Raw genomic sequence first — 56,573 nt, 5'->3', positions numbered from 1 at the left:
CGTTCACGCCTTCGACGGCGTTGAAACTGGTGCTCCAAGTATGGCCGCCATCGGTCGAGTATTCGACGGTGGCGCCCGTTTCAATGCCGCTAAGATTCAACGTACCGACGTTGGTGATGTGATCGGTCGAGCTGGTGCCGGAATCGGCGGTCAGTGCGACACCTGGCGCGGCGGCCGAGGTATCGAGCGTGAAGCTGAACGCCGTCGGATCCGACGTATTACCCGCGACATCGGTTTGCCGAATTTGTACGTCGTTCACGCCTTCGACGGCATTGAAACTGGTGTTCCAGGTGTGGCCGCCATCGATCGAGTATTCGACAACTGCGCCAGTCTCCACACCAGACACGTTGAGTGTACCGACGTTGGTGATGTGATCGGTGGCGTTGCTGCCGGAATCGGTGGTCAACGCAACACCTGGCGCAGCGGCCGAGGTATCGAGCGTGAAGCTGAACGCCGTCGGGTCCGACGTATTGCCCGCGACATCGGTCTGCCTGACCTGTACGTCATTCACGCCTTCGACGGCATTGAAACTGATGTTCCAGGTGTGGCCGCCATCGGTCGAGTATTCGACCGTGGCGCCCGTTTCAACACCCGTAAGATTCAACGTACCGACGTTGGTGATGTGATCGGTCGAGCTATTGCCGGAATCGGCGGTCAGTGCGACGCCGGGCGCGGCGGCCGACGTATCGAGCGTGAAGCTGAACGAAGTCGGATCCGACGTGTTGCCTGCGATATCGGTCTGCCGAACCTGTACATCGTTCACGCCTTCGACGGCATTGAAGCTGGTGTTCCAGGTATGACCGCCATCGGTCGAATATTCGACCGTGGCGCCTGTTTCGACACCGGTGAGATTCAACGTACCGACGTTGGTGATGTGATCGGTGGCGCTGCTACCGGAATCGCTCGTGAGCGCGACACCGGGCGCAGCGGCCGAGGTATCGAGCGCGAAGCTGAGCGATGTGGCGGCTGACGTGTTGCCTGCGACATCGGTCTGCCGGACCTGCACGTCGTTCACGCCTTCGACGGCGTTGAAGCTGGTGTTCCACGTGTGGCCGCCATCGGTCGAGTATTCGACGGTGGCGCCCGTTTCAATGCCGCTAAGATTCAGCGTGCCGACATTGGTGGTGTGATCGGTAGCGCTGCTACCGGAATCGCTCGTGAGCGCGACACCGGGTGCAGCGGCCGAGGTATCCAGCGTAAAGCTGAACGAAGTCGGGTCTGACGTGTTGCCTGCGACATCGGTCTGCCGAATTTGTACATCGTTCACGCCTTCAACGGCATTGAAACTGGTGTTCCAGGTATGACCGCCATCGATCGAGTATTCGACAACTGCGCCAGTTTCCACACCAGACACATTGAGCGTACCGACGTTGGTGATGTGATCGGCGGCGTTGCTGCCGGAATCGCTCGCGAGTGCGACACCGGGCGCAGCAGCTGAGGTATCTAGCGTGAAGCTGAACGAAGTCGGGTCTGACGTGTTGCCTGCGACATCGGTCTGCCGGACCTGCACGTCGTTCACGCCTTCGACAGCGCTGAAGCTGGTGTTCCAAGTGTGGCCACCATCGATCGAGTATTCGACAACTGCGCCGGTTTCCACGCCAGAAACATTGAGTGTACCGACGTTGGTGATGTGATCGGCGGCGTTGCCGCCGGAATCGCTCGCGAGTGCGACACCGGGCGCAGCAGCTGAGGTATCTAGCGTGAAGCTGAACGAGGTCGGGTCCGACGTGTTGCCCGCAATATCGGTTTGCCGAACCTGTACATCGTTGACGCCTTCGACGGCGTTGAAGCTGGTGTTCCAGGTATGGCCGCCATCGGTCGAGTATTCGACCGTGGCGCCCGTTTCAACACCCGTAAGATTCAACGTACCGACGTTGGTGATGTGATCGGTCGAGCTGGTGCCGGAATCGGCGGTCAGTGCGACGCCGGTCGCGGCGGCCGAGGTATCGAGCGTGAAGCTGAACGCCGTCGGGTCCGACGTATTGCCCGCGACATCGGTCTGCCTGACCTGCACGTCGTTCACGCCTTCGACGGCGTTGAAACTGGTGCTCCAGGTGTGGCCGCCATCGATCGAGTATTCGACAACTGCGCCAGTCTCCACACCAGACACGTTGAGTGTACCGACGTTCGTGATGTGATCTGTGGCGTCGCTGCCGGAATCGGTCGTTAATGCAACGCCGGGCGCGGCGGCCGAGGTGTCGAGCGTGAAGCTGAACGCCGTCGGATCCGACGTATTGCCTGCGACATCGGTCTGCCGAACCTGGACATCGTTGACGCCTTCGACGGCATTGAAACTGGTGTTCCAGGTATGGCCACCATCCGTCGAATATTCGACCATGGCGCCTGTTTCGACACCGGTGAGATTCAACGTACCGACATTGGTGATGTGATCGGAGACATTGCTGCCGGAATCGGTCGTCAATGCGACGCCGGGCGCGGCGGCTGAGGTATCAAGTGTGAAGCTGAACGCCGTCGGATCCGACGTATTGCCAGCGATATCGGTCTGCCGAACCTGTACATCGTTGACGCCTTCGACGGCATTGAAGCTGGTGTTCCAGGTATGTCCGCCATCGATCGAGTACTCGACGGTGGCGCCCGTTTCGACACCGGTGAGATTCAACGTGCCGACGTTGGTGATGTGGTCGGTCGAGCTGCTACCAGAGTCAGTGGTCAGTGCGACACCGGGCGCAGCGGCTGACGTATCGAGCGTGAAGCTGAACGAAGTCGGGTCTGACGTGTTGCCTGCGACATCGGTTTGTCGAACCTGTACGTCATTCGCGCCTTCGACCGCGTTGAAGCTGGTGTTCCAGGTATGGCCACCATCCGTCGAATATTCGACGGTGGCGCCTGTTTCAACGCCCGTAAGATTCAACGTACCGACGTTGGTGATGTGATCGGTCGAGCTAGTGCCGGAATCGGCGGTCAATGCGACGCCGGGCGCGGCGGCTGAGGTATCAAGTGTGAAGCTGAACGCCGTCGGATCCGATGTGTTGCCAGCGATATCGGTCTGCCGAACCTGTACATCGTTGACGCCTTCGACGGCATTGAAGCTGGTGTTCCAGGTATGACCGCCATCGATCGAGTATTCGACGGTGGCGCCCGTTTCAACACCGGTGAGATTCAACGTGCCGACGTTGGTGATGTGGTCGGTCGAGTTGCCGCCGGAATCGGTGGTCAATGAAACGCCGGGCGCGGCGGCCGAGGTGTCGAGCGTGAAGCTGAACGCCGTCGGGTCCGACGTATTGCCTGCGACATCGGTCTGCCGGACCTGTACGTCATTCACGCCTTCGACGGCGTTGAAGCTGGTGTTCCAGGTGTGGCCACCATCGGTCGAGTATTCGACAGTCGCGCCGGTTTCGACACCGGTGAGATTCAACGCGCCGACATTGGTGATGTGATCCGTGGCGCTGCTACCGGAGTCGGTGGTCAGTGCGACACCGGGCGCGGCGGCCGAGGTATCGAGCGTGAAGTTGAACGAGGTCGGATTCGACGTATTGCCTGCGATATCGGTCTGCCGAACCTGTACGTCGTTCACGCCTTCGACGGCGTTGAAGCTGGTGTTCCAGGTGTGGCCACCATCCGTCGAGTATTCGATCGTGGCGCCGGTTTCGACACCGGTGAGATTCAACGTGCCGACGTTGGTGACGTGGTCGGTGGCGCTGCTGCCGGAATCGGTGGTCAACGCAACACCCGGTGCAGCGGCCGAGGTATCGAGCGTGAAGCTGAGCGACGTGGCCGACGACGTATTGCCCGCGACGTCGATCTGCCGCACCTGCACATTGTTCACGCCTTCGACGGCGCTGAAGCTCGTGTTCCAATGGGCACCGTTATCGACGCTGTATTGCACTGTGGCGCCCGTCTCGATGCCTGAGAGGTTCAGCGTGCCGACATTGGTGATGTGGTCCGTGGTGCTACTACCGGAATCATTCGCGAGCACGACACCGGGCGCAGCGGCCGAGGTATCGAGCGTGAAGCTGAGCGATGTGGCAGCTGACGTGTTGCCCGCGACATCGATTTGCCTGACCTGTACGTCGTTCACGCCTTCAACGGCGTTGAAACTGGTGCTCCAGGTGTGGCCGCCGTCGGTCGAGTATTCGACGGTGGCGCCCGTTTCGACACCGGTCAGATTCAACGTGCCGACATTGGTGATGTGATCGGTGGCGCTGCTACCAGAATCGGTGGTCAGCGCGACACCGGGCGCGGCGGCCGACGTATCGAGCGTGAAGCTGAGCGACGTGGCCGACGACGTATTGCCCGCGACATCGATCTGCCGAACCTGCACGTCGTTCAGCCCTTCGACGGCGTTGAAACTGGTGTTCCAGGTATGGCCACCATCGGTCGAGTATTCGACAGTCGCGCCGGTTTCGACACCGGTGAGATTCAACGTGCCGACATTGGTGATGTGATCCGTGGTGCTGCTGCCGGAATCGCTCGTGAGCGCGACACCGGGCGCAGCAGTCGACGTATCCAGCGTGAAACTGAACGAGGTCGGGGCCGACGTATTGCCCGCGACATCGATCTGCCGAACCTGCACATTGTTCAGCCCTTCGACGGCGCTGAAGCTGGTACTCCAATGCGCCCCGTTGTCGACGCTGTACTGAACGGTTGCGCCGGTTTCGATGCCGGAGAGGTTCAGCGTGCCGACGTTGGTGATGTGATCGGTCGAGCTGCTACCGGAATCGCTTGTGAGCGCAACACCGGGCGCGGCGGCTGAGGTATCGAGCGTGAAGCTGAACGACGTTGCCGACGACGTATTGCCCGCGACATCGATCTGTCGAACTTGCACATTGTTCAGTCCTTCGACGGCACTGAAGCTCGTGTTCCAATGCGCACCGTTGTCGACGCTGTACTGAACGGTTGCGCCGGTTTCGATGCCGGAGAGGTTCAGCGTGCCGACGTTGGTGATGTGGTCCGTGGCGCTGCTGCCGGAATCACTCGTGAGCGCAACACCGAGCGCAGCAGTCGACGTATCCAGCGTGAAACCGAACGAGGTCGGGGCCGACGTGTTGCCCGCGACATCGATCTGCCGGACCTGTACATTGTTCAGCCCCTCGACGGCGCTGAAGCTCGTGTTCCAATGCGCACCGTTATCGATACTGTACTGAACGGTGGCGCCGGTTTCGATGCCAGTGACGTTTAGCGTGCCGACGTTGGTGATGTGATCGGTCGAGCTGCTACCCGAGTCGCTCGTGAGCGCGACACCGGGCGCGGTAGCCGACGTATCGAGCGTAAAGCTGAACGAGGTCGGGGTGGACGTGTTGCCCGCGACATCGATCTGTCGAACCTGCACATTGTTCAGCCCTTCGACGGCGCTGAAGCTCGTGTTCCAATGCGCCCCGTTATCGACGCTGTACTGCACGGTGGCGCCGGTCTCGATGCCTGAGAGATTCAACGTACCGACATTGGTGATGTGGTCGGTGGCGCTGCTGCCGGAATCACTCGTGAGCGCGACACCGGGCGCGGCGGCTGACGTATCGAGCGTAAAGCTAAACGACGTTGCAGACGACGTATTGCCCGCGACATCGATCTGCCGAACCTGGACATTGTTCACGCCTTCGACGGCACTGAAGCTCGTACTCCAATGCGCCCCGTTATCGACGCTGTATTGCACTGTGGCGCCGGTCTCGATGCCTGAGAGATTCAACGTACCGACGTTGGTGATGTGGTCGGTGGCGCTGCTGCCGGAGTCGGTGGTCAGAGCGACACCGGGCGCGGCGGCCGAGGTATCGAGCGTGAAACTGAACGACGTTGCCGCCGACGTATTGCCCGCGACATCGATCTGCCGAACCTGCACGTTATTCAGCCCTTCGACGGCGCTGAAGCTCGTGTTCCAATGCGCCCCGTTATCGACGCTGTACTGCACGGTGGCGCCCGTCTCGATGCCTGAGAGATTCAACGTACCGACGTTGGTAATGTGGTCCGTGGCACTGGTGCCGGAATCGGTGGTCAGGGCGACACCTGGCGCGGCGGCCGAGGTATCGAGCGTGAAACTGAGCGATGTGGCTGACGATGTGTTTCCGGCCACGTCGATCTGCCGAACCTGCACATTGTTCACGCCTTCGAGGGCACCGAAACTCGTACTCCAATGCGCACCGTTGTCGATGCTGTATTGCACGGTGGCGCCGGTCTCGATGCCAGTGACGTTCAGCGTACCGACGTTGGTGATGTGGTCGGTGGCATTGCTGCCGGAGTCGCTTGTGAGCGCGACACTGGGCGCGGCGGCTGACGTATCGAGCGTGAAACTGAACGACGTGGCCGACGAGGTATTGCCAGCCACGTCGATCTGGCGGACTTGAACGTTGTTTATACCTTCGACGGCGCTGAAGCTTGTGTTCCAATGCGCACCGTTATCGACACTGTATTGCACGGTGGCGCCGGTTTCGACACCAGTGAGATTCAACGTACCGACATTGGTGATGTGATCCGTGGCGCTGCTGCCGGAATCGCTCGTGAGCGCGACACCGGGCGCAGTGGCTGACGTATCGAGCGTGAAGCTGAACGACGTGGCCGACGACGTATTGCCCGCGACATCGATCTGCCGAACCTGCACGTTGTTCAACCCTTCGACGGCGCTGAAGCTGGTACTCCAATGCGCCCCGTTATCGACGCTGTATTGCACGGTTGCGCCGGTCTCGATGCTAGTGACGTTCAGTGTGCCGACATTGGTGATGTGGTCAGTCCCGCTACTGCCCGAGTCGGTGGTCAGCGCAACGCCGGGTGCAGCAGCCGAGGTATCGAGCGTGAAGCTAAACGACGTGGCCGACGACGTATTGCCCGCGACATCGATCTGCCGAACCTGCACGTTGTTCAACCCTTCGACGGCGCTGAAGCTCGTACTCCAATGCGCCCCGTTATCGACGCTGTACTGTACGGTGGCGCCGGTCTCGATGCCTGAAAGATTCAACGTACCGACATTGGTGACGTGGTCCGTGGCGCTGCTGCCGGAATCACTCGTAAGCGCGACACCCGGCGCAGCAGCCGACGTATCCAGCGTGAAACTGAAGGAGGTTGGGGCCGACGTGTTGCCCGCGACATCGATCTGCCGAACCTGCACGTTGTTCAGCCCTTCGACGGCGCTGAAGCTCGTACTCCAATGTGCGCCATTATCGACGCTGTACTGCACGGTGGCACCCGTCTCGATGCCTGAGAGATTCAACGTACCGACGTTGGTGACGTGATCAGTGGCGCTGCTACCGGAATCGCTCGTCAGCGCAACACCCGGCGCACCAGCCGACGTATCAAGCGTGAAACTGAACGACGTGGCCGCCGACGCATTGCCCGCGACATCGACCTGCCGAACCTGCACGTTGTTCAGCCCTTCGACGGCGCTGAAGCTCGTCTTCCAATGCGCCCCGTTATCGACGCTGTACTGTACGGTGGCGCCCGTCTGGACCCCGGTGACATTCAGCGTCCCGACATTCGTGACGTGATCGGTCGCGCTACTGCCCGAATCAACCGCCAGCGCCACCCCGGGCGCCGTCCCGGCAGCCGTATCCAGCGTGAACGAGCACGAAGACACGGCCGACGCATTGCCGGTCACGTCGATCTGCCGCACCAGCACGGTATTCGTTCCTTCGACGGCGCAGAAGCTCGTGTTCCAGTGCGCGCCGTTGTCGGTGCTGTACTGAACGGTCGCGCCGCGCGCCACCGCGCCGACCGACAGCGTACCGTCCGACGTGATGTTGTCGGCGGCCGACATTCCCGTGTCGTGCACCAGCGCGACGACAGGGGCGGGCGGCGCAATGTCGACATAGGCGGTCGCCCAGCTCAGCGTACCGTTGCCCAGCCGGATCGCATAGGTGAAGCTGTCCTGCGCGTAGCCGAGCGTATTGAAGCTGTTCGACAACCACGATGCGTCGAGATGGCTCGCGTCATACCCGACCTTGCCGTCCGACGTGATCCAGATGTGCGCGCCGTGCGCGCTGAAATCCGCGCTCACCGATTCCGCCCGGCCCGTATCCTGCGTCAGCAACGCCGTCTGTTCGAGCGCGACGGTCGTTTCGGTGCCGGAGTCGAGCGAATAGAGCGTCTTGGCCGCGCCGCCGAGATCGTTCGCCATCACGTTCAGGTAGACGGTGGTGAGCGTATTGTCGGTGAGCCCCGTCTGTGCCGACGTAAATACGTCGTTCGTTGCCTGCGGCGTATTGCTGATGGAAACCGCGGTCCCGTTTGAAGTCGTCGCCATGTCGTGCTCCCCGTCCTGTCATGTTTTGATGTGAGCATGCGCCGCTCGATGCGGCGCATGCCCGATGAACTGCAAACCGGTTCTCGTGTCAGCGCTCGCGCAACGCCATTTCCTTGGTCTTGATGACGGGCTTGAGCAGGTAATGCAATACGGTACGGCGCCCGGTGCGGATGTCGACGGTCGCGATCATGCCCGGCACGATCGCGACCGGCTGGCTCCGGCCGCTCGGCTTGCTTTGCCGGGTCCGCACCAGCACGCGGTAATAGCTGTCCGGTTTCTCGCCGGGACGGTCCGGCACGATCGTGTCGGCGCTGATGTCCTCGACGACGGCGGGAAAGCCGCCATAGATCGAGAAGTCGTACGCGGACAGCTTGACCGTCGCGTCCTGCCCCGGATGCAGGAACGCGATGTCCGCCGGCCGCACACGTGCTTCGATCAACAGCGTGTCGTCGAGCGGCACGATTTCCAGGAGGTCCATCCCCGGCTGGATCACGCCGCCCACGGTGTTGATCTTGATCTGCTTGATCATCCCTTTCAGCGGCGCGCGCACGAGCGTGCGCGTGACGCGATCCTCAAGCGCGACGTTGGCCGCACTCAGCGCCGACTGATCGGCGCGCGCGAGATTCAGTTCCTTCATCGCGTCGGCACGAAAATGCGCGGTCGTTTCGTCGATTTTCTGGCGTGCCTCGCGATAGGCGGCTTCCAGCCGCGGCATCGCGAGCCGCGTCGCATCGAGGTCGCCCTTCATGTCGGTCGCCTGCCGCTCGAGCCGCAGCACCTCGACGTCCGATACCGCGCCTTTTTCCACGAGCGGGCTCGTCAACGCCAGTTCCTTCGCGACGAGCGCATAGCTGTGTTGCAACTGCACCTCGCGCGAGCGCTTTTCCGCGAGCTCCTGCCGGTGCTGTTCGGCCTGTTGCCTGAGCACGTCGAGATTGGCCTGCAATTCGTGCTGACGCGACTCGAACAGCGAGCGTTCCTCGTCCAGCAGGCCCGGGTTCGCGCGTGCCAAGGCGGCCGGCACGACGAACGCGGCGCCGTTCGCTTCGGCGCTCAGCCGCGCGATGCGGGCGAGGAGTGCGGCATCCTTCGCCTGTCCTTCCTTGTACGACGACGTGAACCGCGTATCGTCGATGCGCATCAGCGGCTGGCCTTTCTGGACGACCTGGCCGACACGCACCATGATCTCGGAGACGATCCCGCCCTCCAGGTTCTGCACCACCTGCACGCGGCTGGACGGGATCACCTTGCCTTCCCCGACGGTGACTTCGTCGACTTCGGCGAACGCGGCCCACAGGAGGGCGATGACGATGAACGCGAGTGTCGCCCACAGGATCCAGTGAGTGAAGTAGCGCGGCCCCTCCATCGCGGCTGCGCAGCGTTCGCGCATGAACGCGGTATCGTCGGCGCGCGGCTTCAGCGCGGCGCCGATGCGCCCGCACAGCGCCTTGAGCGCGGCGATGCGGTGCGTCGTCGGCGCGCCGCCGCCGTCGGGTTCAGCCAGCAGCGACATGGAGCTTCCTCCCTGCAAGAGCCGCGAGGACCTGGTCCTTCGGGCCGTCAGCGACGACGCGGCCCTGATCCATCACGATCAGGCGGTCGACGAGCGTGAGCAGCGACGGACGGTGCGTGACCAGCAGCAGCGTGCGGCCGGCGAGCTGGACCGACAGACGTGCCTTGAACAGCTCTTCGGAGCGGTTGTCCATCGCGCTGCTGGGCTCGTCGAGCAACAGCACCGGTGGCGACAGCAGCATCGCGCGGGCGATGGCGATGGCCTGGCGCTGCCCGCCGGACAACGCTTCGCCGCGCTCGCCCACCGCGAGGTCGAAGCCGTTCGGCACACGGTTGACGAAGTCCGCGACGCCGGACACCTGCGCGGCGCGCAACACGGCGTCGTCGTCCGCGCCCGGTGCGCCCAGCACGATGTTGTCGCGCACGGTGCCGTTGAACAGCATCACGTCCTGCGGCACGTGACCGATCCCGCGCCGCAGCGCGGCAGGATCGTACTGACGCAGTTCGACGCCGTCGATCAGCACGTTGCCGGATGAAGGCGGGTAGAGGCCGAGGACGAGTTTCTCGATCGTGGTCTTGCCCGAGCCGACGCGCCCGATGATGCCGACGCGCTCGCCCGCGGCGATGCGGAACGACACGCCTTCGAGCGAGACGCCGCTCTGGCCGGGGTAGGCGAAGCCGACGTTGCGGAATTCGATCTCGCCGCTGAGTGCCGGCCGATGGACGAAGCGCTGCTCGGCCGGACGTTCGCCGGGCAGGTTCATCACGCCGTCGATCGACGCCAGCGCGCTGCGCGACTGGTGGTAGCGGGTCAGCAGCGACGCCACCTGGCCCATCGGCGCGAGCGCGCGGCCGGTAAAGATCGTGCAGGCGATCAGTCCGCCCGTCGTGAGACGGTCGTCGCCGATCATGTACACGCCGCACAGGACCACCGCGAGATAGGCCACCTGCTGCGCGAACATCGCGAAATTGACCGCGCAACCCGACAGCAGGCGCGACTTGAGTCCGAGCCGTGCGATCTCGCCGAGCATCTGCTCCCACCGCGCCTGCATCGGTCCCTCCGCGCCGTTGACCTTGATCGTCTCGAGGCCGACCAGCGTTTCGATCAGCAGGGCCTGGCGTTGGCTCGCGTGGCGCTGGCTGGCTTGCACGGCCCGCGCGAGCGGCCCCTGCACGGCCACGCCCGCGCCGATCACGAGCGGCAATGCCAGCAGCGGCAGCCAGCCGAGCCCGCCGCCGACCCAGAACATCGCCACGACGAACACGATCGAAAACGGCAGGTCGATCAGCGCCGCCGCGGTCGCCGACGTGAGGAATTCCCGCACGGCTTCGAATTCCTGGATCTGCGAAGCGAACCCGCCGACGGACGGCGGCCGCGCCGCCATCCGGATGCCGAGTACTTTCTCGTAGAGGTTTGCCGACAGAATCACGTCGATCTTCTTGCCGGCCACGTCGATGAAATAGCCGCGCAACGTGCGCATCACGACGTCGAACACGATCACGAGCGCGATGCCGGCCGCCAGCGCCCACAGCGTCTCGAGCGCCCGGTTCGGCACGACGCGGTCGTAGACGTTCATCGTGAACAGCGGCATCGCCAGCGCGAAAAGATTGACCAGCGTCGACGCGAGCATCACTTCCGCATAGATCGGCCACGATTGCGCGACCACGCCCCAGAACCAGTGGCGCGGGCGCGGCACGACGCTTTCCGTGTCGCGTGCATCGAATCGGTGGGCCGGACGCGCGAACAGCACGTGGCCGGCATGGCGTTGCGCGAGTTCGGCCGCGTCGACGGCTTCCTCGCCGATGCCGGTTTCAGGAAGGATCACCTGCAGGGTGCCGCACGCGTTGCGGCGAACCAGCACGCAGGCTTGGCCGTCGTTGAGCAGCAGCACTGCGGGCAGGACCGCATCCGGGATGTCGGGCAACGCGCGCCGCGCCAGTTTGGCCGACAGGCCGGCGCGCGCCGCGGCGCGCACGAACAGGGCCGGGGTGAGGCGCCGGCCGGCGAGCGGCAGGCCGGCCACGAGCGTGTCGACGCCCACCGGCCGGTCGAACAGCCGCGTCAGCACGAGCAGGCAGCCCAGCAACGGATCGTCTTCGATACCCGATCCGTGCGGCAGATTCCAGCCGTGCGTGGCGCACGGCTCCCCGGCCGCGGCAGCGGCTTGTGTAGCAGCGGCCTGCATTACAGCACGCCGCCGGCCTGGTGACGGTCCGACCGGTGCGGCAGCCCGCCGCGCGCGCAAATTGCCGCCGTCAAGCGCTCCGTCTTGTTCATACCTCACCCCGATTATTTATGTGCTGTTCGTCGCTTGTGCGACTGCTTGTGACTGCTTGTGTTTGCGTCGGAGCAACAGCAAGGAGCGGGCCAGATGCGGCGTCTGGCGCGCCGGGTGGGGCGGAGGCAGGCATGCGCCGGCCGACGGCGGTATCCGAATGCCGGTTTGGTTTCAGGTCTGATACGTTGCGGCTGCGCGAGGCTCGTGCGATTCCGTGCCGACATGCCAGCAATGGCGCACTGCAGAAGGCGCACACGCTACTGCAGATTCGGAATCTCGGTCGGCACGGGGCCGGATCCGGTATCGAAAATGTTTCAGTCGTGAAACGCGTCGGTTATAGGGGCGTATCGCCGGTGTACGCACCGGACCTGTGGCCCGTCCGTCGGTTTAACGCCCCGTCGGGCGCCGGTGATGCCGGATGCCAGGCTTCGATCGGAATTGTGACGAATCGAAAGGCCGCATCGATGCTTCGAGGTCCATCTCCATCGCAGCCGCGGTCAATCCACGATCTTGAACACCCGGTTCTTCTCGATCACGCCGGCTTTCGGCAGTTTGCCGTCGTCTTCGGCCGCGGGACGCAGATGCCGTTCGTCGAGCGTTGGTCCCGTATAGCGGCTGCGCGGCCGGATCACCTTGCCCACGCGCAGCTGCTCGATGCAGTGGGCCAGCAGGCCGACGCTGCGCGCGATCGAGAACAGCCCGAAAGCCGCGTCGCGCGGCAACCGAAGCTGCACCGACAGCATCGCGAGCGCGACATCGATGGTCGGCCGCTGGCCGGTGAGCGTCGTCACCTTGTCGATGAAGCGCGCCAGTTCCGCAGGCGGATCGAGCCGCGCGAGCAACGCGGCCGCGCGCGGGTCGCCGTCGGGGTAGAGATGATGACCGAAGCCGGGAATCGGGATCGCCGACTTCAGGTGATGATCGACCACGTGCGCGGCGCCGAGCCGTTCCACGTCGTCGAACACCGCGCGCACGCGTCCTGACGCGTCGCCGTGCAGCGGGCCCGACAGCGTCGCGAGCCCGGTCAGCAGGCAGCCCGCGAGCGACGCGCCGGTCGATGCGGTGATGCGCGCGGCGAACGCCGAACTCGTGATCTCGTGATCGGCGACGAGCACCATCGCGCGGCGCAGCAGGTCCGCGCCGCGACCATCCAGGCCCCAGCCCGCCGCGAGCCGTTGATGCGTCCACGGTGGGCCCCCATCGTCGTGCGCGCCGAACGCGCGCGCGACGGTCGCGACGAGTTGGCCGGCCTCGGCGTGCAGCGCGCCGTCGAGCCGGCCGAGCATCGAGTGGCCGTGCGCCGCCAACGTGGCAAGCGTCGTGAACGCGCACTGGCGATCACGCTCGCTGGCCGGCAACGCAATCGCGGGCGCGTCGAACGTCACGGGCGCGGTGGCTTGCCAGAGCAGCGCGGCCGTTTCCTCGAGCGTGGCGGTATCCGACAGTTGAATGCTGTCGCGGCCGCGATACCACGCACGGCCCTTGGAGAAGGTGGTGATGCCGCTGGGGATGCACGGCTCGGCGCCGAAGATCGTGCTCGCCGCCAGCGCCGCACGCTTGCGGCCGACCTGTTTCTTGCGGCACAGCGCGATCACGTCCTCGGCGCGATACAGGCTCTTGCGCGGATCGTCGGGATCCTGCATCACGGCGATGCTGCCGCGGCTCGCATACGCGTAGACGGTCTGCGCCCGCACGCCGAGCCGCCGCGCGGCTTCCGTCAGGGTGATCCAGTTGTGCATGGGGAGTCGTGATGAGGACGCGGCCGGCGCCCGGCCGCTTGCGCCGACTATAGACCGCGTTCAGCTTGATGTCATCTCGGCCGGGCGCCGCTCGAGCACCTCGACGAGGATCTCGCCCGGCGCGCGCACGAAACAGCCGCGCACGCCGGCGCGGATCCGCGTCACCGGCTGGACGATCTCGGCGCCGTGCTCGACCAGGTGTGCGTATGCGGCATCGAGATCCTCGACCAGCACGCCGAAGTGATCGATGCCTTGCGCGCGTGTGCCGTCGGACACGGCGGCCGGTCGCGCGTCGGGCAGGGCCGTGATGAACAGGTTGATGGTGCCGATCCGCAGGTCGACGCGGCCGGGGCGCCGCACGATTTCGGCGTTCAGGCAGCGCGCGAACCACGCCGCGGTGGCCTCGGCGTCAGCCGAGCAGAGTTGCAGGTGATCCCATTTGAATTCGATCACGATCGTGGGCCGGATGGGGTTGAGCCGCCGCGGCGGCCGGTCAAGGGATGCGAACGCGCTCAGAGCTCGATGCGCGACAGCTTGCCGAGCAGCACGGAGTACGACAGCGTGCCGACGAGGCAGATCGCACCCATCAGGTTCAGCGCCCAGAAGAAGTTGCCGGTGTGCTGGGTCACGTAGCCGATCATCAGCGGGGTGGTGACGGCCGCGATATTGGCCGCGAGGCTCGTGATGCTGCTGGTGAGCCCGACATAGCGTCTCGGCGCGATCTCGGATACGGCGGCCCAGGACATCGAGCCGATTCCCTGCGCGAAGAACGCGACGGTCAGGATCGCGATCACCAGCGCGTTCGAGTGCACGAAGTTGACCAGCACGATCGACGCGCCGAGGAAGGTGCCGATCACGAGCGGCGCCTTGCGGGACGACGACATCGACACGCCGCGCCGGATGCAAAGATCGGACAAGTAGCCGGCGATCAGGATCCCCAGCGTCGCGCCGACGAACGGCATCGCCTGGAACAAGCCGACCTTGATCATCGACATGTGCCGTTCCTCGACCAGGTAGGTCATGAACCAGGTCGTGAAGAACACCAGCAGCGTGTTGTTGCAGAACTTGCCGAGACAGATCGCGAGGATCTGCCGGTAGCCGAGCAGGCGCAGCGCCATGCGCCAGTCGAAGCGCTCACGCGCGGTCACGACAGGGCGCCCTTCGGTGATGTACTGCAGCTCGGCCGCGTTGACGCTGCGATGCCGCGACGGATCGCGATAGAGCCGGTACCAGACGAGGCTGAACAGGATGCCGAAGCCGCCCGTCGCGAAGAACACGGCGCGCCAGCCGAACGCCGACGAGATCCACAGCAGCAGACCGGTGAAGAGCGGCGTGCCGATGTACTGACCCATCACATAGACGCTGGTTGCGAAGCCGCGCTCCTGGACCGGGAACCACATCGTCACCGCGCGAGCGTTCGACGGAAAGGCCGGCGCCTCCAGCGCACCCATCGCAAGCCGCGAGCCGAGCAGCATGTGATAGCCGTGCGCGAGCCCCTGCGTCAGCGTCGCCAGCGACCAGCCGACGAGCGACAGCGCATAGGCGACGCGCGAGCCGAGCATGTCGGCGAGCACGCCCGCCGGCACCAGCGCGATCGAGTAGGCAAGGCCGAACACGGCGAACAGCTCGCCCATCTGCACGCGGGTAAGCGCGAGATCCTTCGACAGCGCCGGTGCGACGATGCCGAGCGCCGAGCGGTCGACGTAGTTGAGGATGGTCGCCACCAGCAGCATCGACAGCACGCCGTAGCGCACTCGCGACCTTCTGGCGACGTCCGCGTGCGAGCCGAACTCGCGCATGACCGAAACCTGTTCTTCTGCGGTTTTCAATGTTGTCTCCTGTCTCCTGATAGGGGGGCCGGCACGGTGTCGTCATGCGCGCCGGTGATCGTCGGGTCAGCCGCGCCCGACGTAGGGCATCGCGCTCGCCATGATCGTCATGTTCAGAATGTTGGCTTCGAGCGGGAGGCTCGCCATCTGCACGATGGCGTCCGCGACGTGCGCGACGTCGACGCGCGGCTCGGGCGCGACGCGGCCGTCGGCCTGCAGCACGCCGCTGTTCATGCGCTCGGTCAGCGACGTGGCGGCGTTGCCGATGTCGATCTGGCCGCACGCGATGTTGAACGGCCGGCCATCGAGCGCGAGTGAGCGGGTGATGCCGAGGACGGCATGCTTGGTGGCCGTGTACGCGATCGTGTTCGGGCGCGGCGAGTGCGCCGAGATCGAACCGTTGTTGATGATGCGGCCGCCTTGTGGACTCTGGCGCTTCATCTGGCGCCACGCGGCGCGCGCACACAGGAAGACGCCCGTCAGGTTGGTCGCGACCACGGCGTTCCAGAATTCGAGCGAGTAGTCGTCGAGCGGCATGGTGCCGGCATTGCGGCCGGCGTTGTTGAACAGCACGTCGAGGTGCCCGAACTCGCGTTCGATCCGCGCGAAGCTTGCGTCCACCGACGCCTCGTCGGCGACGTCGGTCGGAATCGCCGCGGCCACCCCGCCGGCCTGCTCGATGATCTCCTTCGTCGCGAGCAGCGGCTCGCTGCGCCTGCCGAGCAATGCCACGCCGAATCCGGCTCGCGCCAGCGCGACGGCCGCTGCCTGGCCGATTCCCGTGCCGGCGCCTGTCACTGCCGCGATTTTTTTCCGTGCCTGCATTTTCACGACCTCGTCTTCCGTCCGTTGAACATGCAAAAAGCATTGCGCGGCGGCGATTCCCCAGCAATCTTGATTCTTTCAATCAATATCAACCGCCCCGTCGCGACGGGGTGTCGTCAGGGTTTTCCTGAGTTCGCGGGCACGTCGTTCGCGGGCCTGCGCGAAGGATGCGCAGCAGGCGATGCAACTGGAACCGGCCCGGGAAGCCGGCAGCGCGATGCAGCACGGACACATTGATTGGATCAATCAATATTGACCCGCGCCGAGCGCGCTTCGTAGGCTGTGCTCCGTTTTCCGACCCAAGGACGAGACCATGCCTGACAACAATCGCCCCCGCCTGCTGGTAGCGCGACGGGTTCCCGCGGCCGTGGCCGCACGTGCCGAAGCCGAATTCCATGCGTACGTGACGGACGCCGACATGGATGCGCCGTCCGTTGTCGAGTTCTGCAACCGCTACGCGACGCCGGCGGTGCTGATCGGCAAGAAATCGGGGCTGCAGGCCGAGCACATCGCGGCATTGCCGCCGAGCGTGAAGATCATCGCGAACGCGAGCGCCGGCTACGACCACCTGGATGTGGCCGCCGCGCGCGAGCGCGGGATCGTGGTCAGCAACGCACCCGACGCGCTGACCGATTGCACGGCCGATTTCACGATGCTGCTGATTCTGGCCGCGTGCCGGCGTGCATCGGAGTACGAACGCATCGTGCGCGCGGGGTGGGGCAAGTCGTTCGGCATGACCGACATGCTCGGCACGCGCGTGAACGGCAAGACGCTCGGGATCGTCGGCTTTGGCCGGATCGGCCGCGCGGTCGCCCAGCGCGCACGCGGCTTCGGGATGAAGATCGTCTATACCGACAGGCGGCCGGCACCGCCCGAGGTCGAGGCGGGCGCTCGCTATTGCGCGGATCTCGATACGCTGCTGCCGCAGTGCGACATCCTCACGCTGCACGTGCCGGGCGGCGGCACGCCGTTGATGACGCGCCGCGCGTTCGGCCTGATGCGCGACGGTGCGGTGTTCGTCAACGCGGCGCGCGGGAGTCTCGTCGACGAGGATGCGCTCCACGAGGCGTTGACGTCGCAGCGGCTGTTCGGCGCCGGGCTTGACGTCTATCGGAACGAGCCCGATATCGATCCGCGTTTCGCCGCGCTCGACAATGTGTTTCTGTCGCCGCACATGGCCAGCGCGACGATCGAGACGCGCGACCAGATGGGTTTTACCGCGCTCGATAACGTCGCCGCTGTGCTTGACGGAAGGGCGGCGCCGAACGCGCTTTGACGGGCAACGCCAGGGTGTGACGCGCAGCCCGCGACGAGCGGCGCATCCGATGTCGGCGTCGCGCCGGGGCTTCCGGTGACCGGAAGCCCCTGGCTGTTCGCACGGCGTTACACGTCAGAATCATTTTCCGCTGATGTCCTGGCGCGCTTGCCGATGTCCAGCACATGCCGGTCGCGATCGCGCGGGGCCGCGGCGCGCGACGCGAGGGATAGGCGCGACGAACGCACGATCGCGCGAATAACCGGCTTCTCGGCTTGGGGCAGTCACGGGATGTGCACACCGTCCCGACACGAGATCTTGAGGTCCGCATTCCAGCGGCCGGGCGACCAGCCAGCGAGCCAGTCGCGTCGTCATCATGATCCGTTCCGTTGCAGCCATCGCAGCCTCCGACGCCGGACACCCGGCGACCGGATCGCTTGCGCGGCGCAAAAGCGGATATTCCTATAAAGCGACTACGCCGCTTCCGGATTCAGTTTGATTTATATAAAGACGATAGGGCATACTGCGGAAATCGATCGCTATCGATTGTCATTCCTGTCGCGAATATAATGTCGACGGAGTTTCGCCTCGATATAGAGGGGCTGTTGGACCACCTTCCAAATTTCAAGGAATCCTTTCATATCCATGGCTACCTACCTCGAACTTAAAGCACAGGCAGAAGCGCTGGCACAGAAAGCGGAAGCAGCGCGGCTCGCCGAACTGGAAAGCCTTATCACGACGATGCGTGAGCAGATTGCCGAATATGGCATCACGCCCGAGCAACTTTTCGGGCGACGCCGTGCCGCTCCGTCGAGCGCCACCCGCGCGCCGGTCGCACCGAAGTATCGCGATCCGAAAACGGGCGCGACGTGGAGCGGGCGCGGCAAGCCGCCGCATTGGATTGCAGGCGCGAAGAACCGTGACCGGTTTTTGATCGAGCAGTGAAAGGAGTCGACGGTTGAGTCCGATGCCGTCAACGCTACCCGATGGAAAATACCGGGCGACGTGTCGTGAGCGCACGATCTTTGCGGCCAGGGCGATGGGACACGGCGACGTATTTCCGGACGCCGAGTTGATCGTCGAGAATGGATGGGCCACCTTCATCCGGAATGCCGCTGAAGTGTGGAATTGCAGTGCGCGCTACGCTGCTGCGCACTTCGACGTTCAGTCCGTCTAGGAAGAGCCGCAGATGAGCGAGCTTGTTCAGATTGCGCCGGGTGTTGTGTTCTCCTCCGATGTGCTTGGCACCGCGTGGGCGCGCAAGTATCGGCCGGACGGCGGGAATGCGGCGCGGAATGGGAACATCCAGTCCGCAGACCGACCGGGCCCATCGGAGCAGGAAAGCGATCGCGGCGCTCGTGCGAGCCTGTCGGGCCAATTGTCGTTGTTGTAGAGAGAACTGCAGGATGACCGGCATCCTGCGACTGTCGGCCTTCACATCGCCGCCATATTTCCTTCCGAACCGGTGCCCGACACGGGCGCCTGTTTCGTCCGCGAATGCGTGCCGGGCCCGACCGAGCGCCGGTTGCCTCTGCTTCAACGACCGGGCAACACGAGCCAGCCAGCTACGTGCGTCGAGCCGTTCAACCCGAGTTCTGTATTCGACGGTGTGCGCCGCATAGTTCGCCCTTGGCGCTCTCGTTTCTGCACCCGAAGCCCGCAATGCACCGATCAGCTCAAAGGGTTGAGCGATCGGGTCGCGCCGTCAGTTCGGGTGCTGGCATGTGCTTCTGCATGAGTCGGCGTTGCCGCGTTTGCGCTGACGGGGCCGCGAACTGCTTCACTGCTCCAGCACGGCCTGCGGCGTGTTGCGGAAGCTGATGGCCATACGGTTGTAGGTGTTCATCAGGCCGACTGCAATCGTGAGGTCCACGATCTCGCGTTCGCCGAATACGGCACGCGCTGCATCGTAGGCCTCGTCCGGCACGCCGGTCGCCGCGACCAGCGTGACCGACTCGGCCCATGCCAGCGCGGCACGCTCGCGTTCGTCGAACAAATTGCCGGCTTCCCGCCACGCCTGCACCAGCGCCAGCTTTTCAACCTTCACGCCTTTCTTCAGCAGGTCGCGCGTATGCATGTCCAGGCAGTAGGCGCAGTTATTGATCTGCGACACGCGAAGGTAGACGAGATCGACGAGAACGGGCGACAGCCCGCTCTGCATGACATAACCATACACGCCACCCAGGGCCTTCACGCCCGCGGGCGCAATCTGGTTGTAATCGAGACGCTTGCTCATGACGTAACTCCTTGATGAAGGGGATTTACTTGACCGGGGTGGTCAGGACCTTGTCGTTGCTGTCCGCGACGAATACCGCAAGCAATCTGGCGGGCCGCGATTCGCTCGCATTGCGGCTCACGCGATGAACGGCGCCGGGCTCCTCGAAGAAGCTTTCTCCGGCGTGATAGACGCGCTTCGGGCCGTCGTTCACCTGAGACTCGATGTCGCCCGACACGACGTACGCATAGATGAAAGCCGAGCCTGCATGCCGGTGCGCCGGCGATGCGGCGCCCGGTGCGTAGTCGACGACGACGGCGGTCAACGACTTGCCCGGAAGGTTGGGAATCGCGTGCTGGAAGTTCGGCGTGACGGTTTCACCCGTGCCGTGTGCCGCGGCCGGCACTGCGATGCAGAAGGCGATGCTGGTGCAGGCGGCAACCGCAATGGACTGAATGTTCATGGTCGTCTGGTTCGTTGATGTTCGCCCATTGTGGTGTTGGACGCGAACACACGAAAGCACCAGGAATGAACATTTTCGTTGTACCAAGATGCAATGGCAGCGGTGCGCTTTCCGGCTCGTCAGTCGCGCGCGCGAATGAGCTCCAGCAGGCGGGAACAGTCGGTGGGGAGCGTGCGTTCGCTCAGGTTCGTCACGCCGAGCAGCAGGCCCTGTTGCCGCGGCGTGCCCGTGTACCACGACGAAAGCGGGACCGGGGCCAACCCGAACGCGCGTGCCCGCAAAGCGATATCGATATCCGACACCTCCGCGGGCAGCGTCGTCACCACGGCCATGCCGGCAGTGGCCTGGATTTTGATCGCGTTCGAGCCCTGTTCCTTCAGACAACGAAGCAGTGCCTCCCGATGCGCAGCGTAGAGACGCTTCATGCGACGCAAATGGCGAAGATAGTGCCCGTCATGCATGAACTCGGTGACGGCGTGCTGTATGCACGCCGCTGGCGCGGGCGCGAGGCACGCCGCGATATCGCCGAAGCGGCGCGTCATGTCCGGGGGGACCACGAGAAAGCCAAGACGCAGCGCTGGACTGATCGTCTTGCTGAAACTGCCGACGTGCAGAACCCGTCCATCCTGATCGATCGACGCAAGCGCGGGCGCTGCCCGTCCGGTCAATTGCAGCTCGCTCAGGTAGTCGTCTTCGATAATCCACGCATCGTTTTGTCGGGCCCAGGCGAGCAGTGCAATCCGCCGCGAGAGCGACATCGTCATCCCGAGTGGCGCTTGCTGGCCGGGCGTGACCACGGCAAGCGCCGCTTCCTTCGCCTGCCGGATGCCTGCATCCACATCGAGTCCGTCGGCGTCCACCGGCACGGCCGTCACGGTCATGCCAGCCAGCCCGAGCGCGGTACGCGTGAGCGGAAAGCCGGGGTCTTCGATCCACGCTTGTCGGCCTTCCATTCCGAGCCCGCGAATCGCGAGGCTCAGCGCGCCGGAGAAACCTGCCGTGACGAAGACCTGCGAGGGACTGCAGCGAAGACCGCGGGCGACACCCAGATAGGCGGCAATTTCCCGGCGCAAGTCCGGTTCGCCGCGCGGATCGGGGTAGCCGACCGGCGCCGCGGATGCCCGGCGCGCCGCACGCGCCAGGATGCGCGACCATAGCTTGAACGGAAAGGCGTCCTGTGACGGGACGCCCATTTGAAACGCGAGAGGTGCCGCGCCGAACGCGTCGAACAGATCCGGAAGGGGCGGCGCTTCCGGCGACCAGCCGGCTGCGATCGGCACAGCGGGACGCTCCGCTACCCGGGTGCCGGCCGCCCCGAGACCGATCGCGAATTGCTCGTCGATCAGACGCTCGTAAGCGGCGCGTACGGTGCCCCGCGATACGCCAAGCTGGGCGGCCAGATCCGACCAGGAAGGCAGCCGCGCGCCCGAGGCAAGCTTGCCGGACTCTATCGCGTCGCGGATCGCGCTGTAGATCTGGGCGGACAGCGACGTGCGCCTGGAGTGATCCAGGCCAATGGAGAGCGTCGTCATGTGTCGATGGTGCATTCGAATTTGTCGATCTTGGGACTGTTTCATGCCTCGAGAGAAGCGTAGCTTTTCTCCGTGGACGCGGCCAATCGGTCCCGGCCCGAATCCTACGCCATGGGGCACGGGTCAAGCGAGCCACACGAAATCGAGCAAACAGATGAAGGAAGATACCGTGCAGACGAATGGATCGATCAACGCCGTGATCCCGGACAGCCAGCTGGCGCGCGAGGTCACGCAACTCATTCGCGATACCGAGGGCGATTTGCTGTTCAACCACTCGACTCGCGTCTACCTTTGGGGTGCGCTACTCGGCACACGAAACAACATGGTCTTCGATCGCGAGCTGCTCTACGTTGCGGCCATGTTTCACGACATCGGGTTGACGTCGATCTATCACGAAAGCCAGCTTCGCTTCGAAGTGGACGGCGCAAATGCGGCGCGCGACTTCCTGCGAAGCCATCGCATCACCGAGGCAGACATCGAGAAGGTGTGGGCAGCGGTTGCGCTCCACACTACGCCGGGCATTCCAGAGCACATGCATGGAGAAATTGCGCTGGTACAAGCCGGCGCGGGAATGGACGTGGCGGGACGCGGTTTTGAGCAGTTCACCGACGAACAACGCGTCGCGGTGGTCGACGCCTATCCGCGCGGCGCCGATTTTGCCAACAAGATGATCGATGCGTTCTACGACGGCATGAAGCATCGCCCGGACACGACGTTCGGCACCTTCAACGATGATTTCCTCGCGTACAAGGATCCGGGATTCGCCCGAGTCAATCTGTGCAGCATCATATTGAATTCGAGTTGGGGCTGAGGTTTCTCCGCTCAGGTCACGGGCTCATCCGGACGAAATGGCGGGCTCAGCGGTGCGACCGAATACCCGCTGAGATCTGGCCCGGATAATAGTCAGACGAAAATGTGCCGACCCGCGGCTTATAGGCGCCAGCGCAAAGATTTCAGGTGCAAAAAACCGCCATCACCCCCTTGAAATTTTCCGCAGAATTCCTATCTTAAGTTTCGCTCAGGCAGACGCGCGGGCCGCTTCACTCCGCGCGCTGCGTGTTTCGATTTGTTTGCCAGCAGGTGTGGCAGGCGAACTGGAGCGCGTAGGCCCGTTCGCCTCCATGCTGCATCGAGGAGGATGTGATCATGAGCGATCTCTACTTCGGAACCGACCTCTTCAGCGAGTTCGACCGCCTGCAGCAGCAGATGGCGCAACTCTTCGGCGGTTTTCCGTCCAGCATCCGCGCGAGCCGTTTCGGCACTTTCCCCCAGGTCAATATCGGCGCGACAGACGATTCGATCGAGATCGTCGCGTTCGCGCCCGGTGTCGATGCCGGCACGTTCGATGTGTCGATCGACAAGGGCCTGCTGACCATCAGCGGTGAACGCAAATCGCCCCAACCCGATACCGACAGCGAGCGGCGCACCTATGCGCAGGAGCGCTTCATCGGCATGTTCCGGCGCGTCATCGAGCTGCCCGAAACGGCTGATCCCGACAAGGTTCAGGCGCGCTACGAAAACGGCTGTCTGTCGATCAGCATCGGCAAGCGCGAATCGTCCAAGCCGCGCGCCATCACCGTCCAGTAATACGAGGAGCCGATCATGAAAGACACTACCCAGCTGGCGGAACGGGATTCGTCTGCCGTCGCCCGTCGCGGCACCGAAGAGACGGTGCGCCGCGTGACACTCGTGCCGGCCGTCGACGTTTACGAGGACAGCCAGGGCGTCACGCTGTGGGCCGATTTGCCCGGCGTCACGAAGGACAAGCTCGACGTCAAGGTTCACGACAGCAGCCTCCTGATCGAAGCCGAGGCAATGGTGCCGACGCCGCAAAACCTGCGGGTGCAGCATGCCGAGGTCCGTGAGCCGCATTTCGCGCGCACGTTCACGCTGTCGGCGGACTTCGATACGTCCAGGATCGAGGCGAGCCTCCAGGATGGCGTGCTGAAGCTGACGATCCCGCGCCGCGACGAAGCGCGTCCACGACGCATCGAAATCAAGACCAGCTGATGCGTCAGCCGCCGCGGTGCAGCACGGGTGCCTCGCTCGCTACCCGGTTCGCTGCCCGCGGCTCAAACCAGATTGAAGCTGAATCGGAGCACGTTATGAACACCGATCCGAAAAAATGGAACCCCTTCAAGTTTCTTCGCGGCGCTGCCCGCAAGTCCGATGCGGAAGGCCCGGAAAACGCATCGGCAAGCGAGCAATGGCGCGCGTCGTGGCCTGACATTTCACGCCTGTTCTCACGCGAATCATGGGGTGCGATGGAGGACTTTTTTCATGACCCGTTTGCCGGCCGCGGCGCGCTCGAACGTTGGTTCGGCGACTTCAGTTCATCGCGTTTCCAGCCGCGCATCGACGTCGTCGATGAAGGGCCGGTGTTGCGCGTCACCGCGGAACTGCCTGGAATGGAGCGTGAAGATCTGAAGGTGAGTGTCGAGGATGGGGCAATCGTGCTGCGCGGCGAGAAAAAGCAGGATGTGCACAGTGAGGAAAACGGCTGCTACCGGCTGGAGCGCGCACATGGAAGCTTCACGCGCACGATCCCGATGCCGGACAACGCCGACCCCGAGCACACGTTGGCAAAGTTTGACAACGGTGTCCTCACGTTGACGGTGCCGAAGTCGGAACCCGCCAAGTTCACGAGTCGCACGATCGATATCGGCTGATATGACTCCCCGCGCTTCGGAATCGACCCGTCCGGCTCACTCGTCAGCCATGAGATGACGAATCACGAGTGCCGGATCGGCGATATCCAGAATCAGCCGGCGAAGGATGCGTCGACGCATGTGTTCCTCGTCGAGTATCCAGGGCGCGCCCTTCTCGCTGAGATAGCGGGTGAGGGCGTCCTGGTGATCGGCGTTTGCGGGCAGGTTCAAGCGGACCGCCAGCAGTCCAGCCACGACGTCGTCGATATCGACGTCCAGCGGTTTCGAATCGATGTTCAGCTTCAGTTTCATGGCCGCTCCACCACAAAAAGCGGCGCCGCATGACAGGAATAGTGTGCGGCGCCGAACGCGTTGCGCCGGCCGCGACTGCTAGCCGGCGCATGCAAGACCCGCAGGTCAGTACTCGAGCTCCGGTGCGGCGGCCTGCGCAGGCTTTTCGTCCTTCGGCGCATCAGCCACCGTTGCATCCGTCGTCAGGATCAGCCCGGCAATCGATGCGGCGTTTTGCAGTGCCGTGCGCGTGACCTTGGTCGGATCGACCACACCGGCCTCGACCAGATCGCCATACTCGCCGGTGGCCGCGTTGTAGCCGAAGTTGCCCGTGCCTTCGAGCACCTTCGCGATGACGACGGAAGGCTCGTCCCCGGCATTCGACGCGATCACGCGCAGCGGTGCCTCGAGCGCGCGCAGCACGATCTGGATGCCGGCGTCCTGATCACTGTTGGCGCCTTTCAGGCTCGTCGCCGTCGAACGCGCGCGCAGAAGCGCCACGCCACCACCCGGCACGATACCTTCCTCGACCGCCGCGCGTGTGGCGTGCAGCGCATCGTCGACGCGGTCCTTCTTCTCCTTCATTTCGACTTCGGTGGCCGCGCCTACCTTGATGACGGCCACACCGCCGGCGAGCTTCGCCACGCGTTCTTGCAACTTCTCGCGATCGTAGTCGCTCGTGGTTTCCTCGATCTGCGTACGGATCGACTTCACGCGCGCCTCGATACGCTGCTCGTCGCCCGCGCCGTCGATGATGATCGTGTCGTCCTTGCGGACCTCGACACGTTTCGCGCGGCCGAGATCTTCCAGCGAGGCCTTCTGCAGTTGCTTGCCGGTTTCTTCCGAGATGACGGTCGCGCCAGTGAGGATCGCGATGTCCTCCAGCATGGCCTTGCGCCGGTCGCCGAAACCGGGCGCCTTGACGGCCGCGACCTTCAGGATGCCTCGCATCGCGTTGACCACCAGCGTGGCCAGCGCTTCGCCGTCGATGTCTTCCGCGACGATCAGCAGCGGCTTGCCTGCCTTGGAGGTCGCCTCGAGAACCGGCAGCAGATCCCGGATATTCGAAATCTTTTTGTCGTGCAACAGGATCAGCGCGTCGTCCAGATACGCGGCCTGCTTTTCCGGATCGTTGATGAAGTAGGGGCTGACGTAGCCGCGGTCGAACTGCATCCCTTCCACCACATCCAGCTCGTTCTCGAGCGACTTGCCATCCTCGACCGTGATGACGCCTTCCTTGCCGACCTTCTCCATGGCGTCGGCGATGATCTTGCCGATCGCGTCGTCGGCGTTCGCCGAGATCGAGCCCACCTGCGCGATTTCCCGGTTCGTGGAAATCGGCTTCGACAGTTGGCGCAGCTCGTCGAGCACGGCGGTCACGGCCTTGTCGATGCCGCGCTTGAGGTCCATCGGATTCATGCCGGCGGCGACGTGCTTCATGCCTTCCTGCACGATCGCCTGCGCGAGCACGGTGGCCGTGGTCGTGCCGTCGCCGGCCACATCCGCCGTCTTCGATGCGACCTGCTTGACGATCTGCGCGCCCATGTTTTCGAAGCGGTCCTTCAGCTCGATTTCCTTCGCGACCGACACGCCATCCTTCGTGATGGTGGGTGCGCCGAAGCTGCGCTCGATCAGCACGTTGCGGCCTTTCGGCCCGAGCGTCACCTTCACGGCATCGGCGAGGACATTCACGCCCTTGACGATGCGGGCGCGGGCGCTGTCATGGAATTTGACGTCTTTTGCACTCATGTTGTTGCTCCGGATAGTAGTCGTTGACTCAACGCGGCGCGAACCACCCGTCGGGTGTTCGCGACCGGCTCAGGATGTCAGGCGGCCTTGCGGGACGCGCCGGTATCCGACTCGAGGACGCCCATGACGTCTTCCTCACGCATGACGAGGAGTTCGTCGCCATCGACCTTGACGGTCTGGCCTGCGTATTTGCCGAAGAGAACCTGGTCACCGACTTTCACCTGGAGCGCGCGCAGCGTTCCATCCTGCAGCAGCCGGCCGCTGCCGACCGCGACGACTTCACCCTGCTCGGGCTTTTCCGCGGCCGAGTCGGGAATCACGATGCCCGAGGCCGTCGTCCGCTGCGTCTCGATTCGCTTGACGATTACCCGGTCGTAGAGGGGACGAATCTGCATTCTCATCTCCTGAGCGATTAAAGGTTCACGAAAAAGGAATCCGGTTGCCGGGCGTCCTGACTGACGTCAGAGTCGCCGCCGGGCAGCCGCACCACTGTCTGGCGGAATGCGAAATAGAGGCGCCCATCGCGCCCTTCAAGGGCCGTAAAAAAGGCTCTTTGTAACAAATTGTTTCATCGTGGCAGCAGGATGCGACGGACCGTGCCCAGGCGATAAACCGTGCGGCCGCGTCCCTCCGGGCGGCGGGGCGCAGGCGGCACAGGACAGGGCGGCTGGCGTCCGCCATCGGCGTCCAGGGTGTCGTCCGGCTCATCGAGCGTGCGCCACAGGCCTCCCTTGACGGGCCGGAACAGCCAGCGCACGTAGCCTCTCCGTGCGGCAAGCTGCATCAGCTCGTCGCGATCGGTCTCGTCAACGAGAAGCTGCGGGGAGTGGGCCGCGTTCTCGCCATAGTCGCCGAACGCCTGACGGCAAGCGAGCGCCTCGGCAGCGCTGGCGCCGATCACGTTGCAGCCGCGGCGCTCGACGCGCTCGACATCCCATGCGCCGGATTGCCAGGCGGCATCGAGCAGCATGGCGTCGACGGTCTCGAAGCTGTGCCAAGGTGCATCGATCTGGACAGCCGAGCCCGGAACCGGCCGCGGCGGAATCTCGACGCCGGGCAGCACGAGCGGTGTCGCGCGCCGGAATCCATGCCAGTGGAGTATCGCGAAGAGCGGGGTATTCACCTGTGCGGCCGCCGTGACCGTGACGGCAAAGAGCGGCATGCGCACGCTGTCCATCTGTTCCCGAAGCGTATCGAAAAGGACCATGAAGCCTCCTGGATGCCATGTTGCAGGGCCTCTTGAAATTTCCGTTGCTTGCGCTATTTTATGCATCGCTCAGGCAGTCGCGATAAGCGCTGCGTGTTTCGATTTGTTTGTCGGCGGAGCTTTTCCACGGACGGGCGAACTGGAGCGCGTGGTCCGGTTCGTTCTTCGTGAGAAGCCCCTGGTTTCAAGGAGCCAGTCATGAGCGATCTTTTCTTCAGCACAAATCTGCTGGGCGAATTCGACCGCCTGCACCGGCAGATGACCAACGTCCTTGCGGGCTTTCCCGCGAGCCTGCGCGCGATGCGCAGCGGATTCTTTTCTCCACATCGGCCGCACCGACGACAGCGTCGAGATCACCGCGATCGCTGTCGGGGCTCCACCCGGCAGCGACCGATGGATCGCTTGACGAGGGGGTGCTGACGATCAGCGACGTGTGCAAACCGCCAAAGTACGCGCCGGCTGTCTCGATGACACCGGCTCGGCGGCGCGCTTCCTTGCGTGAGCACGTCGCGGCGGTTCTCTATACGGCCTGCACGACGCGTCGTTTTCTGCACCGTGCCCCTGCATTGGGACGATGTCTTATGGGAGACGGAAATGCTCAGCCCACACGAATTTGCGACCTTGATGCTGGTTCGCCAGGCTCCGGACCAGATCGATATGAATCGCGCCGAGCTCGACGCGCTGTTCGAACGTCAACTGGTCATGCTGGAACATTGCGCCGCGGGCGCACGCCGCGCATACCTGACCGAGAAGGGCAAAACGTTCCTCGATGCGCTGCACCCGAGCGACACACCGCGTCGAAGCCGGCAGACCGCTGGCAATGGTGGGTGAGAAAGCATGGAGACGTCTTTCGTGCCGGGTAGCCGGACGACGGTTCTCGTGTGCCTGGACGCGCAGGCTGAATGGCTGCGCGATCTCAACGACAAGCTGTTCGTCGCGCGCCGGGACTCGCGGCGGCGACAGCCGACGTGGTGACGCCCGCGCGCATGACCGGTGTCCCGCGCCCAAGCCATGCGCAATGCACTGCAGGAGGTGTCGTATGCAAACGGACAATGTCATCGAGTATCACGGCTGCGAGGTCCGGCCAGTGGTAACCGTCACCGGAGGTGGCCGCTACGCCGCATCGGCCATCGTCACCGACCGCGCCGGGGAAACACGCACGCTCGGCGTCGATGGGGACTTCGCGAATGCTCAGGAGGCACGCAATGAAGCGCTGGAGCTTGCCGTCGCATGGATCCAGCAGCGCTCAGTCGTGTCGGAGCGGTATGTCCGACGGACCTAGCGTGCCGGTCGAAAACGGGGCCAACCAGACGTTCTACGCATGGAGATCCGTACGAACAACAACATCGAGCCGATGCAGTCGTGCGTATAAGCCGAAAGTGCTCACTGGGTACGAATCGCCGAGGAAACGACCGGAAAGGAGGGGTTTATAGGCGAATACGACTGGATGTTGGCGAGCATACTTGAGATCCGAATGACTCAACCAGGCTCCTCCATGGTGACCCTGAATATGCAAGCGATTGCGTGCGGCAAAACGATTCACGTTGTATTGATGGCTGATGTCGGGAGTGCCAACGTTTTCGTGATGGACAACGAGAACGGCTCCCGTCAATCGCAGAGCATGAAGGTTCGCCAGTACCTCGACGCAGGCATGACCGACGCGAGTGTTGGGCGCCATGTGATCAGTGTTGTCGTGGCGGCGATCGAACGTCGTGGTCACCGATGGGCGCACTGAACTTCTGCTTGCTCGTTGACGTTGAGCAACCTGTACGAGGCTCGCGTTCGCGGTGAACGCAAATGACCGTAGGCGACGTGCTCACGTTCATGCCGCGAGACGGTTCAATGTTCAAGGTCTGACGCGCGTTGCTGCGCTGCTGCTGCGGCAGCACGGCTCGCGGCAACCGGCCACGGAGGGGCAGATGCTCTTCAATTCGACGCGGTTCCGAATCGATCCGACGCCGCGCAGGGCTGATGGAGAATTCATCGCGCATGTGAGGATCGTCACGATTCTGGAGGACGGCGATGAGAGAGAAGTGCACTCCAGCGGCGACCTGGCTGGCTTCGATGTGCGTGATGATGCAGTTGCGTACGCGACGAAGTGGGCGGAAGAATGGCTGGCCGCTCAATCTGGCTGAACGTGAATAACGATAGCGCCACTTCTTCGGCCATCGCGGCACGCTGCTGTCACGGGCGCTTCATCTCCTCGCTTTCCATCGCCGCATGTCGCTCTTCGCTTGCGGAAACGGGTTCCATCGCTTCGTCGACCGAAGCCAATGCATACTCGCAGGCCAATTTCGTTTCTTCGATGTCAGCCTCCGGCTCCTCGTCGTCATTCGGAGGGGGATCGAGCATGTCCCGAAGCATCGTCGACAGCTCCGGCGTGTCCCATGGTTCGCCTTTTTGACGTTTCCGCTTGATGTAGTGACGAATTTCTGCGTCTTGTTCGAGTGTGAGCGGCAGGTGCCGAAAGGTGCTGTTCGGGTTGGCGTCAATCATGATGTTGCTCCCGGGTCATACAGGGTGGATACCGCGACTGGTGAGGGCCCGCGCGCGAGCGGAAAACACCTATTTTCGGAAGCTCGAATCCTGGATTCGCTGGAGGCGGGCGAAAAGCTCATCCATCTGGAGTTCGAGAACCTTGTTTCGCTCGAATCGCATGCGGAGTTTGTTGAGCTTGACTCGCCAGTACGCTGGATCATTGACGGACGATCGGTTGACGAACGCATGTTGCGTCTTCTCAAGTAGTCCGATCGATCGCCTGATATTGGCCAACTCGTGCTCCACATCGCAGTACCAGCTCATGATTGCCACCTTCCATTCAGGATTTGAGATTTTTGTTCGCTGAGCTGCGAAAACTCGTCACGACCTGCTGGTGCTCGTGGCGACGAACCGTGAGGATGGGCCCATTCTTCCCCGATCGCCAACGCGTGGCGGGTGACGCGAAAGGGGCAACGACACGTGCGAGAGAGGGGCGGGGGCGGAGTGAGCAGTCAAGCCGCTTACGTGCACTCGGGCAAATTCATCATACGCGCATCCAACCTCGCGTGCGGGTCTTATTTTTTGCCGCTGTGAAGCGTCGGTCGGCAGGAATTTTGGCTCAACGGGTATCGAGGTGAGGCCTGACGTGTTTGAGTGGAGTCGGAGTGCGTGACTGTTGGCGGGTTCGTATCGATCATTGCGATCATGGTGGCCGTCGTCGCGACGGGTACACGGCAGGTGCGCCGTGACAAGCGGGCGACGGGCTTGGCAATCCGGGCATGGCCACGCTGTCGGGTAGTGTGACAGGAGGTGCGCTGGATGCGGCATCGGGCATCGCCGCCGCATGCTGTACCGGGGTATTCATCACGCTGCAGTCTCGAACACGTGTAGTGACCGAGAGACGCCGAGCGCTTGAATGGGTGCTCTCGCGTGAAAGCTGGGATGATGTTTCGCTCGATACGTGCCGCGAAAGCCGGCGGTGTCGTACCTGCGCTCGAACCTCAGAAGATCTGTTTGGCGATGCGCCGGCGTTCGTCGTCATAGAGGTGCATCACGCGGATTCCGTCGACCGCACGACGCAGCCAGTCGTTGGCAATAGCGGGATGTTTGTCGATCGTGACCGTCGCCATTGACGCTGGCCATTGCCGAATGCCGGCGCCGGCCGCCGTGCCGTCGTCGGACTCATGTGCAGCATCAATCTCGTGTTGGTCAAAAATGCGCTCCCCTTGAAATGGCGCCGACATGACGCAAGTACCAAACAGCGCGTCTACACGAATTCCTTCAATTACAATCGAGCGTCGTTTACTCTTCGAACGAAAATGCCGGCAGCGTCATTGAATTGACTCTCATCGTTATCGAATGGCGGGCATAACTATGCGACTACTGCAGAATAATTAACGTAACGCATAAAAACACCAGCCGGACCGGACCTATTCGAAACACGAAATTACCCGTCCATCACCACACGTACGAACATGCCCGATAACAACGAGACCAGCCGCCACCATCTCGTCGTCTTCGCGATCGACGACAACACGCAGGCCTGGTACGAGATGGTCATCCCCTTCATCGTATCGCTGCGTGAGACGGACTATCGCGGTCGCATTGGCGTCATCGGTTACGGCCTGTCCGCGAAAAAGCAAGCATTGTTGGCGGCCAATGGTATCGAGGTCTACACCAGTGTGGGCGCCGGCGACCTGCCATGGGATCGCTACATATCGGCGGCGGCGATCTTCGACGCCGATCCGGAACTCAAGACGCTTGCCCTCTACGATGCCGATATCTGGTTCCCGGGCCCGAGCTTCGACATCTTCGATGTCGTACCCGACGATGATCACCTCCACGTCGCGCCCGACGCGCATTTCTGCGCATTCGTCATGTCACCGATCATAGGAGAGCGGAGAGACGCGCTGATGCACCAGTGCGTGCAGGACGTGCTCGACCGATTGGGACATCCGCTACAGGCCGGGCTTGTTGTCGGCGGGCGCATCGCATGGGCGCAGTTCGCGCAACACGTTCGGGAACAGGCCGAACGAATCGGGCAGGATTTCCAGGCGATCTATGGACTGGATACGACGTTCCTGCATCTTTGGGGCGGCCTCGGGCATGTTCGACTCGTCGGCTGCGAGCAGAATTTCGTCACGAAATGGGGCCTTCACGAGCGACATGATTTCGATACGGCTCGGCTCTTGCTCGAATATCAGGGCAAACCGATCCGCGGTTTGCACATGACTGGCGACGTGCGATTTCTGAACCGCTGGCGATATCTGGCTCGCGAAGCCGACCAGGCAATCGCACTCGGGCAGGCGTTTGCGCTCGCTCCCGAATCCGCAACTCGAGAACAACCGGCCGAGCTTGATTCGCAGTGTTCAGAACGATTCTCCGCCAGCGGTCTGGCCTTCGTCGCGGCGCATGAGGACGTGCTGCCCAATGTCCCGCGCCTCGCTGCCGGCAGTTCGTTTCGACACCCGCAAGGCGTTGCGTTCAATGCCTGGGCGGCGCACCAGCTCGAATTCGAAGTGATGTACGAGCGAGCCGTGATTGATATCTCGCTGTCGCATTTGAGCGGGCAACCGTCAGCTCCGGGGGCACAGCTGGAGCTAAACGATGAAGTGCGATCGTTGCAGGTGCCATGCAACGGCAAACTGTCGGTGACGCGTGGCGACCGCGTGGTGCTGCGCGTGCTCACCCTACCGGGGCAAGCGTGTCATACCGCTTGGGATGTCGTCGTACGGCAGGCGTAGCTTAGGGGCGAGAATGGTTGATACGGCGCACGTCCCCGTGGTGGCGCAATAACTGCGCCGCTCGATTCAGTCCGACGCGCGGTTCCAATTCGACGCATGTGTATCCGAAAGCATGCGCTGGATATCCGGACCCGGCTCCGGAACAGGAGCAACGCTCCCGTCGGCTTCCGTTCCGACCACCACCTTTTATGCGTCTTTCAGCCAGGGCATTTCCACGGGTGACACGACCAGTTGCCGGAATTCGCGCTTCAGATCGAAGATGAACCCGACCAGGATCATGGAGTCGGCGTAAGGAATCGGAAAGACATGCGGATTTTCCGGAGTACGCAGGGGGCGCTCGGGGGTGTCCGCTGTCGCCGCGGCGTTCTCGCGAACGCTTTCCAGTTCGTCGGCCATAGCGAGGCCACTGACTTTCAGCACACGGCTACGCAGGTCGCTAAAGGGCTCGATGCGCGCAGCGTCTTCGTGGTATTCGGGCACTTCGTAAATGAACCAGGACATTTTCGTCTCCCATGAGAAGGGGCGCTATTTTAACGCTGCGCGAGGATCCACCGAAAATCGATCGTATTGTGCGATGGCCGCGGTCGCTGCGAGGCAGTCTACCAGCGGCGATTTCTGACGACGCGGGCCGCGGCCGCCGCGCCGGAAGCGTTACCTTGTACACGACCGTGAGCCCGCTTTCGCGTCATCCAGCCTGAACTTGCAATGCTACGCCGCGACGGCCGGGTTCCGACATTGGTAGGCCCGACGTGCCAGCAGATTCCGCCTATGTGCCGGTAAGTGCTTCGAACTCGAGATCACGGCTCATGCGCCGTGAATCAGCAGCGTGCGTAGATAAACGTCAGCGCGTTTGCTGCGGGGCATGGGAGATCGGGCGGCATGAATGGTGGTCGGCTAACCCAATCATCAGTCGTCAGTGTTCTCGTCCGGAACGGACGTCGCAACAAGGGTTTCGCGTTTTTCCGCCCATTTCAGCATCGCATCCAAGGCAGGACACAAAGCCTGCCCCCAATCCGTTAGACGGTACTCGACTTTCGGCGGGACTTGCGGATACAGCTTTCGCGACACGATTCCATCGGATTCCAGTTGCCGGAGTTGTTGGGCCAGCATCTTCTGAGAAATCCCGGGGATCAACTTCTCGAAATCCGAATAGCGTTGTACTTTTCCATCGAACAAATGGAAAAGGATGATCAGTTTCCATCGACCTTCAAGCAGTCGAAGAACTTCCTCTACCCCCAGTGCGGCGGTCGCGGGCGTGTATACCTTTCCCATAGCGCAGTAACTTACTTTTCGGTGCGTTCTTGATGAATAAATAGTCTATGGCGAAAATGCTAGTACAGCAAACTATTGCGAGAACGCAACCATGTCCCTTTCACTACCAGATCCAGTCTCTGCCTACTTCAAGATCACCAATGGCGAGGACATCACGCATATCGTTCGTGTCTTCTCGCAGGATGCGTTCGTCGTTGACGAAGGCAGGACGCACCAGGGCCATCGAGCCATCGAGTCGTGGCTACGGGACGCGCGGAAGAAATACGAGTACACCGTGGAGCCTGTCAGCGCTTCCCAGGAAGGCGGTCGGCTGACGGTCACGGCCAATGTTGTGGGCAACTTCCCGGGTAGCCCTGTCCAGCTCGACCATGTGTTCAGCCTGGAAGGCGACAAGATCAAGTCATTGGAGATCGGTTGATGACCATGAACCTGGAATTGCAAGGCAAGCGCGTCTTGGTGACGGCAGGCACCAAGGGGATTGGAAAGGCCGTCGTCGGCCTGTTCCACGAACTCGGCGCGAAAGTACTCACCACGGCCAGAGGACAGCCGACCGATACGTTGGCTGACGTCTTCGTCGCAGCAGACTTGACGACAGTCGACGGCTGCGACGCGGTGGCAAGGGCTGTCACGGCCCACTTTGGCGGGGTGGACATCATCGTCCACGTCGTGGGTGGTTCGACGGCACCTGGTGGAGGCTTCGCCGCATCGGGTGAAAACGAGTGGTGGCAAGAATTGAACCTCAATCTGCTTCCTGCCGTCCGGCTGGATCGTGCATTGTTGCCTGGCATGCTGGCACAGGGTTCCGGCGTCGTCATTCATGTCACCTCGATCCAACGCGAACTTCCCTTGCCGGAATCGACTACTGCCTATGCGGCGGCAAAGGCCGCGCTCTCGACATACAGCAAGAGCCTGTCGAAAGAGGTTTCACCCAAGGGCATTCGTGTCGTTCGGGTGGCGCCCGGGTGGGTTGAAACAGAGGCATCCGTGGCGCTGGCCGAGCGGCTTGCCTTGCAGGCGGGCACGGACTACGAGGGCGGGAAAAAGATCATCATGAATTCACTGGGCGGCATTCCGCTGGGGCGGCCATCGCAACCCATCGAGGTGGCGAATCTCATTGCCTTCCTGGCTTCCCCGCGCGCAGCCACGATCACCGGAACGGAGTATGTGATCGATGGGGGCACGATTCCTACTGCATAAGCGTTCGGAAACATGAAGCGGCAACGGTGACAAGAGAATGATCGGCAAGTGACCCATCGCCCGATGTGTGCAGGCTGACAGCGATCCGCTGATGCGGATGTATCACGAGTGCTGACATCGTCGCCGGGATCATCGACAATCCGGCGTGTGCGCCGCACCCGCGCGCGCCAAGCCGCCCGAGAGACGCTTCCATGTCCGGACTATCCATCCGATCCGCCAGCCTTGCCGATGCGCAGGCGATCGCCGATTTTCACGTCAAGGTCTGGCGGCATACCTATCGCGATCTCGCGCCGGCGCAAGCGCATGCCGTCCTCGACGCGCACTATCGCGGCAGGAAATGGCGGGAGAAGCTGGCGGCGAACGATGGCGACCAGCTGGTGCTCGTGGCGGAAATCGACGGCACGATCGTCGGAATCGGCGCGGCCGGCGCGCCGTCGGAGCCGATCTTCGGCGGCCGTGGCGAGATCAAGTTCCTGTATGTCGACCCCGGGTTCAAGCGTCGCGGCATTGGCCGCACGCTGCTCGCCCGGCTCGCAACGCATTTGCAGAAGGTGCGGTATCGGGGCGCGGCGTTGAGTGTCGTCAAGGGAAACGACGCCGCGATCGCCTTTTACGCGTCGCTGGACGGCCGGTTGGCGGGCGAGTATGTCGATCCGGGGCCGATCTGGCGATCGCACAACATCGTGATGGTATGGGACGACCTCGCGAGTCTCGCTACCTGAGTCCGCCCCTTGCCGCGCGCTTGCGCGTCACGCCAGGCAGGCGCGCAACCACGTCGTGAACGCGGTCACGAGCGGCGAATCGGCCAGCTCGTGACGCGTGACCAGGTAGTAGGCATGACGCGACGGCACCGCCGCGCTGAACGGCCGCACGAGCGTGCCGTCGAGCAGGTCGTCGCGCACGGAGAGGCTGTCGCCGAGCGCGACGCCTTGCCCGTGCACCGCGGCTTCGACGCCGATGTGCGCGTTGCCGATTTCCAGAATGCGGATTCCCGGCAGCTTGTCCGCGTTCGCTTCCGCCAGCCAGCGCGTCCACGAGCCCGCGTGCTCGCAGAACAGCGTGCGTCCCGCGAGATCCTGCACCTTGCGGATCGCATCGGGCCCGTTCATCAACGCCGGGCTCACGACCGGGAACAGCGCCGGATGCGCGAGCAGATCGACGCGCCGGTTTCGCCAGTTGCCTTCTCCGTAGCGAATGCAGACGTCGACGTCGGGCGAGTAGGTCTCGCGATCGTCGTTCGACGGAATCACTTTCAGGTGGATCCCCGGATAGCGTTCGAGAAAATCGCCGATGTGCCGGGCGAGCCAGCGCGACGTCAGCGACAGCGGCGTCGACACGACGAGATCGCCGGCGGCTGCCGGCGAATCGAGCCTGACGGTGGCGTTCGCGATCATGTCGAACGCGGTGCCGACCGGTTCCAGCAATGCCTCGCCTTCGGGCGTGAGCTTCACGCGGGCTTTTGATCTGACGAATAGTGCGACGCCGAGCGTGCTCTCGAGAATCCGGATCTGATGGCTGACGGCGCTCGCAGTCACGTGCAGTTCGTCGGCGGCCGCCGATACGGTGCCGCACCGGGCGGCAGCCTCGAACGCGCGAAGCGGGTTCAGCGGGGGCAGGCGGTTGCGCATCGGCGGGCGCGTCGCAGGCGACGGTGCTGAGAAAAATTTCATTAAAGCGGATTCAATTTCTCGCTACAACAAAAAAAATTGAATGCCTACAGTGGAGGCCATCCAACCGAGTCGAGGTCGACCGCAATGAGCCTTACCGAACCGATCGAGCGCCTGTGGGGCGGCCGCTTCCAGTCGAAACCGTCCGACGCGCTGCAGAACCTGTCGCGCTCCGATCCGAGTTTCTTCCGTCTCGTGCCGTACGACCTCGCGGGCTCCTGCGTGCATGCGCGCGAGCTGAATCGCGCCGGCATCGTGAACGACGACGAACTCGCGCAACTGCTGGCCGCCATGGACGGCATCGCGCGCGACCACGCGGCCGGTGCGATCGCGCCGTCGCTCGCCGACGAGGACGTGCACACCTTCCTCGAGCGCGTGCTCACGCAGCGGCTGCCGGCGCTGGGCGGCAAGCTGCGCGCCGGGCGCTCGCGCAACGACCAGGCGGCGAACGACCTGCGCCTGTACCTGCGCGACAAGGCCCGCCAGCTCGTGCGCGGCGTGCTCGACCTGCAGGATGCGTTGATCGGCCAGGCGAGCCGGCACGTCGACACGGTAACCGCCGGATTCACCCACTTGCAGCCCGCACAGCCGATCGTGTTCGGTCATCAGTTGCTCGCGCACGCGCAGTCGCTGTATCGCGACGTCGACCGCCTCGTCGACTGGGACCGCCGTACCGCGCGTTCGCCGCTCGGCGCGGCCGCGCTCGCGGGCTCGGCGATCTGCGTGCGGCCCGAGCTGTCCGCGCAGGAACTCGGTTACGACGCACCGTGCGAGAACTCGATCGACGCGGTGGCCGCGCGCGATCACGTCGCCGAATTCGTATTCGTCACGAGCATGCTGGCCGTGAACCTGTCCCGGCTGTCGGAAGAAGTGATCCTGTGGACGTCACGGCAATTCCGCTGGGTGGAACTCGACGATGCCTATGCGACCGGCAGCTCGATCATGCCGCAGAAGAAGAACCCGGACATCGCGGAACTCGCGCGCGGCAAGGCGGGGCGTCTGATCGGCAACCTGACGGGCCTGCTCGCGACGCTGAAGTCGCTGCCGCTCGCGTACAACCGCGATCTCGCGGAAGACAAGATCGCGGCGTTCGATTCGATCGACACGCTCGAACTTGTGCTGCCCGCGATGGCGGGGATGATCCGCACGATGCACGTGAACGTCGACGAGATGCGTCGCCAGGCGCCGCTCGGCTTCACGCTCGCGACCGAGGTGGCGGACTGGCTCGCGCTGACGGGCGTGCCGTTCAGCGAGGCGCACGAGATCACCGGCACGCTCGTGCGCGCGTGCGAGCGGGACGGCATCGAACTGGCCGACGCGAGCGCGGAACAGTTGCAGGCCGTCGACACGCGCCTCGCGCCCGCGGTGCGCGCGCATCTGACGCTCGACGCGGCCGTCGCCGCCCGCGGCGGTGCGGGCGGCACGTCACCCGCGCGCGTGCGCGAGCAGATCGAACGCCTGAGCGACGCGATCGAACGCCAGTCCGCATGGGCGGCCGACTACCGGGGGCCGTCATGCTGAGCGCATCCGAATCGGGCCGTCTCGATGACACACCGGAGCCGGCCGCCCACGCCGCGGACGATATCGCCGGGTTCGTGCGCGTGCGCCGGCGCTACTGGGGCCGCTATGTCGCGTCGATCGCGATCATTGCCGCGCTTGCGTATGTGGCGGTCGCGTTCGCGCGTGGACAGATCGAATGGCGTGTCGTCGGCCAGTTCCTGACCGCACGCTCGATCCTGACCGGGCTCGGCAACACGATCGTGATGACCGTCCTCGCGATGACGCTCGGCGTCGTGCTGGGCGTCGTCACCGCGGTGATGCGGCTGTCGTCGAACCCGGTGCTCGGGGCGATCGCGCAGGGGTACATCTGGTTGTTCCGCGGCACGCCGGTGATCCTGCAATTGCTGCTGTGGTTCAACCTCGCACTGGTGTTTCCGACCCTTGGCATCCCGGGCATTGCCGAATACCGGACCGTCGACGTGATGACGCCGTTCCTCGCGGCGGTGCTCGGGCTCGGCATCAATCAGGGGGCCTATACGTCGGAAGTCGTGCGGGCGGGGCTGCTGTCGGTCGACACGGGCCAGTACGAGGCCGCGAAATCGATCGGCATGCCGCGCCTGCAGGCGCTGCGCCGGATCATCCTGCCGCAGGCGATGCGCGTGATCGTGCCGCCGATCGGCAACGAGCTGATCGGCATGGTCAAGCTGACGTCGCTGGCGAGTGTCGTGCAGTACGCGGAGATGCTGCACAACGCGCAGAACATCTATTACGCGAACGCCCGCGTGATCGAGCTGCTGATCGTCGCGGGCATCTGGTATCTCGCGGTCGTCACCGTGCTGTCGCTCGCGCAGGCCCGCGTCGAGCGGCGTTTCGCGCGCGGCGCGGGCCGGGCGGCGGGCCGCAAATGAACGACACGACCCTCAACCCTCGGGAGAACGTCATGACCAACGCGGTCGTTCGCGCGGTCGACGTACGCAAGTCGTACGGCGATTTCCAGGCGCTGCACGGCATCACGCTCGACGTCGAGCCGGGCGAAGTGCTGTGCATCATCGGGCCGTCGGGCTCGGGCAAGAGCACGTTCCTGCGCTGCATCAACCAGCTCGAGACGATCAGCGGCGGCGCGCTGTGGGTCAACGGCGAACTGGCCGGCTACCGCCGCGCCGGCGACCGGCTCCACGAACTGTCGGAGCGCCAGGTCGCGCGCCAGCGGCTGGCGACGAGCATGGTGTTCCAGCGCTTCAACCTGTTTCCGCACAAGACCGCGCTCGAGAACGTGATCGAAGGCCCGGTGCAGGTGCTCAAGCGCCGCCGCGCGCAAGCGGAGGAGGAAGCGCGCGCGCTGCTCGCGCGCGTCGGGCTCGCGCACAAGTGCGACGCGTTTCCGGTCGAGCTGTCCGGCGGACAGCAGCAGCGCGTCGCGATCGCGCGGGCGCTCGCGATGCATCCGCAACTGATCCTGTTCGACGAACCGACGTCGGCGCTCGACCCCGAACTGGTCGGTGAAGTGCTGGCCGTGATGCGCGACCTCGCGAAGAGCGGGATGACGATGATCGTCGTCACGCACGAGCTCGGGTTCGCGCGCGAGGTGGCCGACCGCGTGGTGTTCATGGACGGCGGCCGGATCGTCGAGAGCGGGCCGCCCGACCAGGTGCTGTCCGCGCCGACGCATGCGCGCACGCGCGAGTTCATCTCTGCCGTGATTGCATGACCGGGGCGGGCGCCCCGTTTTGCAGCGTCCCAACGATCGAGCCGTCGACGAGCGCGGCGTAGTCCCCATTCCTCTACATGACAAGGCGACACCCATGAAAGCATCCGTCCTGACCCGCACGCTGGCCGCCGTCGCATTCGGCGCGCTCGCGCTTCATGCATCGTTCGCCGCCGCGCAATCCGCCAGCGCGAAACGCACGCTGAACGTCGCGATCGTGCCGAACTATCCGCCGTTCGAATACAAGGATCCGGCGACCGACAAGCTGGCGGGCTTCGACGTCGATCTCGGCGAGGCGCTCGCCGCGAAGATGGGCGCGAAGCTGAACTGGGTCGAAACGAGCTTCGACCAGATGATGAGCGCGGTCGCGACGCAGCGCGTCGACATGATCCTGTCCGGTATGACCGACCTGCCGACGCGCCGCGATGCGGTGACGTTCGTCGACTACATCGAGACCGGCCCGCAGTTCTATACGCTGAAGACCCGTGCGGGCGAGTTCGCGCAGATGGGCGCGCTGTGCGGCAAGCGCGTCGGCTCGAGCCGACGCACGTCGTTCCCCGACAACACCACCGCGTGGAGCGCCGAGAACTGCGTGAAGGCCGGCAAGCCGGCGATCATCGTCGTCGGTACCGACGGCTCGTCGGACGCGCGGATGCAGTTGCGCCAGAACCGCATCGACGCAGCCGTGCAGGGCGGCGAGACGCTGCCGTACCAGAACAGCCTCGAGCAGAACGCGTATGCACCCGTTGGCAAGCCGTTCCTGTCGCAATACACGGGCATCGGCGTCGCGAAGAGCAATACCGCGCTGAGCGGCGCGCTGACGACGGCGCTCAACCAGCTGATCGCGGACGGCTCGTACCAGAAGCTGCTCGCGAAGTGGGGGCTCCAGGAGCATGCGGTGGCGAAGGCGATGGTCAACGGCACCCACTGAGCGCGCGATGACGGACCTGGCTTCCCGCTGGCCGGACGCGAAGCGCGCGTGCGTCGCGCTCGCGTTCGATCTCGACGGCCCGACCGGCGACGCGATGCTGAACGGGTCGATCTGGCGCAACCCTGCGTATTTCACGCTTGGCAGCTACGGGCCGTGGCGGGCGCTCGGCCGGCTGCTCGACATGCTCGCGTCGTTTGGCCTGCCCGCGACGTTCTTCGTACCCGCGTGGGTCGCGCAGACGTGGCCCGCGCAATGCGCGGCAATCGTCGCGCGCGGCCACGAGATCGGATATCACGGCTACCGGCACGAAGCGTTCTGGACGCTCGAGCCCGGGCGGCAGCGCGAGATCATGGCGCAGTCGGCCGACATCTTCGCGCGCACGCTCGGCGTGCGGCCGGTCGGGTTCCGCACGCCGTCCGGCGACTGGAGCGACGCGACGGTCGCGGTGCTGCGCGAAGCAGGCGTGCGCTATTCGAGCTCGATGCGTGGCGACGACCGTCCGTACTTGCTGCCCGGCGCGGACGGCGAGCCGCCGCTCGTCGAGATTCCCGGCCGCTGGGAGACCGACGATTACGCGTCGCTCGCGTATCACCGCAACCCCGACTATCCTGCGGGGCTCGACCGGATCGCCGGCTATGAGGCGACGCTCGACAACTGGACGCGCGAATTCGACGGGATATACCGCGAAGGGCTGTGCCTGACGACGCTGCTTCATCCGAAAGTCTGCGGCAAGCCGGGGCGCATCGCGCTGCTGGAGGCCTGGCTTGGCCACATGTGCGCGCAGGATGGCGTCTGGTTCGCGCGCTGCCGCGACGTGGCCGACTGGTGGCTCGCGCAGCACGCGCAACGCGCGCAATCCACGCACCGGAGCAACATGTGAAGACACCTTGTGCGTGGCCGGGCGGCGCGCGATGCGCGGTCGCGATCACGGTCGACTTCAACGACATTCATGGCATCCAGACACGCGAGCCGCGCATCGTCGGCCGGGAAAAATCGTTGTCGGTGTGGCGCTACGGCGCGACGCGCGGCGTCGACCGGCTACTCGCCGCGTTCGACGAATTCAGCGTACCGACGAGCTGGTTCGTGCCGGGCCGCGTCGCGCAGACGCATGGCGGCGCCGTGCGGGCGATTGCCGCCGCCGGGCACGAGCTCGGCGTGAGCGGTTTTCGCTGCGAGGATTTCGACGCACTGCCGCTCGCCGCGCAGATCGATGCGTGCCGCGCCGGGCGGGCGGCGCTCGCGGACGCGACCGGACGCTGCGCGGAAGGCTTTCGCTCGTTCACCGGCAACTGGGCCGACGGCTTTGCGGACTTTCTCGTGGCGGAAGGCTTCACGTGGTCGTCGTCGTGGCGCGGCGACGATTTGCCGTACCTGCATCCGCGCGCCGGCGCAGACGCGGCCGACCTGCGGCTCGTCGAATTGCCGCTGCACTACGAACTCGAGGATGAGCCGTACTTCGAGTTCAACCTGTCGCCGCCGGTGCCGGCCGGTCAGCCGCGCATCGCAGCGTACCGTGACGTGCTCGACAACTGGCGGCGCGATGTCGACGGGTTTCGGCGCTTCGGGCTGTGCTGCGTGCTGCGCCTGCATCCGGAGATCATCGGCACGGCAGGGCGGATCGACCTGCTGCGTGCGTTGCTCGCGCACCTGCGCGACGCGGGCGACGTCTGGTTTGCGACCGGGCGTGACGTTGCGCGCTGGTGGCGCGAGCAGGTTCGCGACAACGAGCCGGACCATCCGGTCGACGTGTTTGCACGCTGCGTGGCAGACGCGTCGGCGCGATGACGATGGACACCGATACGCGCGCCACGCGGCTCGCGACGTTTGTCGCGCAAACGCCTGCCGCCGCCGTGCCTGACGATGTCGTCGCAAAGGCCACGCGTCATGTGCTCGATACGTTCGGTGCCGCACTGACGGGAACCTCGGCCGTCGAGACGCGCAGCGCGCGTGTGCTCACCGGCGCTGTCGCGCGCGACGGCGCGTCGCTGTGGGGCACGCAGTGCAGGGCAAGCGCGCGCGACGCCGCGTTCGTCAACGGGATCGCCGCACACGCGCTTGAGCTCGACGATGCCGGCGGCTGCGATCATTCGGGTGCCGTCGTGCTGCCGGCCGTGCTCGCCGCGTTGTCGTGCGCAGGCCGCCCCGTGACCGGCCGGGAATGCGTGACCGCAATCGTGCTCGGCTACGACGTCGGCCGGCGCGTGCTGGAAGCAGCCGGCGGCTACTCGGCTCACAACGGTGCCGGCTGGCACTCGACACTCAGTTGCGGTGTGTTCGGCGCGGCGGCCGCGAGCGCACGCGTGCTCGGGCTCGACGCTGCGCGCACGCGCGACGCGTTCGGCCATGCGGCAAGTTTCTCCGGTGGTCTGTGGGGCTTCATCCACGATGGATCGCAGACGAAGCGGCTGCATGCCGGACGAGCTGCGGAAGGCGGCGTGCTCGCGGCGCTGCTGGCACGGGAAGGTGTGACTGGCCCGGCCAGGGTGTTCGATGACGTGTGGGGTGGCTTCTTCAACACGTTCGCCGCGCAATCGCATGCGCCCGACGCACTGACCGACGGCCTCGGCGCGCACTGGAAACTGATGCGCTGCTCGATCAAGCCGCACGCGTCGTGCCGCAGCGCGCATGCGGCAATCGACGCGGCGCTGCAGCTTGCGGACGGTCATACGTTCGAGGCCGGCGAGATCGAGCGGGTGGTCGTGCGGGCGAGCGCGTTCGTGGCCCGGATGTGCGGCGGCCGCGACCTGTCGACGCTGTCGTCGGCGCAGATGAGCCTGCCGTACGCCGTTGCGGTGGCGCTTGCGTTCGGCGACACGGGGATCGACGTTTATCGCGACGACAGGCGGACGGATTCGCGCGTCACGGCGGTGCTCGCACGTATCGCGATCGAGGTCGATCCGGCGCTGGGCGATCTCGATGAGCCGACGGTGAGCCTGCATCGCGCGGACGGGCGGCGGGAATCGCGTCACGTGCCGATCGCGCTCGGCGATCCTCGCAATCCGCTGTCCGACGCGGCGCTGCTGGCGAAGTATCGTGCGCTGGCGGGCATGGCGCTCGAGCATGCGCAGGTCGATGCGTTGAGCGACGCGTGCCTGTCGCTGGAGCGGTTGGCGGACGCGCGGGTGCTGAACGCGCTGCTCGCGGGGGCTGCGGAACGCTGATCGTCACTCAGAGAGTGCCGACGATGTATCGAACTCGAGCGGCGCATCTAGCGACAGCATCCGATCAGCGTCGCTTTCGCGACGCCACCGCCCCGCAGCAAGAAAGCATGGTCGGCTGATCGACCGCCTGCAAGCGCAGGCGGTCGATCGACACTTGCCCGTCATTCGCCCGGGCGGCGCGTGATCTCGAAGCGACATACCGCCACGCGATCTCCGGGCGTTCAACGCGCCCACACAAGCGCGGTCAATTCACCCCGACCGCACTCCAGGCACGCGCGACCGTTGCGCTTTCGACCGAGTTCGCGCCATGCAGGTCGTTCGCTGCCTGGATCGACGCACGCCGTGCGTTCGGGTAGCTCGAGTTGGCGTTCAGGTACACCGTCAGTGTCCGGTACCAGATCTTGCCGGCTTTCTCTCGGCCCAGGCCACTGAAGGTCGTGTCGCCGTTGCAGACCAGCTGCGTCCTCGACAGGCCGGTATCGGTCGACGGTACCGCCGGGCCTTCCGACAGCAGGTAGAAGAAGCGGTTGCCGACACCCGACGTGAAATGCGGATCGTGGCGCGGATTCGACCACGAGAAGCCACCGGACGGGTAGCAGCTGAACGACCGGCCGTCGAGATCCTGCTTGTACATCTTGCGCAGGCCGCCGCTCGTCACGCGCGCACCGATCACGTAATTGCCGGGATCGTTCGGGTTGTTCGCGTAGAACTTCACGAGCGTGCCGAAAATGTCGGACGTCGATTCGTTCAGGCCGCCCGCGTCGCCCGAATAGTTCAGGTTGGCGGTGGCCTCGGTCACGCCGTGACTCATCTCGTGCCCGGCGACATCGACCGAAACGACGGGTTTCGGCAGGCGGGTGCCTGGATCGCCGTCGCCGTACACCATCACGCGCGACGACAGCCATGCCGCGTTCGCGCCGGTCGTGCCGCTGCCCGTGTTGAATACGACGTGAGCGTAGCTCCTCACGCCGCGGCCGTCGTTGAAGATGCCGTTGCGGTTGTGCGTTGTCCGGTAGTAGTCCCAAGTCAACGCGAGCCCGTAGTCGATGTCTGCGGCGACCGTCTGCCGGTCGGTCGTCGTGTTGTTGCCCCACACGTTCGTGCTGCTCGTGAAAATCGGCAGGTCGGTTGCTTGCTCGACGTCGTCCGAGCTCAGGCCGCGGCCATCGTAGACCGAGCCGCCGCCGCGGTTCGGATCGAGCATCCGGTAAGCGTTCGTGCCGGTCTGGTCCGTCGTGAGCGCCAGGTTGCCGTAGTACAGCGAGCGGCCAGTGCCGGTCGCGGCGGCGGTCTTGATCAGGTCCTGTGTGTCGAGCACGGTGCCGGTGCGCGCATCGATGTAGTACAGCACGGCATCGCCGTGCGCATCGGTCGCCTTGCCGTATACGCGCACCGCGTAGGCCAGTGTCGGCGTGACGTCGCGTGCGAACACGACGAGTTCCGCGTCATCGACGCGACGCACGTTCGAGTCGAAACGCGCGGCCGCGATGTGCTTGGCCCTGACCGCGCCTACGTCGGGCGCGTTGCGTACCACGGAGCGGTTTCCGACCTTGCCGATCGTGCCGGCGAGATTGATCGGTGCGAGCTGGGTCTGGCTCGCCTGTTTCAACTGCCCTCGGTTCGAATGGACGACGACGTCACCGCCTATCACGGGCAGGCCCGCATGGAAGCGATCGAAGCGCACGTGCTCGGTGCCATCGGGATCGACGATCACGTCGCGTACCTGGAACTGATCTCCGTCCGTCGGCGCGCTTGCTTGCGGCCCCGCGAACTTCAACGTGCGTGCTGTGCCGCCGGTAGACAGACTGAAGGCGGACGGATTCTGCTGGATCAGTTGCAGCGCCTTGTCGACCGTGGCCGACGGGTCGCCGGCCTGGGCAAAAGCGCTGAGACTCGCGATGGTAATCGCGGCGATGGGCAGCAGACGAGACAATTTCTTCATGTAATCCCCCGGATTATGAATGGGTGATGTTCGAGGAATGAATCAAGTGAAGACGTTTATATAAGACATGTCGCGAACCGCAGAGGCATGCTAGGAGGTCGCTTTTATAATTACAAGATATTTTCAGGGAGATTTATTTTTCATGTCGAAGGTGTTGATCAAGTCATGATTTGGTGAGGAATATGAAATGATCCGATTGACATGCTGGCGTCGGCGCGGGACGGGTCGACGCTCGGCCAGTTGATCCTGCAGCACGGCGAGTGGCGCGGCACGCGCATCGTCGATCCGGACGAGGTGCGGTTCATGGCGACGCCGAAGGCGGCGCGGCGCGCATCTGTGGCTGAACGCCAGCGTCGTCGGCGCGCGCCGGTTTTCGTCGCTGCCGGAGGACTTGATGATGACGGACGGCTTCAATCACCAGCTGGTGGTGATCGTGCCGCCGTGCCGCGCGGTCATCACACGGCTGGGCGCGGTCGCCTTTTGACAATCGACCGATAGCGGCCTGACAACGTTGCCGGGTTTGGTTTTTTCGATTAACGCGCCATTAATGGAAAATTCGAAACGCGCGCGTTGCAGCGCCGTCAGCGATTATTGGTGCGTTTGTCGATTTCATCCGCGCGGCCGAGGTGTTTCCTGACGAGCCATTTCTCTCCGCACCGCGGAGAGAAATGAGCTGGAGGGTTTATGGCGAACCCTGCCCGGCTTCCGCAGGGATCGCTACGGCATCATCCGATCGAGCAGCGGCGACCGGAAGATCCGGCTCGGGTCGTAGCGTTCGAGCGTCGCGCGCGCCGCATCCCAGCTGCTCGCCGGCGGCTGGCCGTCACGATGCAGGTTCGGGATCGTGGTCGCGAGCATCGTGCCGTCCTGCCAGGCGGCCGTGTCGGTATAGCCCCAGCCCTTCGACCATTCGGGGCGCAGCGTCGCATACGAACCGGTGTAGTTCGCGAGCATCCATTGCTCGATCTCGCGATAGAAGCGATCGGCGCCCGGCGTGGCCGGTAACGTCAGGATATCGAACCATACGGCGATGTCCCATTCGGGATGGTCGGGGCGCGGTTTGAGCGCCGACAGCGTGGGAACGACCGCGCCGGCGCCGACATCGGCCGGCTTGTCGAGACCGGTGACACGGATCTCGACGGGACCGTTGATCGGGTACTCGCCGCGTGCCTTGTACGCGTCGATGCGATTCTGATAGAACTGCACGAATTCGCTGATCACGCGCTGCACGTCGGCGCGCCGCGCCAGTATCGCGTAGCCGTTCGCGGTGACGCGCAGCGTCGTCGGCCGAATGTACTGCAGTACGGTGCGCGACCAGCCCCAGACGTCCCCGCTCAGCGTGAGTGCGAGGCCGGCGGTCGTGATGGCCAGCTGCGTCTGGCCGAACAACGGTGTCAATGCGCCTTCGCCGCCGATCACGATCCGCTTGACGAGATCCGAGATGGACTGCGAGATCGAATCGGAGAACGGATAGTTGTATGGCTGCGTGACGGCGCGCGACAGGAGCGGCTTGCTGGGCGTCGGCGTCCAGACCTTGAGCCACGGGCTGGTCGTGAACGGGAACCAGATCGCTTCCATCCGGCCCGAGCGATCGAGAAACGACGCGATCGTGCGGCCCGGCGTGCCGGCCGGCGCAAATAGTTCGGAACAGGGAATATCGACGAAGCTCTGGCAGCGCAATCGCTGGTTCGGGCCTGCAATCAGCGTGACTTCGACGACGAACGCCATCCCGATGTGCGCGAGGAACGCGCCGATCTCGGGATCGCTGCGCTCGAACCGGCGCAGCACGTATTGCTGCCGGGCCGGATCGAACACGACCGCGGTCAGCGCGACCACGAGATTGCTCAGCGAGCCGTAGGTGTGACCCGGTTGCAGGGTCTCGCCCGCCGCCGGTACGGCGGTCCCATGCGCGTCGATCGCGAGCGCACCGCCGAGCGTGATGCCGCCCGGTGCGGGCGCGGCGATCACGCCGAGCCCATATTGCTCGAGCGTCGCGAGCAGCACCTCCAGCGAGACGCCCGTTTGCGCGGTGACGCGCGCCGGACGCGCCGACGTGTCGACGGACACGGCCGTGAGCGACTGCGTCGTATCGAGCAGTACGAGGTTCGCCGCGCCGGCGCTCGGGTCCAGCGTCAGCGGCGACCAGTTGTGCATGTAGCCGCGCGGGCGTATCCGGTAGCCGTTCGCGCGCGCCCAGTTGACTGCCGCGACGACGTCGTCGGCGGAGCGCGGCGCGGCGGTCCATACGTCTTGCACGGCGATCTCGCCACTCCAGTTCTGGAACGCCTGCTTGTAAAGCGGGATGTTGGCCGGGAAGCCGGGCGGTGTTGCGCCGGCCGTTCGCGCGTGCGCCGCAATCTGGTAAAGCGGCGTCCAGCCGGTGACGACGCCGGCCGCCGCGAGCTTCGCCATGTCGGCGAGGAAAGCGCGGCGCGGCGCAGGTTCGTCTCGGAAGTCGTGAGTCATGGTGTGCCCCAATTTTTCGGAATTGTTTTGCAGATTGGAAAGACGACAAGTGGCGCGTTGAGACCCATGCGGCAATTCGGGCAGCCGGGACGCGCGGGATGCGTTGCGCGTTGGCGGGCCTGGATTGAAAAGGACGGTGCGTTCGGCAATGCGCGGCCGCGCGTCATCACGGACGTCTAAAAGGAAATCGGAAAACCGCCGGGCGACTTCTTCAATTGGCCGTCGGCCTGCCTGCCGGCAAACGGATAGGGAGATTCGATTGAATAGCGCGTGGCGAAACGCTAGCCGCGACGATCGACAAGAGATGATTGCGCGTGAATATTAATTTACATATTTCGTTTTTTTAAATAAACCAGCCCGTAATTTAAAATCGATTGACGATGCATTATTTATTCCGTTGGAAAGCGTAACAATTTATTTATCGGGCGGCAAGTGGTGGAGTTGACAAATTCCGTGCCATTCAATATGGAAATTTTATGACTGGCAATGGCATCGCCATTTGTGGATATTTTGCAACACCGGTGTCGGCGGCGCTGAAAATGATGTGCGTGGCGATTTTTATCGCTTGAAGGAGTAATCAACGGCGCGCAGCCGCGGGCCGGCGACGGGAATTATGCTTTGCCGGCACACAGATCGGATCGATCGTTGAGAAAATCGAAGCAATGTCCGGAAGACAATGCCTGAAGCCAGGTTGGCGGGTGAGAAGAGCATGATGAAAATCAACAATTCGTCTCTCGATAATGGCATTCGGATGAAAATCCGTGGTAAGTGACACCTGGGCGATTTTTACCAAATTTCGTGGTAAATGGGTGTTGATTTGTCCGGAAAACTTATAATCGCGCCCTTGGGCAGCTCGCAGATCGATCGATTTTCCGGTTCGCGCGCGGCGTGACTAAAAAATGGATGTCACGGTAACTGCAAAGATTTTAAATCATCGCTATCATACGCGGCTGGGATATACAGGGATCAAATTCAATGGAAAGAATCGTTTCGTTTTATGAGCATGATTTTTTGTTGAATTCGCCGGGAATAATGTCCGCTCCGGGCTGACGCCGAGTTTTTCGATTCAGGGATTCAGCGCGTCCGGCGGCATGGCGTTTTTATCCGGCAACGCTCATTGACTGAAATGGATGTTTCAGCTTCTTGCAGCGCTTGCCGGTAAGGATCGTCCATCAATGCGACGCCGCCCGCATGGCGCCGTCCAGTACGGAGGAAACATCGTGCCTGTTTCATGCTTGTCATCGGGCTGTTCGATCGTCGGTGACGAGGCTGCGCTCGCCGCGCCTGAAGATCGTTCGCACGAGCATGGCGCTCTCCGGATCGCGGGCTGTGCATGCTTGCCCGACAGTCCCGGCCCCGCACGCGATCCCGCATCGAGCTGAACAGGGAACGGCGCGCCGCCGTTTCGCGTGAGCCGAACGCATTGGCACGCGATGACGGCGGCGCGTCGCCCGCCAAAAGAGGCACGCGACGAAGCGTGACGAAACGCGCGCCGCGCAAACCGCGCCGGCTCGCCCGCGCTGGCGTTGCGTCGCCGTCCTCAAGCACGCACAACAAGGAGAGTCAGATGGTCGCGATGTTCGCGAAGCTCGGGAAGGTGATTTCGAGCGCCGGCAGTGAGCGGTTCGCATCCGACATGCATGCATTGCTGGTCGAATCGATTCCGCTCGCGATCACCCGGATGACGGAATGGACGCTCGACGAGCCGGCGGGCGAAGTCGTCCGCGTACAATCGCTCGGCGCGTTCGGCGTGCCGGGCGACGACGGGCGCGGCGGCGGGCCGGCCGCGCACGGCGAGCGGGAACCGGCAGCGCATCCGCTGTCGAACCGGATCGTGGCTGCCTGCGACCGGCAGCTCATTCACATCAATCCGCTGATGCGGCGCGGCAACGGTGGCAATGGCGGCGAAGTCGCGCCGCCGCGCGCGCCGGGCGGCGGATTTCAGTGCCATCTCGTGTCGGGCAAGGCGAATCGCCGCTACGTGATCTCGCTGCATCGAACGGCATCGCATCGCGACTTCTCGTTGCAGGAGATGTCGTTCCTGAAGAGTTTCGCCGATACGCTGCTGCCGCTCGTCGAGTGGCATGCGTCGACGCGCCGGCATGGCGAACTCGAATGCGCGGCGGCGCCCGGTGCGACGCCGGCGATGCCCGGCGTCGAGGCGCTGCGCCACGAGTTCGAATCGCGGCTCGCGCGCGCGGCGGTCGTGCTGTCGGCGCGCGAAAGCGAAGTGTGCCTCGGCCTGCTCGCGGGCAAGATGCTGCGCGAAATGGCCGGCGAGCTCGGTGTGAAGGAAAGCACGGTCGAGACGTACATCAAGCGCGCCGCGGTGAAGCTCGGCATCAGCGGCCGGCACGGGCTCACGAAATGGATGATCGACGATTACGTGCCGTGCGCGTCGGCGGCGTGATGCCGTCGCGCCAGGCGCGGACGTCGATACCCGACACACGACGAACGCCATCGGCCGACGGGCCGGAATGGCTGCCGCGCGTGCCCGCGCCGCCGCTTGTCGTCGAGGGCGATCACGGCGATGTCACGGGGTGCGGCAGTTCGGTCTGCGTCGCCGGCCGGATTGCCGGCGCGCGACGGCAGGGGCAGGCCGGCGGCCGCCATCCCGTGTCGTTTCGCGCGTCGCCTGCGTAGGCAGCACGCGCGTTCGGGCGGCGAGCGTTCAGGTTCCCATGCACGGCGCCGCGCAGTCGCGCCGCGCGCTTCTCGTGCCGTCCCGGCCGGCGTCCGTCACGGTCCCGGCCGTCTCGTCGAGCATCCAGCGCGTCAGGCCATGACGCCCGCCGAAGCCGAGCTTGACGGCTGCCCGCTTCAGATAGGTTTCGACGGTGCTTTCGCGCAGCGCGAAACGCACGGCGATGGCGGACACCGTGTCGCCGGCCAGCAGCGCCGTGCATGCCTCGATCTCGCGCGTGGACAATTTGACGCCAGCTTGCCGCAAACGGTCGGCGAACCGCCGCGCGACGCGCTCCCGGCCCGATTGCGTCGCCGGCGGCGCGGCGGTGGTCACACGGGCGACCGGCGCAGCCGAATCGAGCGCCGCGACATGGCTCTCGACGATCGGAAACAGCACGTGCGAGAACTCCTTGAGGAAGCTCCGCTCATGCGGCGAGAAATCGTCGAACGTATTCGTGCGATACAACGAAATCACGTAATAGTGGCCCCGCTTGCGGGTCACCAGGTGGAATTGCACGCGATGCGGCGGCACGGTCTCTGCCTGCGTGAGGAAGAAGCGGTCGAGCAGTGCGTGGGTGGGGGCGTGGCCGGCGAGCGGGTCGGAGACGTGCAAGCGGCTCGTGTCCGGGCGCGGCGGCATCTGCGGCCCGTGACAGGCAGCGGCCGGGCCGGCCTTCGTGAGCGCCGCGCCGACCGCGCCGAGATTGCGCACGCCGAGATCGCCGTCAGGCGCGGCGTCGGCCGCGAGCTCCGAAATGCGGATCTCGTCGACGGGGACCGCCGCGCAGATCAGGCTGTACATCATGCGGGGAAAGCGTCGGCTCCCGCTGGTCGAGATCGCTTCGCCGATGTGCGCGAACAATCTGCTGAACTCCATGAAAGGATTCCTGATGAGACGTTGAAGCTGCGCTTGCGCGCATGGTTGCCGACGTGATTTAAACACCCCGCTGCGAACGCGTCTGTAACGGATAGCCGGGACAGCCGATGAATCGCCGGCCGCCGAATCCGGCGCGGCGCGCGGCTCATCCTGCGACTTCGGCTTGCACGTCACACATGGCCGTATCGGAGAAGATGCGGCCGCTATCCAGGCGAATGACTCGATCCGCCAGCTTGAAATACTGATCGTCATGGGTGATGATCACGACGCATTTCCCGCGGGATTTCAGATCGGGAACCAGCACTTCATAGAAAAATCGCTTGAAAACCGGATCTTGATCGGCGGCCCATTCGTCCAGGATATAAATCGGACGATCTTCGATGTAGGCACACAGCAACGCCAGTCGCTTGCGTTGTCCTGTCGATAAAGCCTTAGTCGTCGAGTACGTCTTGCCGTTGATCTCGATCTTGCCCGCCAATTTCAGGGTTTCGAGGTATTGCCGGGCAAGTTCGATGCTGCCATTTTCCCCATCCGGCCCGATGATGCGGTTGAACAAATGGAAGTCGGTGAATACGGCGGAAAACAGGTTTCGGTACCGTTCCCTGGCATCGTCGTCGATGACTTTTCCATCGAGAGCAATATGGCCTTCGGTAGGCGCATAGAGGCCGCTGAGTACCTTGCCCAACGTGCTCTTGCCGCTGCCGTTTCCACCGATGACATAGACGAGCTCTCCGGCATGAATCGCCATGTTGATGGGGCCAAGCACGAAGTCGGCCGACGACTCGTTGTCACGGTAGTTCATCTTCACGTCTTTCAACTCGATGCGCCTCCATGGCTTCGCCGCTGACGATTCCCCGGTGCCCGCAGCGGACGGTTCCTTGGGTGAATCCTGCGTGTCGTCGAGCAGAAAGCCGAATTCCGCCAGCCGGGCGAGCGCGGTCTTGCCTTCGGCCACGATCGGCAGAATATTGATCAGCATGGTCAGCGGGCCCATCATGTACAGAACGGCCAGAATGCTCGCCGTGAGTACGGAAGGGTCCACGACGCCGAGCGAAGGTACGCCGAAAAGCAGGAATCCGAGCAGGACCGCTACCGTGATCTGACCGATGCTGTCGCCGCCCATGAACCAGAAGCGTTCTATGTAATTGAATCCTGCCACGCGCTTCGACGACAATTCGATCGCGGCGCGGGTGAACCAGCGCCGCCTGGCCCTGTTGAGCTTGAGCTCCTTGATGCCGAACACGAGGCCATGTGTATATTCATTGAACTGGACAAATTCATCGCGAACCCGCTCCGTGAAATTGACCGCCTTTCGATAGAAAAACAGATAAAGCACCAGGCCGACGATGGTCAGGATGATCGTCGAAGCGAAAACGATCCAGGAGAGATAGGCGAGATAGACGATGCTGCATATCAAGACGACGGATTGAACAATGATCGTCGGCAGGGTGAGCAGGGTCTGGCTCAGTTGCGGAATGTCCTGGGTCAGCATGGTCAGGACATGGGGCGCGCCGCGCCTGTCGATTTCATCCAGCGGGGTCGCCAGGATCCTCTTGCACAGGTTGACGCGCAATCTCGTCATGACTTTCATGCACGCATAGGAGGGCATCACGGCAGCGCTGCTCCTGCAGAGAACCGCGACGACATTTACCGCAACGAATAGCAGCAACAGCGTCTGTCGATCCTCCCCGTCATGCAGCACCCTGCTGATCAATCCGACGCCCACGATCGACGCGATGCCGCTGACGAGGCCCGTCAGGACCGTGCCCAGCGTCAACCAGGGATGACTGCGCCACATCAGGGTGGCGGCCGAATGCCACGGCGGCGATTTACTTTGAGCGGAATCCATGAGTTGCCAATATGACTCAGTTGATCAGGTGGCTGAGTTCGACATTGTTTGCCGCTGATCTCAACCTCGACGAGGTTTCGTGCTTGCCCAGGAACGTGATGCTTTCCACGATTTCCAGCGGCGAGTCGGAAAACAGGATGCAGCACTTCAGCAAGCGCTGCGCACGGTCCCAACCGAGGCTCGATGAATCGGCCACGCTGCGCAATGCAGCCTCGATCGACGCGACCGTCCAGATGTGGGTATGTGTCAGCCGCGACTCGATCAGGCGGAGAAACTGCAGGAGGGTGCGGGGATTCCTTTCTATGCTGTACATCAGAACGTAATCCACCCGCCGTTTCTTCGTGATCAACGGAAAAATCAGATCGATCACGTCGGCGGTCGATTCGCATTTCCCGTAAGCGAGCGAAATTGCCTCGCCGAGCTTGCAGTCCCGGTGGAGCGAATCGAGCGCGGACTTGACGAACGCCGCTTCGAGGTCGACGGTGGTGATTTTCATGATGTTCAATGGTCTGTCGAGAGAGGGATCGCAGCGAGCGCCGGCCGCAGCCATTACCAGCCGTCCGGAATCGGAAGGGAATAGGTCAGCGGCTTTTCCGGCATGACTTCGTCCATGATGTCGGAGTAACCGGACTCCTGTCCGACCAGATTGGGTTCGAAGCAGTAGCAATTGAACGTCTGCTGCAGGACGATGTTGTTGCGGTCGTTGATCGCCGGCGGGTTTTCGTTGATCGCAATGAATGCGTCGTAAAGCGAGTCCCTGACGACGTACGCATGCGCGGTGAGCGTCTCCACGGTCTTGACGATGTTCGGCGCGACGGGAATGGGGGGCGTGAAGTGATAGGCGCCCAGAAACAGCATGTGCCAGTCGTTCGGCACCTGCGCGATGAACTCGGGGAAGCGCGCGGCGAAGTCGGGGTCGAAGAACGCGTCGTCCTCGAAGATCAGGACTTCGCTCGCGCCGGCGGCCTTGGCCTGTTTCACGGCGGCGAGATGGCTCATCGTGCAGCCGTAGTCCTGCGGGCGCATATGGCGCAAGGATTCCGGTACGGTCACCTGCCGCGCGTCGACGGCGGACAGTCGTTCCACCGTGAGGATGTTCTGCTCCGCGAATTTCCGTTGCATGGCTTCCCAGCGGTCGGGACGCCGGTCCAGATTGATGCAGACCTTGCGGGCGAAGGTGTTGTCGATCGTCGGTGTCGAGTTCATGAGGGCTTTTTTTCCAGAAACGGATTGACGTGGGTAGCGAGCACGGCGGCGTGTGGATCGAGCAGCATGGTCAGGTGGTCGCCGGGTACGTCCGTCACCTCGACGGGCAGCGCCGAGAAGCGCGACCAGCCCCAGGTCGGGTCCAGGCGGAGCTGCGCGATCTCGGGCGACGGATCGTAGTCGCCGGGATCCCGCTCGGTGCTGCGGAACAAGGCGATCGGCACGGGAAGCGCGGTGGCTTGCGGCGCGTAGCGCGATTTGAAGTTGGCCTGATAGACCCGCAGATACGCCCGCACGCGGTCGGATCCGGCATCCGCGAACCAGTTGCCGCGGTCGCCGATTCGGTCGAGGATCAGGCCGGCCTGGCTGTCGGGGTCGAGCGCGACGAGGTCCGCTCGCGTCACCTCGAGGTCGGTCCCGAGGAAGGTGCCGATTTCATGAGCGATCGCGACCAGCCATTCGGTGTCGTCCCAGTTTTGCCAGTAGGTTGCGGCCGAGCTGTCGACGGGGGCCGAGGCGTCGAAGATCGCCAGCAGTTTGACGACTGCGCCCTTGGCGACGAGCTGCCGGCTCATTTCGAGCGCCACCTGCGCGCCGAACGAGTGGCCCGCCAGGTAGTACGGACCCGCGCCCACCAGCGGCCAGATGCGTTCGATATGACGGGCCGCGATGTCTTCCACGCGGGTGAGTGGCAGGCAGGAGCCGTCGAGGCCGAGCGCTTCGAGGCCGAGCACCGCGTGAGCCTCGCTCAGGTGGTTCGCGAGCGGGTGGAAGTAGACCACGTTCCCGCCGGCGCCCGGCAGCAGAAAGAGCGGCGCGGCGGGACCGCCGTCCCGGATCGTCACGAGTCCGCCGGCAGGGGCGGACGACGCTTTCCCGGCCAGTGCCGCCGCCAGTTTCTCGATCGTCGGATTCTCGAAGAGACAGGAAATGGGCAGCCGGCGATCGAACGCCTTTTCGACATTGGCCATCAGCTGGATCGCGATGATCGAGTGCCCGCCGAGGTCGAAATAATTGTCGCTGACCGTGATGTCGTCTCGTTTGAAGATCCGCTGCCAGATCGCCAGCAACGTACTTTCGTCCGCCGTCGGCGCGACGGCGCGTGCCGTCGTGGCCGCGCGGGCGGCGGGTTGGGCGGGTTCGACGGCAGTGGCGGCCACGTCG

The 56,573-nt window shown here is 63.9% G+C and carries 52 protein-coding genes and 1 pseudogene; 24 read left to right on the top strand and 29 right to left on the bottom strand.

Annotated elements, in window-relative coordinates:
• The 7 genes from F3J14_RS11825 to F3J14_RS11795 form a co-directional block, all read right to left on the bottom strand.
• The coding region (locus F3J14_RS11825) for an Ig-like domain-containing protein (RefSeq protein WP_166723138.1) at window positions 1–8,185 on the bottom strand (8,185 nt) is incomplete at its 3' end.
• Between the two features lie 88 nt (window positions 8,186–8,273).
• Window positions 8,274–9,698 carry an HlyD family type I secretion periplasmic adaptor subunit gene (locus tag F3J14_RS11820; protein WP_166723137.1) on the bottom strand — a complete coding sequence of 475 codons (1,425 nt, stop codon included), beginning with the start codon at window positions 9,696–9,698 and terminating at the stop codon, window positions 8,274–8,276.
• Window positions 9,682–11,883: a type I secretion system permease/ATPase gene (locus F3J14_RS11815; protein WP_166723136.1), complete on the bottom strand. Its 2,202-nt coding sequence runs from the start codon at window positions 11,881–11,883 to the stop codon at window positions 9,682–9,684. Before F3J14_RS11815 ends, F3J14_RS11820 begins: the two co-directional genes overlap by 17 nt.
• Before the next feature lie 590 nt (window positions 11,884–12,473).
• Window positions 12,474–13,715 carry a citrate/2-methylcitrate synthase gene (locus F3J14_RS11810; protein ID WP_166723135.1) on the bottom strand — a complete coding sequence of 414 codons (1,242 nt, stop codon included), beginning with the start codon at window positions 13,713–13,715 and terminating at the stop codon, window positions 12,474–12,476.
• Between the two features lie 60 nt (window positions 13,716–13,775).
• Window positions 13,776–14,168: a VOC family protein gene (locus F3J14_RS11805; protein ID WP_166723134.1), complete on the bottom strand. Its 393-nt coding sequence runs from the start codon at window positions 14,166–14,168 to the stop codon at window positions 13,776–13,778.
• A gap of 59 nt (window positions 14,169–14,227) precedes the next feature.
• On the bottom strand, window positions 14,228–15,514 hold the full coding sequence (locus F3J14_RS11800) for an MFS transporter (protein ID WP_043174755.1): 1,287 nt from the start codon (window positions 15,512–15,514) through the stop codon (window positions 14,228–14,230).
• 96 nt (window positions 15,515–15,610) lie between these two features.
• Entirely contained in the window at window positions 15,611–16,369 is a 759-nt protein-coding gene (locus F3J14_RS11795; protein ID WP_166723133.1) for an SDR family oxidoreductase, read from the bottom strand.
• Window positions 16,370–16,682: 313 nt separating this feature from the next.
• Here F3J14_RS11795 and F3J14_RS11790 point away from each other — a divergent pair, with 313 nt between their 5' ends.
• The gene (locus F3J14_RS11790; protein ID WP_166723132.1) at window positions 16,683–17,645 is read left to right on the top strand and encodes a D-glycerate dehydrogenase; all 963 of its coding nucleotides are present in this window, start codon (window positions 16,683–16,685) and stop codon (window positions 17,643–17,645) included.
• A gap of 624 nt (window positions 17,646–18,269) precedes the next feature.
• Window positions 18,270–18,569 carry an H-NS histone family protein gene (locus F3J14_RS11785; RefSeq protein WP_166723131.1) on the top strand — a complete coding sequence of 100 codons (300 nt, stop codon included), beginning with the start codon at window positions 18,270–18,272 and terminating at the stop codon, window positions 18,567–18,569.
• Window positions 18,570–18,603: 34 nt separating this feature from the next.
• Here F3J14_RS11785 and F3J14_RS36180 read toward each other — a convergent pair whose 3' ends face one another.
• From F3J14_RS36180 to F3J14_RS11765, 4 genes are all read right to left on the bottom strand, one after another.
• Entirely contained in the window at window positions 18,604–19,041 is a 438-nt protein-coding gene (locus F3J14_RS36180; protein WP_166723130.1) for a hypothetical protein, read from the bottom strand.
• Between the two features lie 363 nt (window positions 19,042–19,404).
• The gene (locus tag F3J14_RS11775) at window positions 19,405–19,860 is read right to left on the bottom strand and encodes a carboxymuconolactone decarboxylase family protein (RefSeq protein ID WP_166723129.1); all 456 of its coding nucleotides are present in this window, start codon (window positions 19,858–19,860) and stop codon (window positions 19,405–19,407) included.
• Window positions 19,861–19,885: 25 nt separating this feature from the next.
• Complete coding sequence (locus tag F3J14_RS11770; protein WP_166723128.1) at window positions 19,886–20,302, bottom strand: cupin domain-containing protein; 417 nt, start codon at window positions 20,300–20,302, stop codon at window positions 19,886–19,888.
• Between the two features lie 119 nt (window positions 20,303–20,421).
• On the bottom strand, window positions 20,422–21,834 hold the full coding sequence (locus F3J14_RS11765; protein WP_166723127.1) for a PLP-dependent aminotransferase family protein: 1,413 nt from the start codon (window positions 21,832–21,834) through the stop codon (window positions 20,422–20,424).
• Window positions 21,835–21,988: 154 nt separating this feature from the next.
• Between F3J14_RS11765 and F3J14_RS11760 the strand changes: the two genes are divergently transcribed.
• The 4 genes from F3J14_RS11760 (at window position 21,989) to F3J14_RS11745 (ending at window position 24,503) form a co-directional block, all read left to right on the top strand.
• Window positions 21,989–22,645, top strand: a complete 657-nt coding sequence (locus F3J14_RS11760; RefSeq protein ID WP_166723126.1) for an HD domain-containing protein — start codon at window positions 21,989–21,991, stop codon at window positions 22,643–22,645.
• Window positions 22,646–22,980: 335 nt separating this feature from the next.
• Window positions 22,981–23,421, top strand: coding sequence for an Hsp20/alpha crystallin family protein (locus F3J14_RS11755; protein WP_166723141.1), 441 nt, complete (start codon window positions 22,981–22,983; stop codon window positions 23,419–23,421).
• Between the two features lie 15 nt (window positions 23,422–23,436).
• Window positions 23,437–23,844 (top strand): Hsp20/alpha crystallin family protein, encoded by a 408-nt coding sequence (locus F3J14_RS11750; protein WP_166723125.1) that lies wholly within the window; start codon window positions 23,437–23,439, stop codon window positions 23,842–23,844.
• 95 nt (window positions 23,845–23,939) lie between these two features.
• Window positions 23,940–24,503 carry an Hsp20/alpha crystallin family protein gene (locus tag F3J14_RS11745; RefSeq protein WP_166723124.1) on the top strand — a complete coding sequence of 188 codons (564 nt, stop codon included), beginning with the start codon at window positions 23,940–23,942 and terminating at the stop codon, window positions 24,501–24,503.
• A gap of 36 nt (window positions 24,504–24,539) precedes the next feature.
• Here F3J14_RS11745 and F3J14_RS11740 read toward each other — a convergent pair whose 3' ends face one another.
• From F3J14_RS11740 to F3J14_RS11725, 4 genes are all read right to left on the bottom strand, one after another.
• Window positions 24,540–24,794: a hypothetical protein gene (locus F3J14_RS11740; RefSeq protein ID WP_166723123.1), complete on the bottom strand. Its 255-nt coding sequence runs from the start codon at window positions 24,792–24,794 to the stop codon at window positions 24,540–24,542.
• 105 nt (window positions 24,795–24,899) lie between these two features.
• A complete protein-coding gene (gene groL / locus F3J14_RS11735) occupies window positions 24,900–26,522 on the bottom strand; it encodes a chaperonin GroEL (RefSeq protein ID WP_166723122.1) in 1,623 nt (540 codons plus the stop codon).
• Between the two features lie 77 nt (window positions 26,523–26,599).
• The gene (locus F3J14_RS11730) at window positions 26,600–26,917 is read right to left on the bottom strand and encodes a co-chaperone GroES (protein ID WP_006759515.1); all 318 of its coding nucleotides are present in this window, start codon (window positions 26,915–26,917) and stop codon (window positions 26,600–26,602) included.
• Between the two features lie 173 nt (window positions 26,918–27,090).
• Window positions 27,091–27,729, bottom strand: a complete 639-nt coding sequence (locus tag F3J14_RS11725; RefSeq protein ID WP_166723121.1) for a diguanylate cyclase — start codon at window positions 27,727–27,729, stop codon at window positions 27,091–27,093.
• 198 nt (window positions 27,730–27,927) lie between these two features.
• On the opposite strand from F3J14_RS11725, the pseudogene F3J14_RS11720 reads away from it, so the two are divergent.
• The 6 genes and pseudogenes from F3J14_RS11720 to F3J14_RS11695 form a co-directional block, all read left to right on the top strand.
• Window positions 27,928–28,151 (top strand): annotated as a pseudogene (locus F3J14_RS11720) (Hsp20/alpha crystallin family protein); the annotation flags it as partial.
• 172 nt (window positions 28,152–28,323) lie between these two features.
• A complete protein-coding gene (locus F3J14_RS11715; RefSeq protein WP_166723120.1) occupies window positions 28,324–28,560 on the top strand; it encodes a hypothetical protein in 237 nt (78 codons plus the stop codon).
• A 6-nt stretch (window positions 28,561–28,566) separates the two neighbouring features.
• Entirely contained in the window at window positions 28,567–28,704 is a 138-nt protein-coding gene (locus F3J14_RS11710) for a hypothetical protein (protein WP_166723119.1), read from the top strand.
• 64 nt (window positions 28,705–28,768) lie between these two features.
• Window positions 28,769–29,011 (top strand): hypothetical protein, encoded by a 243-nt coding sequence (locus F3J14_RS11705; protein ID WP_006751138.1) that lies wholly within the window; start codon window positions 28,769–28,771, stop codon window positions 29,009–29,011.
• A 213-nt stretch (window positions 29,012–29,224) separates the two neighbouring features.
• On the top strand, window positions 29,225–29,464 hold the full coding sequence (locus tag F3J14_RS11700) for a hypothetical protein (protein ID WP_166723118.1): 240 nt from the start codon (window positions 29,225–29,227) through the stop codon (window positions 29,462–29,464).
• Between the two features lie 184 nt (window positions 29,465–29,648).
• The gene (locus F3J14_RS11695; RefSeq protein WP_166723117.1) at window positions 29,649–29,864 is read left to right on the top strand and encodes a hypothetical protein; all 216 of its coding nucleotides are present in this window, start codon (window positions 29,649–29,651) and stop codon (window positions 29,862–29,864) included.
• A 49-nt stretch (window positions 29,865–29,913) separates the two neighbouring features.
• On the opposite strand, the gene F3J14_RS11690 is transcribed toward F3J14_RS11695, so the two are convergent.
• The 3 genes from F3J14_RS11690 to F3J14_RS11680 form a co-directional block, all read right to left on the bottom strand.
• The gene (locus F3J14_RS11690) at window positions 29,914–30,225 is read right to left on the bottom strand and encodes a hypothetical protein (protein WP_166723116.1); all 312 of its coding nucleotides are present in this window, start codon (window positions 30,223–30,225) and stop codon (window positions 29,914–29,916) included.
• A 69-nt stretch (window positions 30,226–30,294) separates the two neighbouring features.
• The gene (locus F3J14_RS36175; RefSeq protein ID WP_348771986.1) at window positions 30,295–30,531 is read right to left on the bottom strand and encodes a hypothetical protein; all 237 of its coding nucleotides are present in this window, start codon (window positions 30,529–30,531) and stop codon (window positions 30,295–30,297) included.
• Window positions 30,532–31,208: 677 nt separating this feature from the next.
• Window positions 31,209–31,451, bottom strand: a complete 243-nt coding sequence (locus tag F3J14_RS11680; RefSeq protein WP_166723095.1) for a hypothetical protein — start codon at window positions 31,449–31,451, stop codon at window positions 31,209–31,211.
• A 231-nt stretch (window positions 31,452–31,682) separates the two neighbouring features.
• On the opposite strand from F3J14_RS11680, the gene F3J14_RS11675 reads away from it, so the two are divergent.
• On the top strand, window positions 31,683–32,951 hold the full coding sequence (locus F3J14_RS11675) for a hypothetical protein (protein WP_166723114.1): 1,269 nt from the start codon (window positions 31,683–31,685) through the stop codon (window positions 32,949–32,951).
• 186 nt (window positions 32,952–33,137) lie between these two features.
• Here F3J14_RS11675 and F3J14_RS11670 read toward each other — a convergent pair whose 3' ends face one another.
• Window positions 33,138–33,452 carry a hypothetical protein gene (locus F3J14_RS11670; RefSeq protein WP_006751133.1) on the bottom strand — a complete coding sequence of 105 codons (315 nt, stop codon included), beginning with the start codon at window positions 33,450–33,452 and terminating at the stop codon, window positions 33,138–33,140.
• Between the two features lie 405 nt (window positions 33,453–33,857).
• Entirely contained in the window at window positions 33,858–34,223 is a 366-nt protein-coding gene (locus F3J14_RS11665; protein WP_166723113.1) for a helix-turn-helix domain-containing protein, read from the bottom strand.
• Window positions 34,224–34,314: 91 nt separating this feature from the next.
• On the opposite strand from F3J14_RS11665, the gene F3J14_RS11660 reads away from it, so the two are divergent.
• The 3 genes from F3J14_RS11660 (at window position 34,315) to F3J14_RS11650 (ending at window position 36,142) form a co-directional block, all read left to right on the top strand.
• A complete protein-coding gene (locus F3J14_RS11660; protein ID WP_166723112.1) occupies window positions 34,315–34,641 on the top strand; it encodes a nuclear transport factor 2 family protein in 327 nt (108 codons plus the stop codon).
• Window positions 34,641–35,420, top strand: a complete 780-nt coding sequence (locus tag F3J14_RS11655) for an SDR family oxidoreductase (RefSeq protein WP_166723111.1) — start codon at window positions 34,641–34,643, stop codon at window positions 35,418–35,420. Before F3J14_RS11660 ends, F3J14_RS11655 begins: the two co-directional genes overlap by 1 nt.
• 191 nt (window positions 35,421–35,611) lie before the next feature.
• Window positions 35,612–36,142 (top strand): GNAT family N-acetyltransferase, encoded by a 531-nt coding sequence (locus tag F3J14_RS11650; RefSeq protein ID WP_166723110.1) that lies wholly within the window; start codon window positions 35,612–35,614, stop codon window positions 36,140–36,142.
• Between the two features lie 27 nt (window positions 36,143–36,169).
• Here the strand turns inward: F3J14_RS11650 and F3J14_RS11645 are convergent, their stop codons facing one another.
• Window positions 36,170–37,048 (bottom strand): LysR substrate-binding domain-containing protein, encoded by an 879-nt coding sequence (locus F3J14_RS11645; protein ID WP_166723109.1) that lies wholly within the window; start codon window positions 37,046–37,048, stop codon window positions 36,170–36,172.
• A gap of 126 nt (window positions 37,049–37,174) precedes the next feature.
• On the opposite strand from F3J14_RS11645, the gene argH reads away from it, so the two are divergent.
• The 7 genes from argH to F3J14_RS11610 all read left to right on the top strand — a co-directional run bounded on the left by argH (window position 37,175) and on the right by F3J14_RS11610 (window position 44,384).
• Window positions 37,175–38,608: an argininosuccinate lyase gene (argH, locus tag F3J14_RS11640; RefSeq protein WP_166723108.1), complete on the top strand. Its 1,434-nt coding sequence runs from the start codon at window positions 37,175–37,177 to the stop codon at window positions 38,606–38,608.
• Window positions 38,602–39,495, top strand: a complete 894-nt coding sequence (locus tag F3J14_RS11635) for an amino acid ABC transporter permease (protein WP_166723107.1) — start codon at window positions 38,602–38,604, stop codon at window positions 39,493–39,495. Before argH ends, F3J14_RS11635 begins: the two co-directional genes overlap by 7 nt.
• The gene (locus F3J14_RS11630; protein ID WP_166723106.1) at window positions 39,492–40,295 is read left to right on the top strand and encodes an amino acid ABC transporter ATP-binding protein; all 804 of its coding nucleotides are present in this window, start codon (window positions 39,492–39,494) and stop codon (window positions 40,293–40,295) included. Before F3J14_RS11635 ends, F3J14_RS11630 begins: the two co-directional genes overlap by 4 nt.
• Before the next feature lie 94 nt (window positions 40,296–40,389).
• Window positions 40,390–41,223: an ABC transporter substrate-binding protein gene (locus tag F3J14_RS11625; RefSeq protein WP_012372490.1), complete on the top strand. Its 834-nt coding sequence runs from the start codon at window positions 40,390–40,392 to the stop codon at window positions 41,221–41,223.
• A 7-nt stretch (window positions 41,224–41,230) separates the two neighbouring features.
• Window positions 41,231–42,103, top strand: coding sequence for a polysaccharide deacetylase (locus tag F3J14_RS11620; protein WP_166723105.1), 873 nt, complete (start codon window positions 41,231–41,233; stop codon window positions 42,101–42,103).
• Window positions 42,100–43,008, top strand: a complete 909-nt coding sequence (locus tag F3J14_RS11615) for a polysaccharide deacetylase (protein ID WP_166723104.1) — start codon at window positions 42,100–42,102, stop codon at window positions 43,006–43,008. Before F3J14_RS11620 ends, F3J14_RS11615 begins: the two co-directional genes overlap by 4 nt.
• Window positions 43,005–44,384, top strand: coding sequence for an MmgE/PrpD family protein (locus tag F3J14_RS11610; protein WP_166723103.1), 1,380 nt, complete (start codon window positions 43,005–43,007; stop codon window positions 44,382–44,384). Before F3J14_RS11615 ends, F3J14_RS11610 begins: the two co-directional genes overlap by 4 nt.
• A 244-nt stretch (window positions 44,385–44,628) precedes the next feature.
• Here the strand turns inward: F3J14_RS11610 and F3J14_RS11605 are convergent, their stop codons facing one another.
• From F3J14_RS11605 to F3J14_RS11595, 3 genes are all read right to left on the bottom strand, one after another.
• On the bottom strand, window positions 44,629–46,326 hold the full coding sequence (locus F3J14_RS11605) for a M4 family metallopeptidase (protein WP_166723102.1): 1,698 nt from the start codon (window positions 46,324–46,326) through the stop codon (window positions 44,629–44,631).
• Between the two features lie 123 nt (window positions 46,327–46,449).
• Window positions 46,450–46,740, bottom strand: a complete 291-nt coding sequence (locus tag F3J14_RS11600) for a hypothetical protein (RefSeq protein WP_166723101.1) — start codon at window positions 46,738–46,740, stop codon at window positions 46,450–46,452.
• Between the two features lie 303 nt (window positions 46,741–47,043).
• Window positions 47,044–48,792 (bottom strand): cholesterol oxidase substrate-binding domain-containing protein, encoded by a 1,749-nt coding sequence (locus F3J14_RS11595; protein WP_166723100.1) that lies wholly within the window; start codon window positions 48,790–48,792, stop codon window positions 47,044–47,046.
• A gap of 1,567 nt (window positions 48,793–50,359) precedes the next feature.
• Here F3J14_RS11595 and F3J14_RS11590 point away from each other — a divergent pair.
• Entirely contained in the window at window positions 50,360–51,202 is an 843-nt protein-coding gene (locus F3J14_RS11590) for a helix-turn-helix transcriptional regulator (RefSeq protein ID WP_166723099.1), read from the top strand.
• Between the two features lie 261 nt (window positions 51,203–51,463).
• Here the strand turns inward: F3J14_RS11590 and F3J14_RS11585 are convergent, their stop codons facing one another.
• The 5 genes from F3J14_RS11585 to F3J14_RS11565 form a co-directional block, all read right to left on the bottom strand.
• On the bottom strand, window positions 51,464–52,606 hold the full coding sequence (locus F3J14_RS11585) for a LuxR C-terminal-related transcriptional regulator (protein ID WP_247682195.1): 1,143 nt from the start codon (window positions 52,604–52,606) through the stop codon (window positions 51,464–51,466).
• On the bottom strand, window positions 52,500–54,203 hold the full coding sequence (locus F3J14_RS11580; protein WP_166723098.1) for a cyclic peptide export ABC transporter: 1,704 nt from the start codon (window positions 54,201–54,203) through the stop codon (window positions 52,500–52,502). Before F3J14_RS11580 ends, F3J14_RS11585 begins: the two co-directional genes overlap by 107 nt.
• Before the next feature lie 16 nt (window positions 54,204–54,219).
• Window positions 54,220–54,699, bottom strand: coding sequence for a hypothetical protein (locus tag F3J14_RS11575; protein ID WP_247682194.1), 480 nt, complete (start codon window positions 54,697–54,699; stop codon window positions 54,220–54,222).
• A 53-nt stretch (window positions 54,700–54,752) separates the two neighbouring features.
• Window positions 54,753–55,409, bottom strand: a complete 657-nt coding sequence (locus F3J14_RS11570) for a glycosyltransferase family 25 protein (protein WP_166723096.1) — start codon at window positions 55,407–55,409, stop codon at window positions 54,753–54,755.
• Window positions 55,406–56,573, bottom strand: a 1,168-nt coding sequence (locus tag F3J14_RS11565) for an alpha/beta fold hydrolase (RefSeq protein WP_247682193.1), incomplete at its 5' end; no start/stop codon positions are given. The genes F3J14_RS11565 and F3J14_RS11570, both read right to left, overlap by 4 nt.

It is taken from the genome of Burkholderia sp. Tr-862, assembly GCF_011753085.1.
In the GTDB taxonomy this organism is placed as follows: domain Bacteria; phylum Pseudomonadota; class Gammaproteobacteria; order Burkholderiales; family Burkholderiaceae; genus Burkholderia; species Burkholderia ambifaria.
Note: the sequence above shows the minus strand (reverse complement) of the source record. Positions and strands in the feature narration are given on the sequence as shown.

Coding starts and splice junctions, on each gene's coding strand:
- F3J14_RS11820 (WP_166723137.1), bottom strand. CDS start 9,698: ATGTCGCTGCTGGCTGAACCCGACGGCGGCGGCGCGCCGACGACGCAC.
- F3J14_RS11815 (WP_166723136.1), bottom strand. CDS start 11,883: ATGCAGGCCGCTGCTACACAAGCCGCTGCCGCGGCCGGGGAGCCGTGC.
- F3J14_RS11810 (WP_166723135.1), bottom strand. CDS start 13,715: ATGCACAACTGGATCACCCTGACGGAAGCCGCGCGGCGGCTCGGCGTG.
- F3J14_RS11800 (WP_043174755.1), bottom strand. CDS start 15,514: ATGCGCGAGTTCGGCTCGCACGCGGACGTCGCCAGAAGGTCGCGAGTG.
- F3J14_RS11795 (WP_166723133.1), bottom strand. CDS start 16,369: ATGCAGGCACGGAAAAAAATCGCGGCAGTGACAGGCGCCGGCACGGGA.
- F3J14_RS11790 (WP_166723132.1), top strand. CDS start 16,683: ATGCCTGACAACAATCGCCCCCGCCTGCTGGTAGCGCGACGGGTTCCC.
- F3J14_RS11785 (WP_166723131.1), top strand. CDS start 18,270: ATGGCTACCTACCTCGAACTTAAAGCACAGGCAGAAGCGCTGGCACAG.
- F3J14_RS36180 (WP_166723130.1), bottom strand. CDS start 19,041: ATGCCGGTCATCCTGCAGTTCTCTCTACAACAACGACAATTGGCCCGA.
- F3J14_RS11775 (WP_166723129.1), bottom strand. CDS start 19,860: ATGAGCAAGCGTCTCGATTACAACCAGATTGCGCCCGCGGGCGTGAAG.
- F3J14_RS11770 (WP_166723128.1), bottom strand. CDS start 20,302: ATGAACATTCAGTCCATTGCGGTTGCCGCCTGCACCAGCATCGCCTTC.
- F3J14_RS11765 (WP_166723127.1), bottom strand. CDS start 21,834: ATGACGACGCTCTCCATTGGCCTGGATCACTCCAGGCGCACGTCGCTG.
- F3J14_RS11760 (WP_166723126.1), top strand. CDS start 21,989: ATGAAGGAAGATACCGTGCAGACGAATGGATCGATCAACGCCGTGATC.
- F3J14_RS11755 (WP_166723141.1), top strand. CDS start 22,981: ATGAGCGATCTCTACTTCGGAACCGACCTCTTCAGCGAGTTCGACCGC.
- F3J14_RS11750 (WP_166723125.1), top strand. CDS start 23,437: ATGAAAGACACTACCCAGCTGGCGGAACGGGATTCGTCTGCCGTCGCC.
- F3J14_RS11745 (WP_166723124.1), top strand. CDS start 23,940: ATGAACACCGATCCGAAAAAATGGAACCCCTTCAAGTTTCTTCGCGGC.
- F3J14_RS11740 (WP_166723123.1), bottom strand. CDS start 24,794: ATGAAACTGAAGCTGAACATCGATTCGAAACCGCTGGACGTCGATATC.
- groL (WP_166723122.1), bottom strand. CDS start 26,522: ATGAGTGCAAAAGACGTCAAATTCCATGACAGCGCCCGCGCCCGCATC.
- F3J14_RS11730 (WP_006759515.1), bottom strand. CDS start 26,917: ATGCAGATTCGTCCCCTCTACGACCGGGTAATCGTCAAGCGAATCGAG.
- F3J14_RS11725 (WP_166723121.1), bottom strand. CDS start 27,729: ATGGTCCTTTTCGATACGCTTCGGGAACAGATGGACAGCGTGCGCATG.
- F3J14_RS11715 (WP_166723120.1), top strand. CDS start 28,324: ATGCTCAGCCCACACGAATTTGCGACCTTGATGCTGGTTCGCCAGGCT.
- F3J14_RS11710 (WP_166723119.1), top strand. CDS start 28,567: ATGGAGACGTCTTTCGTGCCGGGTAGCCGGACGACGGTTCTCGTGTGC.
- F3J14_RS11705 (WP_006751138.1), top strand. CDS start 28,769: ATGCAAACGGACAATGTCATCGAGTATCACGGCTGCGAGGTCCGGCCA.
- F3J14_RS11700 (WP_166723118.1), top strand. CDS start 29,225: ATGGTGACCCTGAATATGCAAGCGATTGCGTGCGGCAAAACGATTCAC.
- F3J14_RS11695 (WP_166723117.1), top strand. CDS start 29,649: ATGCTCTTCAATTCGACGCGGTTCCGAATCGATCCGACGCCGCGCAGG.
- F3J14_RS11690 (WP_166723116.1), bottom strand. CDS start 30,225: ATGATTGACGCCAACCCGAACAGCACCTTTCGGCACCTGCCGCTCACA.
- F3J14_RS36175 (WP_348771986.1), bottom strand. CDS start 30,531: ATGAGCTGGTACTGCGATGTGGAGCACGAGTTGGCCAATATCAGGCGA.
- F3J14_RS11680 (WP_166723095.1), bottom strand. CDS start 31,451: ATGTCGGCGCCATTTCAAGGGGAGCGCATTTTTGACCAACACGAGATT.
- F3J14_RS11675 (WP_166723114.1), top strand. CDS start 31,683: ATGCCCGATAACAACGAGACCAGCCGCCACCATCTCGTCGTCTTCGCG.
- F3J14_RS11670 (WP_006751133.1), bottom strand. CDS start 33,452: ATGTCCTGGTTCATTTACGAAGTGCCCGAATACCACGAAGACGCTGCG.
- F3J14_RS11665 (WP_166723113.1), bottom strand. CDS start 34,223: ATGGGAAAGGTATACACGCCCGCGACCGCCGCACTGGGGGTAGAGGAA.
- F3J14_RS11660 (WP_166723112.1), top strand. CDS start 34,315: ATGTCCCTTTCACTACCAGATCCAGTCTCTGCCTACTTCAAGATCACC.
- F3J14_RS11655 (WP_166723111.1), top strand. CDS start 34,641: ATGACCATGAACCTGGAATTGCAAGGCAAGCGCGTCTTGGTGACGGCA.
- F3J14_RS11650 (WP_166723110.1), top strand. CDS start 35,612: ATGTCCGGACTATCCATCCGATCCGCCAGCCTTGCCGATGCGCAGGCG.
- F3J14_RS11645 (WP_166723109.1), bottom strand. CDS start 37,048: ATGCGCAACCGCCTGCCCCCGCTGAACCCGCTTCGCGCGTTCGAGGCT.
- argH (WP_166723108.1), top strand. CDS start 37,175: ATGAGCCTTACCGAACCGATCGAGCGCCTGTGGGGCGGCCGCTTCCAG.
- F3J14_RS11635 (WP_166723107.1), top strand. CDS start 38,602: ATGCTGAGCGCATCCGAATCGGGCCGTCTCGATGACACACCGGAGCCG.
- F3J14_RS11630 (WP_166723106.1), top strand. CDS start 39,492: ATGAACGACACGACCCTCAACCCTCGGGAGAACGTCATGACCAACGCG.
- F3J14_RS11625 (WP_012372490.1), top strand. CDS start 40,390: ATGAAAGCATCCGTCCTGACCCGCACGCTGGCCGCCGTCGCATTCGGC.
- F3J14_RS11620 (WP_166723105.1), top strand. CDS start 41,231: ATGACGGACCTGGCTTCCCGCTGGCCGGACGCGAAGCGCGCGTGCGTC.
- F3J14_RS11610 (WP_166723103.1), top strand. CDS start 43,005: ATGACGATGGACACCGATACGCGCGCCACGCGGCTCGCGACGTTTGTC.
- F3J14_RS11605 (WP_166723102.1), bottom strand. CDS start 46,326: ATGAAGAAATTGTCTCGTCTGCTGCCCATCGCCGCGATTACCATCGCG.
- F3J14_RS11595 (WP_166723100.1), bottom strand. CDS start 48,792: ATGACTCACGACTTCCGAGACGAACCTGCGCCGCGCCGCGCTTTCCTC.
- F3J14_RS11590 (WP_166723099.1), top strand. CDS start 50,360: ATGGTCGCGATGTTCGCGAAGCTCGGGAAGGTGATTTCGAGCGCCGGC.
- F3J14_RS11585 (WP_247682195.1), bottom strand. CDS start 52,606: ATGACGATCAGTATTTCAAGCTGGCGGATCGAGTCATTCGCCTGGATA.
- F3J14_RS11580 (WP_166723098.1), bottom strand. CDS start 54,203: ATGGATTCCGCTCAAAGTAAATCGCCGCCGTGGCATTCGGCCGCCACC.
- F3J14_RS11575 (WP_247682194.1), bottom strand. CDS start 54,699: ATGAAAATCACCACCGTCGACCTCGAAGCGGCGTTCGTCAAGTCCGCG.
- F3J14_RS11570 (WP_166723096.1), bottom strand. CDS start 55,409: ATGAACTCGACACCGACGATCGACAACACCTTCGCCCGCAAGGTCTGC.